The organism is Pseudomonas sp. AM4(2022) (assembly GCF_036346515.1).
GTDB lineage: Bacteria > Pseudomonadota > Gammaproteobacteria > Pseudomonadales > Pseudomonadaceae > Aquipseudomonas > Aquipseudomonas paracarnis.
The window spans coordinates 396,854-454,524 of record NZ_JAOTNW010000001.1; the positions used below are offsets into that span (position 1 = coordinate 396,854).

At 59.1% G+C, this 57,671-nt stretch carries 47 protein-coding genes (1 of these 47 cut by a window edge); 19 read left to right on the plus strand and 28 right to left on the minus strand.

The features are described from left to right. Window positions 1-31: 31 nt before the first annotated feature. From tldD to mreB, 8 genes are all read right to left on the minus strand, one after another. Window positions 32-1,474: a metalloprotease TldD gene (gene tldD / locus ODQ19_RS01790; RefSeq protein ID WP_003188566.1), complete on the minus strand. Its 1,443-nt coding sequence runs from the start codon at window positions 1,472-1,474 to the stop codon at window positions 32-34. 16 nt (window positions 1,475-1,490) lie between these two features. After that, window positions 1,491-2,339 carry a carbon-nitrogen hydrolase family protein gene (locus tag ODQ19_RS01795; protein WP_330209195.1) on the minus strand — a complete coding sequence of 283 codons (849 nt, stop codon included), beginning with the start codon at window positions 2,337-2,339 and terminating at the stop codon, window positions 1,491-1,493. A gap of 48 nt (window positions 2,340-2,387) precedes the next feature. Beyond that, entirely contained in the window at window positions 2,388-6,203 is a 3,816-nt protein-coding gene (locus ODQ19_RS01800; protein ID WP_330209196.1) for a YhdP family protein, read from the minus strand. Window positions 6,204-6,281: 78 nt separating this feature from the next. Next, window positions 6,282-7,739 (minus strand): ribonuclease G, encoded by a 1,458-nt coding sequence (rng, locus tag ODQ19_RS01805; RefSeq protein ID WP_003188562.1) that lies wholly within the window; start codon window positions 7,737-7,739, stop codon window positions 6,282-6,284. A gap of 70 nt (window positions 7,740-7,809) precedes the next feature. After that, window positions 7,810-8,406, minus strand: a complete 597-nt coding sequence (locus ODQ19_RS01810) for a Maf family protein (protein WP_330209197.1) — start codon at window positions 8,404-8,406, stop codon at window positions 7,810-7,812. A gap of 51 nt (window positions 8,407-8,457) precedes the next feature. Then, window positions 8,458-8,946 carry a rod shape-determining protein MreD gene (mreD, locus tag ODQ19_RS01815; RefSeq protein ID WP_003188558.1) on the minus strand — a complete coding sequence of 163 codons (489 nt, stop codon included), beginning with the start codon at window positions 8,944-8,946 and terminating at the stop codon, window positions 8,458-8,460. Further along, window positions 8,946-10,034, minus strand: coding sequence for a rod shape-determining protein MreC (gene mreC, locus ODQ19_RS01820; protein ID WP_116667145.1), 1,089 nt, complete (start codon window positions 10,032-10,034; stop codon window positions 8,946-8,948). The genes mreD and mreC overlap by 1 nt, the downstream gene beginning before the upstream one ends. Before the next feature lie 139 nt (window positions 10,035-10,173). After that, complete coding sequence (gene mreB / locus ODQ19_RS01825; RefSeq protein ID WP_002555108.1) at window positions 10,174-11,211, minus strand: rod shape-determining protein MreB; 1,038 nt, start codon at window positions 11,209-11,211, stop codon at window positions 10,174-10,176. Window positions 11,212-11,421: 210 nt separating this feature from the next. On the opposite strand from mreB, the gene gatC reads away from it, so the two are divergent. The 6 genes from gatC to ODQ19_RS01855 all read left to right on the plus strand — a co-directional run bounded on the left by gatC (window position 11,422) and on the right by ODQ19_RS01855 (window position 16,651). Beyond that, complete coding sequence (gene gatC, locus ODQ19_RS01830; protein ID WP_003188556.1) at window positions 11,422-11,709, plus strand: Asp-tRNA(Asn)/Glu-tRNA(Gln) amidotransferase subunit GatC; 288 nt, start codon at window positions 11,422-11,424, stop codon at window positions 11,707-11,709. A 16-nt stretch (window positions 11,710-11,725) separates the two neighbouring features. After that, window positions 11,726-13,177 (plus strand): Asp-tRNA(Asn)/Glu-tRNA(Gln) amidotransferase subunit GatA, encoded by a 1,452-nt coding sequence (gene gatA, locus ODQ19_RS01835; protein WP_330209198.1) that lies wholly within the window; start codon window positions 11,726-11,728, stop codon window positions 13,175-13,177. Between the two features lie 10 nt (window positions 13,178-13,187). Then, the gene (gatB, locus tag ODQ19_RS01840; protein ID WP_330209199.1) at window positions 13,188-14,633 is read left to right on the plus strand and encodes an Asp-tRNA(Asn)/Glu-tRNA(Gln) amidotransferase subunit GatB; all 1,446 of its coding nucleotides are present in this window, start codon (window positions 13,188-13,190) and stop codon (window positions 14,631-14,633) included. Window positions 14,634-14,793: 160 nt separating this feature from the next. Continuing rightward, the gene (locus tag ODQ19_RS01845) at window positions 14,794-15,165 is read left to right on the plus strand and encodes a septal ring lytic transglycosylase RlpA family protein (RefSeq protein WP_330209200.1); all 372 of its coding nucleotides are present in this window, start codon (window positions 14,794-14,796) and stop codon (window positions 15,163-15,165) included. Window positions 15,166-15,191: 26 nt separating this feature from the next. Further along, window positions 15,192-16,271, plus strand: coding sequence for a calcium/sodium antiporter (locus tag ODQ19_RS01850; RefSeq protein WP_330209242.1), 1,080 nt, complete (start codon window positions 15,192-15,194; stop codon window positions 16,269-16,271). Beyond that, entirely contained in the window at window positions 16,268-16,651 is a 384-nt protein-coding gene (locus ODQ19_RS01855) for a carboxymuconolactone decarboxylase family protein (protein WP_330209201.1), read from the plus strand. Before ODQ19_RS01850 ends, ODQ19_RS01855 begins: the two co-directional genes overlap by 4 nt. Before the next feature lie 118 nt (window positions 16,652-16,769). On the opposite strand, the gene ODQ19_RS01860 is transcribed toward ODQ19_RS01855, so the two are convergent. The 5 genes from ODQ19_RS01860 to kdgD form a co-directional block, all read right to left on the minus strand. Beyond that, window positions 16,770-17,711, minus strand: a complete 942-nt coding sequence (locus ODQ19_RS01860; RefSeq protein ID WP_330209202.1) for an AEC family transporter — start codon at window positions 17,709-17,711, stop codon at window positions 16,770-16,772. Window positions 17,712-17,930: 219 nt separating this feature from the next. Beyond that, the gene (gene garD, locus ODQ19_RS01865) at window positions 17,931-19,484 is read right to left on the minus strand and encodes a galactarate dehydratase (RefSeq protein WP_330209203.1); all 1,554 of its coding nucleotides are present in this window, start codon (window positions 19,482-19,484) and stop codon (window positions 17,931-17,933) included. Window positions 19,485-19,494: 10 nt separating this feature from the next. Further along, window positions 19,495-20,859, minus strand: a complete 1,365-nt coding sequence (locus ODQ19_RS01870) for an MFS transporter (RefSeq protein WP_330209204.1) — start codon at window positions 20,857-20,859, stop codon at window positions 19,495-19,497. A gap of 201 nt (window positions 20,860-21,060) precedes the next feature. Then, on the minus strand, window positions 21,061-22,506 hold the full coding sequence (locus ODQ19_RS01875) for an aldehyde dehydrogenase family protein (RefSeq protein ID WP_330209205.1): 1,446 nt from the start codon (window positions 22,504-22,506) through the stop codon (window positions 21,061-21,063). A gap of 54 nt (window positions 22,507-22,560) precedes the next feature. Continuing rightward, complete coding sequence (kdgD, locus tag ODQ19_RS01880; RefSeq protein WP_003188537.1) at window positions 22,561-23,472, minus strand: 5-dehydro-4-deoxyglucarate dehydratase; 912 nt, start codon at window positions 23,470-23,472, stop codon at window positions 22,561-22,563. Window positions 23,473-23,705: 233 nt separating this feature from the next. Here kdgD and ODQ19_RS01885 point away from each other — a divergent pair, with 233 nt between their 5' ends. Beyond that, window positions 23,706-24,863 (plus strand): phospholipase, encoded by a 1,158-nt coding sequence (locus ODQ19_RS01885; protein ID WP_116668332.1) that lies wholly within the window; start codon window positions 23,706-23,708, stop codon window positions 24,861-24,863. A gap of 121 nt (window positions 24,864-24,984) precedes the next feature. Here the strand turns inward: ODQ19_RS01885 and ODQ19_RS01890 are convergent, their stop codons facing one another. The 8 genes from ODQ19_RS01890 to rplM form a co-directional block, all read right to left on the minus strand. Further along, window positions 24,985-25,734 (minus strand): FadR/GntR family transcriptional regulator, encoded by a 750-nt coding sequence (locus ODQ19_RS01890; RefSeq protein ID WP_003188534.1) that lies wholly within the window; start codon window positions 25,732-25,734, stop codon window positions 24,985-24,987. A gap of 159 nt (window positions 25,735-25,893) precedes the next feature. After that, entirely contained in the window at window positions 25,894-26,313 is a 420-nt protein-coding gene (locus ODQ19_RS01895) for a ClpXP protease specificity-enhancing factor (protein ID WP_003188531.1), read from the minus strand. A 17-nt stretch (window positions 26,314-26,330) separates the two neighbouring features. Then, window positions 26,331-26,948 (minus strand): glutathione S-transferase N-terminal domain-containing protein, encoded by a 618-nt coding sequence (locus ODQ19_RS01900; RefSeq protein ID WP_003188529.1) that lies wholly within the window; start codon window positions 26,946-26,948, stop codon window positions 26,331-26,333. Between the two features lie 148 nt (window positions 26,949-27,096). Further along, window positions 27,097-27,876: a cytochrome c1 gene (locus tag ODQ19_RS01905; protein ID WP_116668333.1), complete on the minus strand. Its 780-nt coding sequence runs from the start codon at window positions 27,874-27,876 to the stop codon at window positions 27,097-27,099. Continuing rightward, on the minus strand, window positions 27,876-29,087 hold the full coding sequence (locus tag ODQ19_RS01910; protein WP_003188526.1) for a cytochrome b: 1,212 nt from the start codon (window positions 29,085-29,087) through the stop codon (window positions 27,876-27,878). Before ODQ19_RS01910 ends, ODQ19_RS01905 begins: the two co-directional genes overlap by 1 nt. Then, complete coding sequence (gene petA / locus ODQ19_RS01915) at window positions 29,087-29,680, minus strand: ubiquinol-cytochrome c reductase iron-sulfur subunit (RefSeq protein ID WP_003188524.1); 594 nt, start codon at window positions 29,678-29,680, stop codon at window positions 29,087-29,089. The genes ODQ19_RS01910 and petA overlap by 1 nt, the downstream gene beginning before the upstream one ends. A gap of 266 nt (window positions 29,681-29,946) precedes the next feature. After that, window positions 29,947-30,339, minus strand: a complete 393-nt coding sequence (gene rpsI, locus ODQ19_RS01920; RefSeq protein ID WP_002555064.1) for a 30S ribosomal protein S9 — start codon at window positions 30,337-30,339, stop codon at window positions 29,947-29,949. Between the two features lie 14 nt (window positions 30,340-30,353). Continuing rightward, the gene (rplM, locus tag ODQ19_RS01925) at window positions 30,354-30,782 is read right to left on the minus strand and encodes a 50S ribosomal protein L13 (RefSeq protein WP_003188508.1); all 429 of its coding nucleotides are present in this window, start codon (window positions 30,780-30,782) and stop codon (window positions 30,354-30,356) included. 250 nt (window positions 30,783-31,032) lie between these two features. On the opposite strand from rplM, the gene ODQ19_RS01930 reads away from it, so the two are divergent. Continuing rightward, window positions 31,033-32,073 (plus strand): NADP(H)-dependent aldo-keto reductase, encoded by a 1,041-nt coding sequence (locus tag ODQ19_RS01930; RefSeq protein WP_330209206.1) that lies wholly within the window; start codon window positions 31,033-31,035, stop codon window positions 32,071-32,073. A 143-nt stretch (window positions 32,074-32,216) separates the two neighbouring features. Here ODQ19_RS01930 and ODQ19_RS01935 read toward each other — a convergent pair whose 3' ends face one another. Next, window positions 32,217-33,353, minus strand: coding sequence for an acyl-CoA dehydrogenase family protein (locus tag ODQ19_RS01935; RefSeq protein ID WP_116668334.1), 1,137 nt, complete (start codon window positions 33,351-33,353; stop codon window positions 32,217-32,219). 244 nt (window positions 33,354-33,597) lie between these two features. Here ODQ19_RS01935 and ODQ19_RS01940 point away from each other — a divergent pair, with 244 nt between their 5' ends. Together ODQ19_RS01940 and ODQ19_RS01945 are read left to right on the plus strand one after the other, a co-directional pair. Then, window positions 33,598-34,494, plus strand: a complete 897-nt coding sequence (locus tag ODQ19_RS01940; protein WP_178088129.1) for a GlxA family transcriptional regulator — start codon at window positions 33,598-33,600, stop codon at window positions 34,492-34,494. A 263-nt stretch (window positions 34,495-34,757) separates the two neighbouring features. Continuing rightward, entirely contained in the window at window positions 34,758-35,000 is a 243-nt protein-coding gene (locus ODQ19_RS01945) for a hypothetical protein (protein WP_330209207.1), read from the plus strand. 60 nt (window positions 35,001-35,060) lie between these two features. Here ODQ19_RS01945 and zapE read toward each other — a convergent pair whose 3' ends face one another. The 3 genes from zapE to ODQ19_RS01960 form a co-directional block, all read right to left on the minus strand. Further along, the gene (gene zapE, locus ODQ19_RS01950) at window positions 35,061-36,155 is read right to left on the minus strand and encodes a cell division protein ZapE (RefSeq protein WP_003188500.1); all 1,095 of its coding nucleotides are present in this window, start codon (window positions 36,153-36,155) and stop codon (window positions 35,061-35,063) included. Between the two features lie 79 nt (window positions 36,156-36,234). Then, complete coding sequence (locus ODQ19_RS01955; RefSeq protein ID WP_330209208.1) at window positions 36,235-37,590, minus strand: tryptophan--tRNA ligase; 1,356 nt, start codon at window positions 37,588-37,590, stop codon at window positions 36,235-36,237. Window positions 37,591-37,606: 16 nt separating this feature from the next. Then, window positions 37,607-38,236 (minus strand): alpha/beta hydrolase, encoded by a 630-nt coding sequence (locus ODQ19_RS01960; protein WP_330209209.1) that lies wholly within the window; start codon window positions 38,234-38,236, stop codon window positions 37,607-37,609. A 146-nt stretch (window positions 38,237-38,382) separates the two neighbouring features. Here ODQ19_RS01960 and ODQ19_RS01965 point away from each other — a divergent pair, with 146 nt between their 5' ends. Continuing rightward, entirely contained in the window at window positions 38,383-38,820 is a 438-nt protein-coding gene (locus tag ODQ19_RS01965; protein ID WP_003171734.1) for a YhcB family protein, read from the plus strand. Window positions 38,821-39,015: 195 nt separating this feature from the next. Here the strand turns inward: ODQ19_RS01965 and ODQ19_RS01970 are convergent, their stop codons facing one another. The 3 genes from ODQ19_RS01970 to ODQ19_RS01980 form a co-directional block, all read right to left on the minus strand. Continuing rightward, window positions 39,016-40,740: an ABC transporter ATP-binding protein/permease gene (locus ODQ19_RS01970; RefSeq protein ID WP_330209210.1), complete on the minus strand. Its 1,725-nt coding sequence runs from the start codon at window positions 40,738-40,740 to the stop codon at window positions 39,016-39,018. A gap of 99 nt (window positions 40,741-40,839) precedes the next feature. Beyond that, window positions 40,840-41,400, minus strand: coding sequence for a response regulator transcription factor (locus ODQ19_RS01975; RefSeq protein WP_003171731.1), 561 nt, complete (start codon window positions 41,398-41,400; stop codon window positions 40,840-40,842). Beyond that, window positions 41,393-42,655 (minus strand): ATP-binding protein, encoded by a 1,263-nt coding sequence (locus tag ODQ19_RS01980; RefSeq protein WP_003188495.1) that lies wholly within the window; start codon window positions 42,653-42,655, stop codon window positions 41,393-41,395. Before ODQ19_RS01980 ends, ODQ19_RS01975 begins: the two co-directional genes overlap by 8 nt. 205 nt (window positions 42,656-42,860) lie before the next feature. On the opposite strand from ODQ19_RS01980, the gene ODQ19_RS01985 reads away from it, so the two are divergent. From ODQ19_RS01985 to ODQ19_RS02020, 8 genes are all read left to right on the plus strand, one after another. Beyond that, window positions 42,861-43,574 (plus strand): SIMPL domain-containing protein, encoded by a 714-nt coding sequence (locus ODQ19_RS01985; RefSeq protein WP_330209211.1) that lies wholly within the window; start codon window positions 42,861-42,863, stop codon window positions 43,572-43,574. Between the two features lie 556 nt (window positions 43,575-44,130). Next, complete coding sequence (locus ODQ19_RS01990) at window positions 44,131-46,575, plus strand: hypothetical protein (protein ID WP_330209212.1); 2,445 nt, start codon at window positions 44,131-44,133, stop codon at window positions 46,573-46,575. A 264-nt stretch (window positions 46,576-46,839) separates the two neighbouring features. Beyond that, window positions 46,840-50,214: a dermonecrotic toxin domain-containing protein gene (locus tag ODQ19_RS01995; RefSeq protein WP_330209213.1), complete on the plus strand. Its 3,375-nt coding sequence runs from the start codon at window positions 46,840-46,842 to the stop codon at window positions 50,212-50,214. Between the two features lie 103 nt (window positions 50,215-50,317). Then, window positions 50,318-51,919: an ABC transporter substrate-binding protein gene (locus tag ODQ19_RS02000; RefSeq protein WP_330209214.1), complete on the plus strand. Its 1,602-nt coding sequence runs from the start codon at window positions 50,318-50,320 to the stop codon at window positions 51,917-51,919. 258 nt (window positions 51,920-52,177) lie between these two features. Next, window positions 52,178-53,806, plus strand: a complete 1,629-nt coding sequence (locus tag ODQ19_RS02005; RefSeq protein WP_034126282.1) for an ABC transporter substrate-binding protein — start codon at window positions 52,178-52,180, stop codon at window positions 53,804-53,806. Window positions 53,807-54,162: 356 nt separating this feature from the next. Beyond that, a complete protein-coding gene (locus ODQ19_RS02010; protein ID WP_442962718.1) occupies window positions 54,163-55,716 on the plus strand; it encodes an ABC transporter substrate-binding protein in 1,554 nt (517 codons plus the stop codon). Between the two features lie 171 nt (window positions 55,717-55,887). Next, on the plus strand, window positions 55,888-57,282 hold the full coding sequence (locus ODQ19_RS02015) for an OprD family outer membrane porin (protein WP_014716898.1): 1,395 nt from the start codon (window positions 55,888-55,890) through the stop codon (window positions 57,280-57,282). 80 nt (window positions 57,283-57,362) lie between these two features. Beyond that, a protein-coding gene (locus ODQ19_RS02020) for an ABC transporter substrate-binding protein (RefSeq protein WP_116668350.1) crosses the window boundary here: on the plus strand, window positions 57,363-57,671 show its 5' end (the start). 1,290 nt of this gene lie beyond the right edge of the window; the window shows 309 of its 1,599 coding nt (coding positions 1-309); it begins with the start codon at window positions 57,363-57,365; its stop codon lies beyond the right edge, outside the window.

A 57,671-nucleotide genomic window follows, 5' to 3' on the forward strand; every position in this document is an offset into this window, starting at 1 on the left:
TGGCGGTCTTCGCCACCCGAAGCTCCGGTTCCTACGATCCCGTGCCACCCACGGTAATCGCATCAATTTTCAAGGTTGGCTGGCCGACACCTACCGGCACAGACTGCCCATCCTTGCCGCACGTGCCCACGCCGCTGTCCAGCGACAGGTCGTTACCGACCATCGACACTTTGCTCATGGCTTCCGGCCCGTTACCAATCAACGTCGCCCCTTTGACCGGCGCGGTAATCTTGCCGTCTTCGATCAGGTACGCCTCGCTGGTGGAGAACACGAACTTGCCGCTGGTGATGTCCACCTGGCCGCCGCCGAGGTTGGCGCAGTAGATACCGCGTTTTACCGAGGCAATGATTTCTGCCGGATCGCTTTGGCCACCAAGCATGTAAGTGTTGGTCATGCGCGGCATTGGCAGATGCGCATAGGATTCACGACGGCCGTTACCGGTGCGCGCCACGCCCATCAGGCGGGCGTTGAGCTTGTCTTGCATGTAGCCCTTGAGCACGCCGTTCTCGATCAGGGTAGTGCATTCGGTTGGCGTGCCTTCGTCATCGACACTCAGCGAGCCACGGCGGCCGGCCAGGGTGCCGTCATCGACAATGGTGCACAGCTTGGACGCAACCATTTCGCCCATGCGCCCGCTGTAGGCGGAACTGCCCTTGCGGTTGAAATCGCCTTCCAGGCCATGGCCCACGGCTTCGTGGAGCAACACGCCAGACCAACCCGAGCCCAGCACCACCGGCAAGGTGCCGGCTGGTGCCGGAATCGCTTCCAGGTTGACCAGTGCCTGGCGCAGCGCCTCACGGGCATAGCCCATGGCACGGTCGTCAGCGAGGAAATAACGGTAGTCGGTGCGCCCGCCGCCGCCATGACCACCGCGCTCGCGGCGCCCGTTCTGTTCGACGATCACGCTCACATTGAAACGCACCAGCGGCCGTACATCCGCCGCCAGCCCACCGTCGGTGGACGCCACGAGGATGCGCTCCCACACGCCCGCCATGCTCACGGTCACTTGCTGGATACGCGGGTCCAAGGCACGGGTGGCTGCGTCGATTCGCTTGAGCAGCTCGACCTTTTCCGCACGGCTGATCACTTCCAAGGGGTTATCCGGCGCATACAACTGCGCCACGTCCTGGGTACTGAACGCCTGCACCGTGCCATTCTGGCCGGCACGGGAAATCGAACGGGCGGCACGCGCCGCCAGGCCCAAGGCCTCCAGGGTGATCGCATTGCTGTAGGCAAAGCCGGTCTTCTCACCCGATTGCGCGCGAACGCCTACGCCCTGGTCAAGGTTGAAACTGCCTTCCTTGACGATCCCATCTTCCAGCGCCCAGGACTCGGAAATCTGCCCCTGGAAATACAGGTCAGCCGCATCGATACCCGGCCCGGCCAGATCGCCCAGCACGGTTTGCAGGCTTTCGATGGTCACGCCACCGGGTGCCAGGAGATGATCACTGACTGAGGACAACAACTCGCTCATAGGTTTGGCCTTAAATTCATCGTTCTGAAGCAGGCCGCTGCGCGCCCTGCGAGAAAAAGCGCCGGTGATTGGCCACCGGCATGCGCGCCCGTATCGACGCCTGTTCACTGCTATCGCGTTCGGCCAGTAACACCGCTTCGCCTTGATCCTGTTGCGCCAGCACTCGGCCCCAAGGGTCCACAATCGCCGCGTGGCCAAAAGTTTCCCGTGGGCCTGGGTGCATACCGCCCTGGGCGGCTGCCAGCAGGTAGCACTGGGTTTCGATGGCACGTGCGCGAATCAGTACATCCCAATGCGCAGCCCCGGTCACTGCCGTAAAGGCCGAGGGCGCGGTAATCAGTTCAGCCCCCGCCGCACGTAACTCGCTGTACAGCTCGGGGAAACGCAGGTCGTAACACACCGTCAACCCCACACGGCCCACCGGCGTATCTGCCACCACCACCTGGTTACCGAAAGCATAGTCGTCAGATTCGCGATAACGACCGCGAGCATCCGCCACGTCCACATCAAACAGATGGAGTTTGTCGTAGCGAGCGACGATTTCACCCTGATCGTTGATCAGCAGCGAGCAAGCATTGGGCTTGGCGTGGGGCTGCTCCTTGGGCGGCATCGGCAATGTGCCGGCCACTATCCATAAGGTGAGGTCGCGGGCGGCCTGTTTCAACCAGGGCAACACAGGCCCTTGGCCCAACGCCTCGGCACGGCCGATGTCAGCCAGGTCGCGGCGGCCCATGGCCGCGAAATTCTCTGGCAGCACCGCGAGTTTCGCGCCATCGGCCGCCGCCTGCTCCAGCAGGCGGCGGGCCTGGGCGAGATTGGCCAGCACATCACTCTGGCTGACCATTTGAATTACCGCAAAGGACATGGGCCGACACTCCATACAGGGCATGGGGCCATGCTACTCCACAGGCTCTCAGTTTGGCTTTTCAAATGGCTTGTCGAAGGTGATTTTTGGATCCTTCCAGGGCCCTTGTACCTTGTATTGCACACTGGCGAAGCGCGAAACCCGGTCACCGATCAGCTTGTCGATCAAAAACAGCGCACCACCAATGGCCGGCGCACCGACAATCAGCGCCGCAATCGGCAGGTTGTTGGTCACAGGCAAGGTGACCAGCAATTTGGCGTCGACGCGATCGGCAACCAGATCCAGGGTGCCGTTAAGCTCCAGATTGGTGGAAGGCCCGGTCATGGTGATGGGCTCGCGGGTCACGAACACGCCATTACTGGCGGCCAACAAGCCTTTGACCCGGTCGTAGCTCAAGCCCTTGCCGAACAAGTCGGAAAAGTCCAAACGCAAACGCCGGCCAATGGAGTTGAAGTTAAGCAGGCCAAACACTCGCAATGCCTGGGCACCGCCCTCCACTTCGACGAACTGACCTTTACGGAACGCGGCATCCAGGCTGCCGGAAAAGCGCTTGGGCCCGACCCAGGCCGGCGAACCCGGCCAGCGGCCATCCACGTCCAGATGAAAGTCTTCGCTGGTCACCGTAGGCGCAAACCCCCACCCCTTGAGCACGTCGGCAATGTTGCGGCCATCGAGGCGGCCCTTGTACCAACTGCTGCTGGCGCCTGGCGCACCTTCCCACCCCCCGGCGCCCTTGAGCAGCATGCCCTTGAGGCCCAGGTCGAGGTTATTGAAGGCCAGGCCCTTGGCGGTGGGGCGGATCCTCAGCGACCAGGCCCCGATCAGGTCCGAGCCCTGGAACAGCTGGTCGACGGCAATATCCAGCGCAGGAATGCTCTTGGGGTCGATATCGGCCAAGGGGTCCGGCGCGTTTTCGTCCGCCTGCGCAGTCGGGTCTGCCGCAGGCAATTTCACATATTTGAGGTTGACCGCAATCGGCGCGCCTTTGGCGTCCGGCAGGTTCACCGCACCCTTGGCTTGCTGGCTATCGAGTTGCAGGCCCCAGGCTGCTGGCTTGCGATCGAGCTGCAAGCTGACCTGGTCAAACTGGGTACCAAACCCGGTCAGTTTGCCCACCTTGAAGTCCGCACCGCTGAGCAGTTGCTTGGCATTGCCACCTGGATCATTCCCCGCGTAACGATCCACAAGTTTCTTCCAGGGATCGATATCCAGTTCCGACAGCACGCCACGAATGCGCAGGCCCTTGGCACCGGGCAGCACGGCATCACCATCGCCGAGGAACAGTTCGCCGCGGCCATCATTGAACTTGTCCGGTGGCGCAGCAAAGGTGAAATTCGCCAGCTCGCCGTAATCAAACCAGTAACGGCGTTCAGCGCCCTGCAAGGTCATACGAAAAGTGCTGTCACGCCCCTGGCTGGCGGGCATGCCAAACGGCGCCGGCAGGTCCACCGCGACACCTTTGAGGCTGGAGTTGACCATCAACTGGCTGTCTGCACCGTCGAGGATCACTTGCAACTGGTAAGGAATATCGCCGGACACCGGCAACGGCTGGCTGATTTTCAACCAGTCCGTGAGGCGCTTGACGGTGACCTGGCCATTGGCGGTCACGCGAGTGCTGATATTGCCCGGCTTGCCTTCGGCAAAAATCTGCGCCGTGATGGGACGGTCGAACGCCTGGGCCGAGATCTTCTGCCCGCTCAGGCCCTTGGCGCTGTCGAAGCGAAAATCACCCTTGAGCTGGGTCAGGTCCAGCGGCGGTTCCGCCAATTGCAGGCGCGCCTTGTCGGTCTTGAAGTCCACCACGATCTTGGGCTCAGTGCCTTTGGCCAGCGGTACGTCCAAGTCCAGGCTACCTTGCAGGTCGCCCTCGCCTTTCCAGCCGGCGAACGTAGACGCCGTGCCGATAGGGGCTTCTTGAAGTATCTTCAGGCCGTCGCCCAAACCGCCGGAGAACCCGCCCGTGAGCAGCAGATGACTGTCCCCGCCCGCGGGTGCGTGGGGGATATTGACGTAGACATCCTTGACCTGGGTGTCGAGCAACTGGCCCTTGCTCGCCAGGATGCGTACGCCGCTTTCCTCGACGAACACTTCCCCATTGACCTTGCTCACATGAGGCCAGCCCGGCTGGAAGGCCAGTTCGGCATCATGCACCTTGAAGAACAGGCTGATATTGCGCGACGCGGGCAGCGCATTGTGGCTGAGCGAACCTTGGTACTGGAAGAAGCCTTCATCCACCGCACCCTTGAGGATCGCCGTGCGCAACCATTCATCCAGCGCCGGGCTCAATACGGCCGGTAGGTACTTGGGGGTGAAACGGCCATCGCCATCGACCATGCCAACCCGCAGGTCCATGTAGTCTTCCTGGCTATGGTCGAAATGCAGGCGAATCAGGAAGTCCGCCGCCACCTTGCCTTCCTCGCCCAGTACCTTGATATACGGGGCGATCAGGGTGAAGCCTTGCTTGTCCAGCTTCCAGGTCAGGCGCGCATTGGCCTGGATGTACTGCCAAGGTTTGGCGAAGATCGGATACAGATGCAAGGAAAAGTCCTTGCTGTCCATGCGCAACTCGCCCTGGCCCAGGTCGCCACTGATGCTGCCGGACACATTGCGTGCGGCCGGCGCGCCAAAGTAGGCATCGAAGCCGACACGCTCCAGGTTGGCGGCAAAACTGAGTTTGCGGTCGGTGGTGTCTTGCGGTCGGAAGTCCACCAGCACGTTGCGTAACAGGCCAGTGGCTTTGAGGTGTTCGACGGCCTTGGCGAAACCTTCGGGCAGCGGCGCCAAAGCGTTGAGCAGCGGGGTAATGGGGGTCAGGTCGAGACGATCGGCCTGCAACTTCCACACTTCCTGTTCTTTGTCGGTCGCCAGGCTTTGCTGCAATTGCAGGCGCGACTCCCAGCGAGTTTCGCCAATGTTCATCGCCAGGGAATCAAACAGCACCTTGAGGCCAGTGTCACTACGCTGCAGATAGGCAGTCAGGGCCAGGTTTTCGAGGTGCACCGGCTTACGGTCGGCGTAGCTGCCCTTCACTTGGGGCGAATTGAGGCGTACCGCCGCGCTTTGCACCGTGCCTTTGGCCCAACTGAGCCAAAACTCACCGCCGGCCTTCAGTTGCGTCAGCTTCCATTGCTGGGTCAGCCTGGCGGGAATCCACTTGGCCCAGTCGCTTTGCGGCAGGCTCAGGTAGGCATCGACCTCAGCATCTTGCCACTGGCTGGCGCGAATGCGGCTACGCAGGCTAACCGCCAACGGTTGGCCATCGGGCAATGTCAGGCGAGCGTCCAGACGCTGCTGGCTCATGCCGGTATGCAGGCTCAGGCCCACATAAGTCACGGTCACGGGTGCCTGATCGAAGGGTTGCAAGGTTACCTGGCTGTCCAGCACCGACACGCGCTTGACCATCTGCATACGCTTCAACAGCTGTTGTGGGTCCAACGGCTGGTCGTCCTGCACCGGCAAGCCTTGCAGCGTCCAGCGGCCGTCCTGGTCTTCCTTGACGCTCAGCTGTAAGCCACTGACTTGCAGATGGGCGATACGCACTTCGCGGGCCATCAGGCTGGCCCACATATCCGGCACCACTTCCACCTGGTCCAGGCGCAACGCACTGCTGCCCTCGCCGACCATGACGTCGTGGGCCAGCAATACCGGGGCAAACCCGCTCCAACGGCCTTCAAGACTACCGATATGCAACGGCGTATCCAGCGCAGCCTGGGCCTTGGCCTCGACTTCGGCGCGGTATTCGGCCACCAGCGGAGTGAGTTCGCGCCCCAGGCTCACGTACACCGCCGCCAATACCAGCAACAACGCACACAGGCCCAGGCCCCAACGGGTCAAAGCGGCAAAAAAGCGTATCAGACGCTCCATGTCAGGCGACCCTCAAAAAACAGTTAGCGGACGGCGGATCAAGGTCTGCCGGTCTCGAAGAAAGTGCACAGTTGGGGATCAGAGCAACACCACGTCGTATTGTTCCTGTGAATACATGGTTTCGACCTGGAAGCGGATCGTGCGACCGATAAAACTTTCCAGTTCGGCGACGTTACCGGACTCTTCGTCCAGCAGGCGATCCACCACCTTCTGATTGGCAAGCACTCTATAACCTTCGGCCTGGTAGGCGCGTGCCTCACGGAGGATCTCGCGGAAAATCTCGTAGCAAACCGTTTCCGGGGTCTTCAGTTTGCCGCGCCCTTGGCAACTGCTGCACGGCTCGCACAGTACCTGTTCCAGGCTTTCGCGCGTGCGCTTGCGAGTCATCTGCACCAGGCCCAACTCGGTGATGCCGATGATGTTGGTCTTGGCGTGATCGCGTTCCAGTTGCTTCTCAAGCGTACGCAGCACCTGGCGCTGGTGCTCTTCATCTTCCATATCGATGAAGTCGATGATGATGATGCCGCCCAAGTTGCGCAGGCGCAGTTGGCGGGCAATAGCGGTAGCCGCCTCGAGATTGGTCTTGAAGATGGTCTCTTCAAGGTTGCGATGGCCCACGAAGGCACCGGTGTTGACGTCGATGGTGGTCATGGCTTCTGCCGGGTCTACTACCAGGTAGCCGCCGGACTTGAGTGGCACCTTGCGCTCCAGGGCTTTCTGGATTTCGTCTTCGACGCCATACAAGTCGAATATCGGCCGCTCGCCGGGGTAGTGTTCCAGGCGATCGGCGATTTCTGGCATCAACTCAGCGACAAATTGCGTGGTGCGCTGGAAGGTTTCCCGCGAGTCGATGCGAATTTTCTCGATCTTCGGGCTGACCAGGTCGCGCAGCGTACGCAACGCGAGGCCAAGGTCTTCATAAATGACGCTGGGCGCGCCGATGGTCTTGATCTGTGCGTCGATCTGATCCCACAGGCGCCGCAGGTAGCGAATATCCATGAGGATCTCGTCAGCGCCAGCGCCTTCTGCGGCAGTACGCAGGATAAACCCGCCCGCTTCCTTGATGCCCTCGGCGGCGACGCAGTCGCTGACCACCTTCTTCAGGCGCTCGCGCTCGGCTTCATCTTCGATCTTCAAGGAAATGCCCACATGGGCAGTGCGCGGCATGTACACCAGGTAGCGCGAGGGAATCGACAGCTGGGTGGTCAAGCGGGCGCCCTTAGAACCGATAGGGTCCTTGGTGACTTGCACCACCAGGCTCTGGCCCTCGTGCACCAGAGCGCTGATGCTTTCCACCGCAGGGCCTTCGCGCAGGGAAATTTCCGAGGCATGGATAAACGCAGCGCGGTCCAGGCCGATGTCGACGAATGCCGCCTGCATGCCCGGCAATACGCGCACCACCTTGCCTTTGTAGATATTGCCGACGATCCCGCGCTTCTGGGTGCGTTCGACATGCACTTCTTGCAGAACACCGTTCTCTACCACCGCCACGCGCGATTCCATCGGCGTGATATTGATCAGAATCTCTTCACTCATGGCTGGGTCTCGTTCAGGCGTTTTCACAATAGTGACCGTTCGCTTAAGGCTTGGCGCTGGAATACGGCGTTCAGCACACGGTAAGGTTTTGCCAACAGGGTATGCCGAATTGGGCGAGCAGTTGCGCGGTTTCGCAGACTGGCAGGCCCACCACGGCGGAATAACTGCCATTAAGCCCGGCCACAAACACCGAGCCCAGCCCTTGGATAGCATAGCCGCCGGCCTTGTCCTGCGGTTCGCCACTGTGCCAGTAGGTGGTAGCCTCCTGCACAGAAACCTCGCGGAACCGTACACGGCTGCTGACACATAGGGTTTCACATTGCTGGCCGTCGGTCAGGGCGATGGCGGTGAGCACTTCATGCTCGCGACCGGAAAGGGCCATCAGCATGGCCAGTGCATCAGCCTGGTCCACCGGCTTGCCCAGGATCCGCCCATCGACAATCACCGCCGTGTCGGCCCCCAGTACGCAGGTGCCCGAGGGGTGGCCAAGCGCGACAAAACCCGCCGTCGCCTTGCCCCGCGCAAGGCGCTCGACATAGGCAACGGCAGGTTCGTTGTTAAGGGGCGTTTCATCAATAGCGGCGCTGACCAGGGTAAAGGGCACACCGATCTGGACCAGCAGTTCACGTCGCCGCGGGGAGCCCGAGGCCAGATAAAGCGAATTCATTGCAGACTCTCCCTGTGGGGTTCGATAACCAGGCAGAGCCTCGCAATCCATTCAATTGATTTTATAGCGACGACGCAGCCCACGCAGGCCAAAACTGATCCAGGGCCATAACAAGGCGCTGACCAGTGCCGGCAGAACCAAGGCCAGGGTCGGCTGGCGGTTACCGGTCAACGCGCTGAGCCACAGTTGCACCAACTGCGCCAGGCCGAAGATCACCAGGATCACCAGGCACTGCTGCCACATCGGGAACATGCGCAAGCGCTGCTGCAGCGACAACACCAGGAAGGTAATCAGGGTCAGGATTAATGCGTTCTGGCCCAGCAAGGTGCCATACAGCACATCTTCGGCCAACCCCAGGCACATGGCCGTGACCATGCCCACCTTGTGCGGCAGGTTCAATGACCAGAACGCCAGCAACAAAGCCAGCCAGAGCGGGCGCAGGATTTCCATGAACTGCGGCAGCGGCGAAACGCTGAGCAGCAAGCCGATAGCGAAGGTCAGCCAGACGATCCAGCCATTGCGTGAATGAGTACCGGCCATTATTGCTCCCTCTGCCGTGTGGTGGTCGGAGCGGTGCTCGGCGCAGTAGCCGGGGGCTTGGCTACAGGCGGCTTAGCCGGGCGCGCAGTGTGCGCTGCCGGTTGAGCAGGCGTTGCCACCGGTGCCGGTGCAGTTGTCGCCGCAGGTGCAGGCGGACCGACGAAAGCCGGTTTCGGCACCGTGGCCGGCACGATAGACGTGGTGCCATTCTGCTGGTCCTCCGCTTCCTGGGCCTGGGCGGCGTCGTTGGCGCGCTCTTCCGGGGTGCGGTTGTCGCTGAACACCAGCAGCAGGTAACGGCTGCGGTTCAGTGCGGCCGTCGGTACCGCCCGAACGATAGCGAACGGCTGGCCGGAATCGTGGATCACTTCCTTGACCGTCGCCACCGGGTAACCCGCCGGGAAGCGCTGGCCCAGGCCAGAGCTGACCAACAGGTCACCTTCCTTGATGTCAGCGGTGTCGGCCACATGGCGCAGTTCCAGACGCTCCGGGTTACCGGTGCCGCTGGCAATCGCGCGCAAGCCGTTACGGTTGACCTGTACCGGGATGCTATGGGTAGTGTCCGTCAGCAACAGCACCCGCGAGGTGTAGGGCATCAACTCGACCACCTGTCCCATCAGGCCACGGGCGTCGAGCACCGGCTGTCCAAGCACCACACCGTCGCGCTCACCCTTGTTGATGATGATGCGGTGGGTAAAGGGGTTGGGGTCCATGCCGATCAGTTCGGCCACTTCGACCTTTTCGTTGACCAGCGCGGAAGAATTGAGCAACTCGCGCAGCCGAACGTTCTGCTCGGTGAGGGCCGCCAGCTTTTGCATGCGCCCCTGCAACAGCAGGTTTTCAGTCTTGAGTTTTTCGTTCTCGGCGACCAGTTCGGTGCGGCTGCCAAATTGGCTGGACACGCCCTGGAAGAGACGTTGCGGCAGGTCGGTGATCCAGTAGGTCTGCATCAACACCAGCGACATCTGGCTACGCACCGGCTTGAGCAGTGCAAAGCGGGCATCGACCACCATCAGCGCGACCGAAAGCACGGTCAGCACCAATAAGCGCACACCCAATGAGGGGCCTTTGGCGAAAAGCGGTTTAATAAGCCGCTCCTCCCAGGCAAATGTTCTCTTTATTCATACGGCATCAAACCGGCCTGGATGCAGATTGAAGAAGATAAACGCCAACAGGCAGCACTGCAAAGTGCTGCCTGCCGACCAAGCATGAACCATCCAGGCAATCTTATTCGCTGGAGAGCAGGTCCATGGTGTGTTTATCCATCATTTCCAGCGCACGACCACCACCACGGGCAACACAGGTCAGCGGGTCTTCGGCGACGATCACCGGCAAGCCGGTTTCCTGGGCCAGCAACTTGTCGAGGTCGCGCAGCAAAGCGCCACCACCGGTCAGTACCAGGCCACGCTCGGCGATATCGGAAGCCAGCTCCGGCGGCGATTGCTCCAGGGCGCTTTTCACGGCCTGAACGATGGTGGCCAGGGACTCTTGCAGAGCCTCCAGCACTTCATTGGAGTTCAGGGTGAAGGCACGTGGAACGCCTTCGGCCAGGTTGCGGCCGCGCACATCGACTTCGCGCACTTCGCCGCCTGGGTAAGCGGTGCCGATTTCCTGCTTGATGCGCTCGGCGGTGGATTCGCCGATCAGGCTGCCGTAGTTACGACGCACATAAGTGATGATCGCTTCGTCGAAGCGGTCGCCGCCCACGCGCACGGATTCGGCATACACCACACCGTTCAGGGAAATCAGGGCGATTTCGGTAGTACCACCACCGATATCCACCACCATCGAACCGCGCGCTTCTTCCACCGGCAGGCCGGCACCGATCGCAGCCGCCATCGGCTCTTCGATCAGGAATACTTCACGGGCACCGGCGCCAAGGGCCGATTCACGGATGGCGCGACGCTCCACCTGGGTGGACTTGCACGGAACGCAGATCAGCACACGAGGGCTGGGCTGCAGGAAACTGTTTTCGTGAACCTTGTTGATGAAGTACTGCAGCATCTTTTCGCAGACGCTGAAATCGGCGATCACGCCATCCTTCATCGGACGAATGGCAGCAATATTGCCTGGTGTACGGCCGAGCATGCGCTTGGCCTCGGTGCCAACGGCAACGACACTTTTCTGATTACCATGGGTCCGAATGGCCACAACCGATGGCTCATTCAGAACGATACCGCGCTCGCGCACGTAAATAAGGGTGTTGGCAGTGCCCAGGTCAATGGAGAGATCGCTGGAAAACATGCCACGCAGTTTCTTGAACATGGGGAAAGGACCCTAGGCAACGCGTGGGTAAAAAAGTGCGGCAAACTCTAACAACGACAGGGATTTTGGGCAAGGCGCCAATGTGCTAAATTGGCCGACTTTCTGTGCACCAACCCCCACAATCGCGGCCTTATGACCGTAGAAATGCGGTAGTGTTCCGACAATCTAACACACGGACGCCCTCCGTTCTGTTTTCCACTGGAGAATCCCATGGCGCTTGAACGCTCCGACGTGGAAAAAATCGCACATTTGGCCTCGCTTGGCCTTAATGATGCCGATCTTCCACAGACCACCGCAGCCCTGAACAGCATTCTCGGGCTGGTCGACCAAATGCAGGCCGTGAATACCGACGGCATCGAGCCCCTGGCTCACCCACTGGAAGCCAGCCAGCGCCTGCGCGCAGACGTCGTGACCGAACGCAATAATCGCGAGGCCTACCAGTCCATCGCGCCAGCGGTCGAAAACGGCCTGTACCTGGTTCCGAAAGTCATCGACTAAAGGGAAAGAGCCTTTCATGCATCACATGACTCTGGCCGAGATCGCCCGCGGTCTCGCCGACAAATCGTTTTCTTCCGAAGAGCTGACCCAGGCCTTGCTGGCGCGTATTTCTGCGCTCGATCCCAAGGTCAACAGCTTCATCAGCCTCACCGAGGAGCTGGCCCTGAGCCAGGCCAAGGCCGCCGACGCCCGTCGCGCCAACGGTGAGAACGGCGCGCTGCTCGGCGCACCGATCGCCCACAAGGACCTGTTCTGCACCCAGGGCATTCGCACCAGCTGCGGCTCGAAGATGCTCGACAACTTCAAGGCGCCCTACGACGCCACTGTGGTCGCCAAGCTGGCCGCTGCCGGTGCCGTGACCCTGGGCAAGACCAACATGGACGAATTCGCCATGGGGTCGGCCAACGAGTCGAGCTACTACGGCGCGGTGAAAAACCCGTGGAACCTGGAACACGTACCGGGTGGTTCGTCCGGTGGTTCCGCTGCGGCCGTGGCCGCGCGCTTCCTGCCGGCCGCTACCGCCACCGACACCGGCGGTTCGATCCGCCAGCCAGCCGCCTTCACCAACCTCACCGGCCTGAAGCCGACCTACGGTCGCGTTTCACGCTGGGGCATGATCGCCTACGCCTCAAGTCTCGATCAGGGCGGCCCTCTGGCACGCACCGCTGAAGACTGCGCAATATTGTTACAAGGCATGGCAGGCTTCGATAAACAGGACTCCACCAGCATCGACGAGCCAGTGCCGGACTACAGCGCCAGCCTGAACACCTCGATCAAGGGCCTGCGCATCGGCGTGCCGAAGGAATACTTCAGCGCCGGCCTCGACCCGCGTATCGCCGAACTGGTGCAAAACAGCATCAAAGAGCTGGAAAAGCTCGGCGCCGTGATCAAGGAAATCAGCCTGCCGAACAACCAGCACGCGATTCCCGCCTACTACGTGATCGCGCCGGCAGAGGCGTCTTCCAACCTGTCGCGTTTCGACGGCGTGCGCTTCGGCTATCGCTGCGAGAACCCGAAAGACCTCACCGACCTGTACAAACGCTCCCGTGGCGAAGGCTTCGGCAGTGAAGTGCAGCGCCGGATCATGGTCGGCGCTTATGCCCTGTCCGCCGGCTACTACGACGCGTACTACCTCAAGGCGCAAAAAATCCGTCGCCTGATCAAGAACGACTTCATGGCTGCCTTCGAAGAAGTCGACGTGATCCTCGGCCCGACCACGCCTAACCCGGCCTGGAAGATCGGCGCCAAGACCGGCGACCCGATCGCCGAGTACCTGGAAGACCTCTACACCATCACCGCCAACCTCGCGGGCTTGCCGGGCTTGTCCATGCCAGCAGGCTTCGTCGATGGCCTGCCGGTGGGCGTGCAATTGCTCGCCCCGTATTTCCAGGAAGGCCGCCTGCTCAATGTGGCGCACCAGTACCAGTTGAACACCGACTGGCACACCCGCACCCCTACCGGCTTCTGAGGAGAACACTATGCAATGGGAAGTTGTGATCGGGCTGGAGATTCATACCCAGCTCGCCACCCAATCGAAGATTTTCTCCGGTAGCGCCACCACGTTCGGCTCTGAGCCCAATACCCAGGCCAGCCTGGTAGACCTGGGCATGCCCGGCGTGCTGCCGGTGCTGAACCAGGAAGCGGTGCGCATGGCGGTGATGTTCGGCCTGGCGATTGACGCCGAAATCGGCCAGCACAACGTGTTCGCGCGCAAGAACTACTTCTACCCGGACCTGCCCAAGGGCTACCAGATCAGCCAGATGGAACTGCCGATTGTCGGCAAGGGCCACCTGGACATTCCCCTGGAAGACGGCACCATCAAGCGCGTCGGCGTCACCCGTGCACACCTGGAGGAAGACGCCGGCAAAAGCCTGCACGAAGAATTCCCGGGCGCTACCGGTATCGACCTGAACCGTGCCGGCACGCCGCTGCTGGAAATCGTGTCCGAGCCGGACATGCGCAGCGCCAAGGAAGCCGTGGCCTACGTCAAGACCATCCACGCGCTGGTGCGTTACCTGGGCATCTGCGACGGCAACATGGCCGAAGGCTCGCTGCGTTGCGACTGCAACGTGTCGATCCGCCCCAAGGGTCAGGTTGAGTTCGGCACCCGCTGCGAGATCAAGAACGTCAACTCGTTCCGCTTCATCGAGAAGGCGATCAACAGCGAAGTACGTCGCCAGATCGAGCTGATCGAAGACGGCGGCAAGGTGATCCAGCAAACGCGCCTGTACGACCCGAACAAAGACGAAACCCGCGCCATGCGCAGCAAAGAGGAAGCCAACGACTACCGTTACTTCCCCGACCCGGACCTGTTGCCGGTGGTGCTGGAGGATTCCTTCCTCAATGACATCCGCGCCACCCTGCCGGAACTACCGCAGCAAAAACGCGAACGCTTCCAGGAACAGTTCGGCCTGTCGGTCTACGATGCCAGCGTATTGGCTTCCAGCCGCGAACAAGCCAACTACTTCGAAAAAGTCGTGAGCATTGCCGGCGACGCCAAGCTGGCGGCCAACTGGGTGATGGTCGAGCTGGGCAGCCTGTTGAACAAACAGGGCCTGGAAATCGACGAAGCGCCGGTCACCGCCGAACAACTGGGTGGCATGCTGCTGCGCATCAAGGACAACACCATCTCCGGCAAAATCGCCAAGACCGTGTTCGAAGCGATGGCCGCAGGTGAAGGCAATGCCGACGAGATCATCGAGAAGCGTGGCCTCAAGCAAGTCACCGACAGCGGCGCCATCTCGGCCGTACTCGATGACATGCTCGCGGCCAATGCCGAGCAGGTCGAGCAATACCGTGCGGCAGACGAAGCCAAGCGCGGCAAGATGTTCGGCTTCTTTGTCGGCCAGGCGATGAAAGCCTCCAAGGGCAAAGCCAACCCGCAACAGGTGAACGAACTGCTCAAAAGCAAGCTCGAAGGCTAATTGCAGTGAAATGGTTGGAGCAGAATCCAAATTCTGGCTCTAACTCCTGTGGGAGCGGGCTTGCTCGCGAAAGCGGACTGACAGCCAACATATATGTTGAATGTTCTACCGTATTCGCGAGCAAGCCCGCTCCCACATTTGTTACCGGGGCATATCTGAAATGAAGCGTCTACTCGGCCTCCTGGCCCTGTCCTCCCTGCTGGCCGGTTGCGCCAGCGGCCTCATCGACCCCAACGGCTATGACGAAACCGGCACCGCGTCCTATTACGGCGCCAAGCACCATGGCAAGAAAACCGCCAGCGGTGAACCTTTCAACCAGAACGCCTTGACCGCCGCCCATCGGCGCCTGCCCTTCGGCACGCAGGTCAGGGTGACCAACCTCGACAACAACCGTTCTGTCGTGGTGCGTATCACTGATCGCGGCCCGCACACCCGTGGGCGCCTGATCGACCTTTCACGCAAGGCTGCCGAGCAGTTGCGCATGCTGCGCAGCGGTACCGCGCGGGTTCGCGTGCAAGCCCTGAACAACTGATCGAGGCAGCCTTGAGCATTTTCGGATTGAACGCCCTCTCACCCTGGAGCCTGCTCGAACTGGTGGGCGGCCTGATCTTGCTGATCATCGGCGCTGAAATCCTGGTACGCGCCGCGGTACGCCTGGCGGCGAGCCTCAAGGTGCGGCCACTGATCATCGGCTTGAGCATCGTCGCCTTCGGCAGCAGTGCGCCACAGATGACCGTCAGTCTTCAGGCCACGCTGGCCGGCAACACGGACATTGCCGTGGGCAGCGTCATTGGCAGCAGCATCTTCAATATCCTCGTGACCCTGGGCTTGTCCGCGCTGATCATTCCGCTGCGGGTCTCGCGGCAGCTGGTGCGCGTGGATATCCCGGTGATGATCGTCGCCGGCCTGCTGGTGTTTATCCTCGCAGCCAATGAAATGCTGACGCCCTTCGATGGCGCCGTGCTGCTAGTGGCGCTGGTGGCCTACCTGGGCGTATTGCACTACCAGACACGTCATTCCCGCCGCCCGCGCACCTTGGACACCGTGGCCAAGGCGCCGTGGCTGAGCAGTGTGCTGCTGATGCTCGGCGGTTTGCTGGTGCTGGTGCTGGCCGGGCATTTGTTGCTCGGCGCAGCGGTGGAGGTGGCGGGCGATCTCGGATTGTCGGAGCGCGTCATCGGCCTGACGCTGATCGGCGTCGGTACTTCGCTGCCGTGCCTGGCCACTTCGCTGATCGCCGCCTTGCGTGGCGAACGGGAGATCGCCGTGGGCAACGTGATCGGCAGCAACCTGTTCAACCTGCTCGGCGTGCTGGGTTTTACCGCACTGGTGGCGCCGACGCCGCTGTCGGTCTCGCCCAACGCCCTGGACTTCGATTTACCGGTGATGCTCGGCGCCATCATCCTGTGCCTGCCGGTGTTCTATACCGGCTACCGGGTAACGCGCATCGAAGGGCTGGTGTTGCTGGGGCTATACCTGGCCTACGGCCTGCATGTGATGGCCTTCACCACGGGCATGCCCCTGGCCAACAAGCTTGAGCAATTGATGCTGTACTACGTCCTGCCGGCGTTAGGCGTTTTGCTGTTGTTCACCTCACTGCGCGCCTGGCACCGCCAACACAAGAGGGAGTCGCAATGAACGATCAGAAAAAGCCCGGGGTTGAAGTGCGTCGCCAGGTCATGGGCGATGTGTTCGTCGACCGCGCCCTGGGTAATGCCACAGCGTTCACCCAGCCATTGCAGGATTTTGTCAACGAACACGCGTGGGGCAGCGTCTGGAACCGCGAGGGCTTGCCGCTCAAAACCCGCAGCCTGATCACCCTCGCCGCCCTCACCGCCCTCAAGTGCCCGCAGGAACTCAAGGGCCATGTGCGCGGCGCACTGAATAATGGCTGTACGGTCGAGGAGATTCGCGAAGCGCTGCTGCATTGCGCGGTGTATGCCGGGGTGCCGGCGGCGATTGATGCATTTCGGGCGGCACAGGAAGTGATTGAGGCGTATCAGGCCGATCAACAGTGACTGCCAGATCGCCTTCGCGAGCAAGCCCGCTCCCACATTTGTCCGAGTTTCAGCATGAGAATGCGGTCGAATGTGGGAGCGGGCTTGCTCGCGAATGGCCCTGAAGACCGCGCAAAACTTAGATCCAACCACCCGCCTGCAACACAAAAATCCCGATATTCGTGGTCACCGCCGCCATCAGCGTGGTGATCACGATAATCGCGGCCGCCAACTCATGATTACCCTGCGCCGCCCGAGCCATCACAAAGCTTGCGGCGGCCGTCGGCGCGCCGAAATACAGAAACAGAATCCCCAACTCCGGCCCTCGGAACCCCAGCAACCAAGCGCCCAAAGTGGCAATCACTGGTAGCCAGATCATCTTCATCAGGCTCGCGCTCAACGCCATGCTGCCGCTCTTGCGTAGCGCGGCCATGGACAAGGTGCCACCGATGCAAATCAACGCCAACGGCAGCGTGGCGTCAGATAGGTACTGCAAGGATTTCTCAAGCCAGCCGGGCACGCCGATCTGGAAGTACGCGAACGGCGTGGCGACGATCACGCTGATAATCAGCGGGTTGGCCAATACACTTTTGAAGATGCTCCACGGGTCTGACTTGATCACCGGGCTATAGACCGCCAGCACAATGGTCGACAGCGTGTTGTAAAAGAGGATCACCAGCGCGGCGAGGATCGCGCCCAGCGATATACCGTAGTCGCCGTACATACTGGCCGCCAGCGCCAGGCCGATGACCCCGTTATTGCCACGAAACGCGCCTTGGGCGTAGATGCCTCGGTCTTCGCGCTTGCAGCGAAAGATCGCCCAACCCCAGGCCACGGCAAAGCTCACCAGGGTGGCAACGCAGAAGTAGATGAGCAGGCCCGGCTTGAGCGCCGAGTGCAGGTCGGCATGCAGAATGCCAAGGAACAGCAGCGCCGGCATGGCCACGTTGAACACCAGGGACGACGCGGTGTGGATAAAGTTGTCATTGATCCAGTTGATGCGCTTTAGAAACACGCCCAGAAACAGCATGGCAAACACCGGCGCGGTGATGGTGAGGGTGGTGAGGAAGATTGCCAGCATGCCGGGGAGAACCTTGGTGGGCGTCGTTAGTTGGCTAATGATAAGCCAGTACGAGCGGGTTCGTGTGGGCAACGCCATTCAAATGTGGGAGCAAGCTTCCCGTTGTAGGAGCGAGCTTGCTCGCGAGAAACTCCCAGGCGCCGCGTTCACTCAGTTAACACGCGTTATCGTTGACGTTTTTCGCGAGCAAGCTCGCTCCTACAGGGTTAGCGCCTGGTCTCAGGTAATCGGCGCCGGGTTGAACAGCGTGATGTCGTTATGCAGCTTATGCCGCTCTGCCCAGGTCTGCTTCTTGCCGCTGGCCACATCCAGATAGAAGTGGAACAACTCCCAACCCAGTTCCTCGATGCTCGCCCGCCCCGTGGCAATGCGCCCGGCGTCGATATCGATCAGGTCCGGCCAACGCTGGGCCAGTTCGGTGCGGGTGGAGACCTTCACCACCGGCGCCATCGCCAGCCCGTACGGCGTGCCGCGCCCGGTGGTGAACACATGCAGGTTCATCCCCGCTGCCAGTTGCAAGGTGCCGCAGACAAAATCACTGGCCGGTGTGGCGCAAAAGATCAGGCCCTTTTCCTTGAAGCGCTCGCCAGGACCAAGTACGCCGTTGATGGCACTGCTGCCGGATTTGACGATGGAGCCCAACGACTTCTCGACAATATTCGACAGCCCGCCCTTCTTATTACCCGGCGTGGTATTGGCGCTGCGGTCTGCTTCACCCTTGGCCAGGTAACGGTCATACCAGTCCATTTCCCTGACCAGCTCGCGGGCGACGTCCTGGTTCTGCGCGCGTGAGGTCAGCAGGTAAATCGCATCGCGCACTTCAGTCACTTCGGAAAACATCACCGTCGCGCCGGCGCGCAGTAACAGATCCGAGGCATACCCCAGCGCCGGGTTGGCGGTGATGCCGGAAAACGCATCGCTGCCGCCGCACTGCATGCCCAGGATCAGCTCGGAGGCCGGCACGGTTTCGCGGCGGCGCTGGTCGAGTTTCTTCAAGCGCACGTCGGCCAGGGCCATGATCTGCTCGATCATTTCGGTAAAGCCGTGGCTGGAATCCTGCAGGCGATACAGCCAAGGCTCGCTCAGGTCCACGGAGCTGTCGTTATCGTGCATCACCTGCCCTGCCTGGAGCTTTTCACAGCCCAGGCTGATCACCAAGGCTTCGCCGCCCAGATTGGGGTTGCGCGCCAGGTTGCGCACGGTGCGGATGGGGATGTAGGCGTCCGTCGCCGTAATCGCCACGCCGCAGCCGTAGCTGTGGGTCAGCGCGACCACGTCATCGACATGCGGGTAGTGGGGCAGCAACTCGTCCTTGATGCGCTTGACCGCATGGTCCAGCACGCCCGTGACGCATTGCACAGTGGTAGTAATGCCGAGGATATTGCGCGTGCCCACGGTGCCGTCCGCATTGCGATAGCCCTCGAAGGTAAACCCCTCCAGAGGCGCCTGGGTTTCAGGCACCTCGGTGGACAGAGGCAAACTGTCCAGCGGCGGTGCGGTGGGCATGCGCAACTGGTCCTCCTGCACCCAACTGCCGCGAGGAATCGGCGCCAGGGCATAACCGATGGTCTGGCCATAGCGAATAATCCGGCCGCCCTCGGGGATGTCTTCCAGGGTCACCTTGTGGCTCTGCGGGATGAAATCCACGGTGACCAGGCCGTCGGGAAACTCGGTACCGGCGGGTACCCCTTGATCGTTCACCACGATCACTACATTGTCGCGCGCGTGCAAACGGATCGAGCGCGGCGAGTCGGCATGTTCAATCAACTGCATCACACGAACCTCAGGAATGCGCTTGAGAAAGGTTGGTCAACTCAGGGCCCTTGGCAGGTGGATCCTTGAGCACCACGCGCTTGATCGGGCCGACAATCACCAGGTAACTGAACACCGCCACCAGCGCGTTGGCACCGACGAACACCAGCGCCCATTTGAACGAGCCGGTGGTGCTGATGATGTAGCCAATCACAATCGGCGTGGTGATCGACGCCAGGTTACCGAAGGTGTTGAACAAGCCGCCACTGAGCCCGGCGATTTGTTTCGGTGAGGTGTCGGACACCACCGCCCAACCCAGCGCGCCAACGCCTTTGCCGAAGAAGGCCAAGGCCATGAAGCCCACCACCATCCATTCGATGTCCACGTAATTGCACGCCACGATGCTGCTGGAAATCAGCAGACCACCGATGATCGGCGCCTTGCGCGCGAAGGTCAGCGAATGGCCTTTGCGCAGCAGGTAGTCGGAAATCACCCCGCCGAGCACCCCGCCGATAAAGCCGCAGATCGCCGGTAACGAGGCAATGAAGCCGGCCTTGAGGATGGTCATGCCACGCTCCTGCACCAGGTACACCGGAAACCAGGTCAGGAAGAAGTAGGTGATGCCATTGATGCAGTACTGGCCCAGGTAGACGCCGAGCATCATGCGGTTGGTCAATAGCTGGCGGATGTAATCCCACTTCGGCCCGTCGGTTTTCTTACCCTTGCCCTTGTCCTGATCCATATCGACCATCGCGCCATTGGCGGCGATGTGATTGAACTCGGCCTCGTTGATCATCGGATGCTGGCGCGGGCTGTGGATAACTTTCAGCCAGATCAGCGAGAAAACAATGCCGATCGCGCCCATCACGATAAACACGTGCTGCCAGCCGAAGCGATAGACGATCCAACCCATCAACGGCGCGAACAACACCGTGGCGAAGTACTGGGCCGAGTTGAAGATCGCCGACGCAGTGCCGCGTTCAGCCGTAGGAAACCACGCCGCCACAATACGGGCATTTCCAGGAAACGACGGCGCCTCGGCCAAGCCCACCATGAAGCGCAGCATAAACAGCGCGACCACCGCAGTGGAGACACCAAACTCACCGACATAGCCTTGCAGCACGGTGAACAGCGACCAGGTGAAGATGCTCAGGGCATAGACTTTTTTCGAGCCGAAGCGGTCGAGCAGCCAGCCACCGGGAATTTGCCCGGCCACGTAGGCCCAACCGAATGCAGAGAAGATATAACCGAGGGTGACCGCGTCGATACCGAGGTCTTTTTGCAGGCTGGAGCCGGCGATAGCGATGGTGGCCCGGTCGGCGTAGTTGATCGTGGTCACCAGGAACAGCATGAGCAGGATCAAATAGCGGACGTGGGTCGGCTTGGTCGCTTGCATGTAGAAGTACTCCCACTAATTATTTTTTTTGCGGGTAATGGTTATGTATTGCTTGGTTGCACGCCCCTGTAGGAGCGAGCTTGCTCGCGAAAGACGTCAACGATTACACGGGCATTCAGGACGCACGCGGTGAATTTGAGTTTTTCGCGAGCAAGCTCGCTCCTACAGGGAAGCCGCCCTCCGATAACGGGGGGCTGCGTGTTACGAACCGATGTAGCTGGTTTTCACCACGGTGTAGAACTCTTGCGCATAGCGACCCTGCTCACGCGAACCGTAGGATGAACCCTTACGGCCACCAAATGGAACGTGGTAATCCACCCCCGCCGTCGGCAGGTTGACCATCACCATCCCGGCCTGGGAATGGCGCTTGAAGTGGTTGGCATATTTGAGCGAGGTGGTGGCAATGCCGGCCGACAAGCCGAACTCGGTGTCATTGGCCATGGCCAGCGCGGCCTCGTAGTCGGCCACGCGCACCACGTTGGCCACCGGGCCGAAGATCTCCTCACGGCTGATGCGCATCGCCGCGTCACTGTCGGCAAACAGTGTGGGCGCCAGGTAATAGCCTTCGGTGTCGCAGGTGACCAGGCCGCCACCACTCACCAGCCGGGCGCCTTCGCTCTGGCCGATGTCGATGTATTTCATGTCCTGGTCCAACTGGGCCTGGGACACCACCGGGCCAATGTCGGTGCCACTATTCAAAGCGTGGCCGACCTTGATCGACTTCATGCGCTCGGCCATCGCCGCGACAAACTGGTCGTGAATCCCGGCAGTGACAATCAGGCGGCTCGACGCAGTGCAACGCTGGCCGGTGGAGTAGAACGCACTCTGTACCGACAGCTCGACAGCCTGCTTGAGGTCGGCATCGTCGAGAATGATCTGCGGGTTCTTGCCACCCATTTCCAACTGCACCTTGGCCTGGCGCGATACACAACTGACGGCGATCTGACGCCCAACGCCCACAGACCCGGTGAAACTGATGCCATCGACTTTCGGGCTGTTGACCAGCACGTCGCCGACCACACGGCCACTGCCCATCACCAGGTTGAACACACCGGCGGGGAAACCGGCGCGGGAGATGATTTCTGCCAAGGCCCAGGCGCAGCCCGGCACCAGCTCGGCAGGCTTGATCACCACGCAGTTGCCGTAGGCAAGGGCCGGGGCGATCTTCCACGCGGGGATGGCGATCGGGAAATTCCACGGGGTGATCAGACCCACCACACCGAGGGCTTCGCGGGTCACTTCAACGTTGACGCCCGGGCGCACCGAAGGCACGTAATCGCCTGACAGGCGCAAGCACTCACCGGCGAAGAATTTGAAGATATTGCCGGCGCGGGTCACTTCGCCAATGGCTTCGGGCAGGGTCTTGCCCTCTTCGCGGGCCAGCAGGGTGCCGAGCTCTTCACGACGGGCGAGAATCTCGCTGCCGACTTTGTCCAGCGCATCGTGACGCGCCTGGATACCGGAGGTGGACCACGTCGGGAACGCGGCGCGGGCTGCGTCGATGGCCGCGTTGACTTGGGCCACGTCGGCTTTGGCGTATTCGCCAATGGCGTCGGACACATCCGACGGGTTGATGTTGGTGCAGTAGTCGGCGCCGGTTACCCATTGGCCATTGATGTAGTTCTCAAAACGCTTTGCTTGGGACACGAATCTTCTCCTGACGCAAAAGGCCGCTGATTGCTCAGCGGCCTTGTGGATAATTTATTGCGCGCCTTGCTTGTCGATCAGCGCGGCGAGGGCTTCGTACTCTTCCGGCAGCAGGTCGGTCAGTGGCGTGCGCACCGGGCCTGCGTCATAACCGACGATTTTCGCACCGGCCTTGACGATGCTCACCGCGTAACCGGCCTTGCGGTTACGGATATCCAGGTACGGCAGGAAGAAGTCGTCGATGATCTTGCCGACGGTGGCGTGATCTTCGCGGGCAATGGCGTGGTAGAAATCCATCGCCGTCTTGGGGATGAAGTTGAACACCGCCGAGGAGTACACCGGCACGCCCAGGGCCTTGTAGGCCGCGGCGTAAACCTCTGCGGTCGGCAAGCCACCGAGGTAGCTGAAACGGTCGCCCAGGCGACGGCGGATCGACACCATCAGCTCGATATCACCCAGGCCATCCTTGTAGCCGATCAGGTTCGGGCAGCGCTCGGCCAGGCGCTCCAACAGCGGTGCGGTCAGGCGGCAGACATTGCGGTTGTACACCACCACGCCGATCTTGACCGACTTGCACACGGCTTCAACGTGGGCGGCAACCCCGTCCTGACTGGCTTCGGTGAGGTAGTGCGGCAGCAGCAGCAAACCTTTGGCGCCGAGGCGTTCGGCCTCTTGGGCGTACTCGATGGCCTGGCGGGTAGCACCGCCCACACCGGCCAGGATCGGCACGCTGGACGCACAGGTATCCACGGCGGTTTTCACCACCTGGGAATATTCGCTGGCAGCCAGGGAGAAAAACTCACCTGTGCCACCTGCGGCGAACAAGGCGCTGGCGCCATAAGGGGCCAACCATTCCAGGCGCTTGATGTAGCCCGCCTGGTGGAAATCACCCTGGGCGTTGAAATCGGTCACCGGAAAAGACAGCAGACCGTGGGAGAGGATGGACTTCAGTTCTTGTGGATTCATTATTCGAACACCCTGGGCGAAGACTTTCTAACGAAAGGTTGTTGTTGGTTTTGGTGATGTCGTACGTCATCGTACAACTATAAATAAATTCGTCAACTGCAATTCATCCGGCGTAATCCTGCAAAGGCTTAAGACGCGGCTCTTGACGTAGGAAATTTCTCACCTATGATTCAAATAACTGTATGTATATACAGTTATCACGGAAGATTCCTACGACATAGCAAGGAGCTAACATGTCAGGTCTTGAACTCGCAGCACCCGAAAAAAACCCGCCTACCCTGCGCTTCGAAGGCGGTGAGCACACCGCCATCGGCGATGACACCCTGCTTCGCTTCGTCAAGGACGCCCCGGCCATTCCTGCGCGCCAAGTCGAACTGCACCTGCCTAACGGGCTCGCGCTGACCTATGGCCAAGTGATCGCCCTGGGCGGCGACTTCTATGGCATCCCCGGCCAACCGATCAGCGATGGCAACTCCCCGGCCGAGCGCGTGCAACGCTTCACCGCGGCCTTCAACTCCCTGGCCGTGTTGCCTGCTTCGCGGGAAGAAGCGCGGAAGATCCTGGCGGTGATGCAAAAGGAGATCAACGCCGTCAACCAGGCGATCAAGGACGGCAAACAGCCGCACGAAGCCTATGACGCCCTGGGTGATACGTTGTCCGAGGAGTGGAACCGCATTACCGGCGGCGGCAGTGCTGTTTCGGCCCTCGTGCCGCTGGGCCGCTACCTGAAGCTGGCAGCGGACAACGCCGACCACTTCGGTGAATGGGCCCTGTCCGCCTACTTGGCCGGTCATACGGCAGCATTGCAACAGGCGGTGGTGGCCCATCAGACCGGCACCGACCAGGCCCTGGAACTGGCCTACGCCATGAACAGCTTTGCCGATCACTTTTTGACCGACCTGTTTTCCGCCGGCCACCTGCGGGTACCACGCAAACAACTGGCAGCGGTGGTGACGCCTGGAGAACTTGGCTCGCTGATCAGCCGCTTCATGCACGATGAAGACAGCAAGTTCGGGCTCAAGGTGCGCAATGCCATGGGCGCTCAGTGGCATGCCTACGGCGACAAGCGCTACTTCGACAGCATCGACGCCGACAATCGCGTGCAGGTCAAACGGGCGGTACAGGCCTCGGCGGATGAAATCTTCGAAACCTTCATCAGCGGCATCGCACCCTCCCCGGCTGAGTTCAAGGCACCGCTGTATGTGCCCGACCTGAACGCCGCGCAAAACCCGGCGAATAACTTCTCGCCGCTGTTCAAGATGGAGGGGGACAAGGTGCTGCGGCGCAAGGATGTCAACGATTTGAACGACAAGCACTGGACCAATGATTGGTGGGGGTGGAGTACGTACTTGCTGCTTAAGGACTACAAGCCCAATCAACCCGCCAGCTAAATAGACGCGGACAAATGTGGGAGCTGGCTTGCCTGCGAATGCAGAGGTTCAGTAACAAACTCAGTGACTGCCACGCCGCCATCGCGGGCAAGCCAGCCCCCACACGGGATATGGGCAAACCTCAACCGCGCTGCGCCTCTGCCTCTTCATGGGCATGGCGCAGCCGCTCACGGCTGTTGGTCAAGTGCAGGCGCATGGCCGCACGCGCCGCATCCGAATCCTGGCGGGCAATCGCCTCATAGATTTCTTCGTGTTCGCGGCTCAAGCGGCTCATGTAGTGCTGTTGATCATCATGGGCCAGCCGCGCAGAGTTCAAGCGCGTGCGTGGAATGATACTGGTGCCCAGGTGGGTCATGATGTCGGTGAAATAGCGGTTACCAGTAGACAGTGCAATTTCCAGGTGGAAGGCAAAGTCTGACGCCACCGCATCGCCAGCGTGGGCCGCACTTTCATTCAAGGCATCGAGGGCCGCACGCATGGCCGCCAGTTGCTCGTCACTGCGGCGCAAGGCAGCAAGGCCCGCAGACTCCACTTCCAGGCTGATACGCAGCTCCAGAATCGCCAGCACATCACGCAAGGTCACCACGGTGGCCGGGTCTATGCGAAAACCGCTGGGGCTTGGCGTGTCCAGCACGAAGGTACCGATACCGTGGCGAGTCTCCACCTGCCCCGCCGCCTGCAGGCGCGAGATGGCTTCGCGCACCACCGTCCGGCTGACGCCATGGGCGTCCATGATCGCCGACTCGGTGGGTAGCTTGTCGCCGCGTTTGAGCTGGCCATCGCGGATCTGCTCGGACAACACCGTGACCAATTCCTGGGCAAGGCTGCGGCGCTTGCGGGGAAGACGTGGGGCGGCGCTGGCGTTTTCCATGATGAACCATCTTTCTCGACGAACTAAAGACCGCATCATAGCCCATGGCGGTTGTACGATCACCGTTCTGGCGCGACTTTCATCCATATCCTTCACGCAAAAAAAATGCCCCGACAGATGTCGGGGCATTTTTCAGATGGCGCTGTAAGCGAAACCCGCCTACTTCACCACTTTCAAGCTCGGCCGACCGCTGGGGCGCGGTGGCTCGGCATCCGGTGGCGGTACATCATCACCGTCTTCGCCTTCGATCGTTTCGTCATCCTCTAAAGGCGACTCCAGATCGAACACCATGCCCTGGCCATTTTCCCGGGCGTAGATCCCGAGGATGGCACCGATGGGCACGAACAGCGTATGGGGCACACCGCCGAAACGCCCTTCGAAGCTTACCGCTTCGTTGTCCATGTGCAGGTGGCGCACAGCACTAGGCGATACGTTCAGCACAATTTGCCCGTCACTGGCAAAACCCTGGGGTACCTGAACCGCAGGAAATTCGGAATTGACCAGCATGTGCGGGGTGCAATCGTTGTCCACAATCCACTCATAGAGCGCGCGGACCAGGTAAGGTCGACTGGAGTTCATCAACGGCTCCTTAAGCCTTAGCGCATATCGCGTTCGGCACCAGACAGACTTGCCTGGAAAGCCTCACGCGCAAACTGGCGCTCCATGTAATCAAGCAACGGCTTGGCCGGCCGTGGCAGTTCAATGCCCAGAATCGGCAAGCGCCAGAGTATGGGTAATAGGCAGCAATCCACCAAGCTTTGTTCCTCACTGAGGAAAAAAGGTTTATCGGCGAACAACGGCGAAACGCCGGTGAGGCTCTCGCGCAATTCCTTGCGCGCCTGCACACGAGCGGCTTCTTTGGAACGCGAATCCAGGATCACATCCACCAACCCGCACCAGTCACGCTGGATCCGATGGATCAGCAGGCGGCTGTTGGCACGCGCCACCGGATACACCGGCAACAAAGGCGGATGAGGGTAACGCTCATCCAAGTATTCCATCACCACGGTCGACTCCCACAACGCCAGGTCACGATCGACCAGGGTGGGCAAGCTGCCGTAAGGGTTCACTTCGATCAGCTTCGGCGGCTGACGGCCCGCCTCCACACTGATGATCTCGGCGCTGACACCCTTCTCTGCGAGCACGATGCGTACTCGGTGGGAATAGTGGTCGGCGGGGTCGGAGTAACAGGCCAACCGGTTGGTCACGCCCATGGCGGTCCTCCTCGCTTGTTGAAATTATCGAAAGCTCAAAAACGAGCGCGCCCAGAGAGCATCTCAGTAACGTCCGGTTCAAACCGGCGCTACGTGTTCAGAGATGCCGCTGGGCGCGCAAGATTAACAGCAATTGCTTACGGTTGGATCAATGCACATCCTTCCAGTATTCACGCTTGAGCAAATAAGCGAATACGAAGAAGAAAGCCAGGTACAGCAAGACGTAGGTACCGATGCGTTGATGTTGCAGTTTGACCGGGTTGGCCGAGTAGGCCAGGAAGGTCACCAGGTTCTTGACCTTCTCGTCGAACTGCTCTTCGTTCAGCGTACCGGTCTTGGGCACGATGGTCAGTTGATCGCACGCTTCATGGGTGAGCGGCGTGCCGGTCAACGGATCATATTGCTTCTTGCCGCCTTCAACGACCTGAACCTGCTTGCATCCTACCACCTGGCGCCCCTGCAGGCCGACCAGAACGTTGGGCATACCGACGTTCGGGAAGACTTTGTTGTTCACGCCATAGGGGCGCGCAGGGTCTTCGTAGAAGGATTTGAGGTAACCGTAGAGCCAGTCGGTACCGCGTACACGGGCCACCAGAGTGAGGTCGGGTGGTGCGGCGCCGAACCAGGTTTTTGCGTCGGCCGGTTGCATGCCGATGTTCATGTGGTCGCCGATCTTGGCGCCCGTGAACACCGCGTGGCTGAGCATCACTTCATGGGGAATGCCCAGGTCATCGGCAACACGCTCGTACCGTTGGAACTTGGCGCTGTGGCACCCCATGCAGTAGTTGGTGAATGTACGCAGCCCATCCTGCATGGCGGCTTTGTCAGACACATCGATATCGACTTTTTCCAGCTCTGCGCCATGTTCGGCGGCGAAGGACAGTAGCGGCAGTGCCGCAAGCACGAATGCAACGAGTAATTTTTTCATCAGCCAGTCACCCTTTCCGGAACCGGTTTGGTCTTCTCGAGCCGGGTATAGAACGGCATCAGAATAAAGTAGGCGAAGTACAGGAAGGTGCAGACCTGCGACAGCAACGTCCGCTCAGGGGTAGGCGCCAATACGCCCAATACACCCAGGATCACGAACGAAATGCAGAACACCCACAGCCAGATCTTGCTCAGCCAGCCTTTGTAGCGCATCGACTTGACCGGGCTACGGTCGAGCCATGGCAGCACGAACAGCACCGCGATGGCCGCGCCCATGGCGATCACGCCCATGAGTTTGTCGGGGATCGCGCGCAGGATCGCGTAGAACGGCGTGAAGTACCAGACCGGGGCAATATGCTCAGGTGTCTTGAAGGCGTTGGCCTGTTCGAAGTTAGGCTTCTCCAGGAAATAACCGCCCATCTCCGGGAAAAAGAACACGATCGAGCAGAACACAAACAGAAACACAACCACGCCGACAATGTCTTTCACGGTGTAGTACGGGTGGAACGGAATGCCATCCAGCGGGATGCCGTTCTCGTCCTTGTGCTTCTTGATGTCCACGCCATCCGGGTTGTTGGAACCCACTTCGTGCAGCGCCAGGATATGCAATACCACCAGGCCCAGGATCACGATTGGCAAGGCCACCACGTGCAAGGCGAAGAAGCGGTTCAGGGTGATGCCGGAGATCAGGTAGTCACCGCGAATCCACTGGGTCAGGTCGTTGCCGATCACCGGGATTGCGCCGAACAGCGAGATGATCACCTGGGCGCCCCAGTACGACATCTGGCCCCAAGGCAGCAGGTAGCCCATAAAGGCTTCGGCCATCAGCGCCAGGTAGATCAACATGCCGAAGACCCACACCAGCTCACGAGGCTTCTGGTACGAGCCGTAGAGCAGGCCGCGGAACATGTGCAGGTAGACGACGATAAAGAACGCGGATGCGCCGGTGGAGTGCAGCAGGCGCAGGATCGAGCCGTACTCGACGTCACGCATGATGTATTCGACAGAGGCAAACGCCTCTTCCGCCGACGGCGTGTAGCTCATCGTCAGCCACACGCCGGTGACGATCTGGTTGACCAGCACCAACAGGGCCAAGGAGCCGAAGAAGTAGAAGAAGTTGAAGTTTTTCGGCGCGTAATATTTGCTGAGATGGTCTTCCCACATTTTAGTGGCGGGGAAGCGCGCATCCACCCAATCCATGAACTTGCTCATCACGCGTTCTCCTTGTCGAGGCCAATGACAATGATGTCGTCAGATTCGTAATTGTGAGGAGGAACCGGCAGGTTCAGGGGCGCGGGCTGGGATTTGTAGACGCGGCCCGCGAGGTCATAGTGGGAACCGTGGCACGGGCAGAAATAACCGCCGACCCAGTCTTTGCCCAAATCGACAGGCGCCACTTCCGGGCGGAAGGTAGGTGAGCAACCCAGATGGGTACAAAGACCAACCAGCAGCAGAATCTCTGGCTTGATCGAACGCGCTTCGTTCTTGGCGTAGGCGGGCTGGTCGGACTTTTCGGATGTCGGGTCAGACAGCTGGCCTTCGATCTTCTTCAGATTCCCCAGGATTTCCTCGGTACGACGAACAATGAAAACCGGCTGGCCGCGCCACTCAGCAATCATCTGCTGGCCTGGCTCGATCTTGCTGACATTCACCTTCACCGGTGCACCTGCGGCTTTCGCCTTGGCACTGGGAAACCATGACCCCACGAACGGGACCGCAGCCCCCACCGCTCCTGCAGCACCCACCACGGATGTGGCTGCTACCAAGAAGCGACGCCGGCCTGCATTCACGCCGTCATTGCTCATTCAGTCCTCTCCCATCAGCTTTTTGGCCTGTTAAATCAGGCGTCTACTAAGTGTTGAATCTTTACTTATAAAAATTTTGACGGATGGTAATGAAAAGCCCCACGTATGACAAGGGAATTGCCCGGGGCTCCGCCTCCAGGCCTTGTAGTATAGGGGGTCTACGGATGTGGCAAGTTGTCACGGCGAAAAATGTGCATAAATCGCAGGCAATAAAAAACGCCCAGCTCCGTGAGGAGGCTGGGCGTTTTTGTGGAACGTAAAGCGAATTAACGCTTCGAGTACTGCGGACGCTTACGCGCTTTACGCAGACCGACTTTCTTACGTTCAACTTCACGAGCATCGCGAGTCACGAAGCCAGCTTTGCGCAGAGCGCCACGCAGGGTTTCGTCGTACTGCATCAGAGCGCGAGTGATACCGTGGCGGATTGCGCCAGCTTGACCACTTACACCGCCACCGATAACGGTGACGTAGATGTCGAACTTTTCAACGGTCTCGGTCAATTCCAGCGGCTGACGAACTACCATGCGGGCAGTTTCGCGACCGAAGAAGTTGTCCAGGGAGCGGTTGTTGATCGAGATGTTACCAGTGCCCGGACGCAGGAAAACGCGTGCGGTTGCGGTTTTGCGACGGCCAGTGCCGTAATTTTGAGTCGCCGACATAATGAACTATTCCGTTAAAACTTCAGTTCTTGGGGCTGCTGAGCAGCATGAGGGTGTACAGCGCCCGCATAGACTTTCAGCTTGCGAAACATATCGCGACCCAGTGGGCCCTTAGGCAGCATGCCTTTGACCGCGATTTCGATCGGGGCTTCAGGCTTCTTGGCAATCAGGCCTTCGAAGTTGGAAGACTTGATACCGCCTGGGAAACCGGAGTGACGGTAGTACATTTTGTCGCTTGCTTTGTTGCCGGTTACACGAACCTGCTCAGCGTTGATGATGACGATGTAGTCGCCGGTATCAACGTGCGGGGTGTATTCAGGCTTGTGCTTGCCACGCAGACGGCTGGCGACTTCAGTGGCCAGACGACCCAGGGTCTGACCAGCGGCGTCGACGACAAACCAGTCGCGCTGAACTGTTTCCGGTTTTGCAGTAAAAGTTGTCATTCTTTAATAGCCTCAGGGGCCGCCTGTAAATTTAGACGGCGGATCTTACTGAATAGTGCGTACTTTGACAAGGTCAAAGGCAGCCGGATACAGACGCTATCGGGGGCTCGGGTCGGCGCGTCCGTTCAACGGCAAGATTCTTCGGCAGGCGGCGCATCACTTCCACTGCAGAAAGAGGTGGGCAATTATGCAGATTGCGAAAAAAAATTCAACCTGCTTTTATGATTGTTTTCCCCCGAAGGAGTACCCGATGGATTACCGACAGCTGGGCCGCACCGATCTGAATGTCAGCGCGATCGCGTTGGGCACCATGACCTGGGGCGAGCAGAACAGCGAGGCAGAGGCCTTCGCGCAGATCGAACGGGCCAAGGCCGCGGGGATCAACTTCCTCGACACCGCGGAAATGTACCCGGTGCCGCCCAAGGCCGACACCTACGCCACCACCGAACGCTACATCGGCAACTATTTCAAAAGCCGTGGCGACCGCGCCGACTGGGTCCTTGCCAGCAAGATCGCCGGCCCCGGCAACACCATCGACTATATCCGCGATGGCCACCTGCGCCACAACCGCAAGCACATCGGCGCAGCCCTCGACGCCAGCCTCAAGCGCCTGCAGACCGACTGGATCGACCTCTACCAACTGCATTGGCCGGAGCGCAGCACCAACTTCTTCGGCCAGTTGAGCTACAAGCACAAGGACGAAGACGACCTCACCCCACTGGAGGAAACGCTTGAAGCCTTGGATGAACAGGTGAAGGCCGGCAAGATCCGCCACATTGGCCTGTCCAACGAAACGCCGTGGGGCACCATGAAGTTCCTGACCCTGGCCGAAGCCCGCGGCTGGCCGCGTGCAGTGTCGATCCAGAACCCCTACAACCTGCTCAACCGCAGCTTTGAAGTGGGCCTGGCGGAAGTTGCCATTCGTGAACAGTGCGGCTTGCTGGCCTATTCGCCTTTGGCGTTCGGCATGCTCAGTGGCAAGTACGAAAATGGCGCTCGCCCGGCCAAGGCGCGCCTGACCGAGTACAGCCGTTTCAGCCGCTACTTCAACCCGCAATCGGAAGCGGCGTGCAACCGATATGTGGCTCTTGCGCGGGAACATGGCCTGGACCCGGCGCAGATGGCGCTGGCGTTTGTGACGCAGCAGCCGTTTGTGACCAGCAATATTATTGGCGCCACATCGCTGGAACAACTGGACAGCAACATCGCCAGTGCCGATCTGAAATTGTCGAAAGAAGTGTTGGAAGGGATTGAGGCGATTCAGAAGGATCATCCGAATCCAGCGCCTTGATTGACCCGCACTGATCGTTCCCACGCTCTGCGTGGGAATGCCGCCTTGGACGCTCTGCGTCCGCTTTCAGAGTCGTGACGCAGAGCGTCACATGAGGCGTTCCCACGCGGAGCGTGGGAACGATCAATCAAGAGCACCAAACATCAAAGCGCCCGCGCAATGATCTCCTTCATGATCTCATTGGTCCCCGCATAAATGCGCTGCACCCGCGCATCCGCCCAGGCCCGGGCAATCGGGTATTCCCACATGAAGCCGTAGCCGCCATGCAACTGCACGCACTCATCGAGCACCTTGCATTGCAGGTCGGTGGCCCAGTACTTGGCCATCGCCGCCGTGGGCACGTCCAGCTTGCCTTCCAGATGCAAGGCCATGCACTGATCGACAAACACGCGGCCAATCTGAATCTCGGTGGCCATCTCCGCCAGCTTGAACCGGGTATTCTGGAAGTCGGCAATCGCCTTGCCGAACGCCTTGCGCTCACGGGTGTAGTCCAGGGTCCACTGCAACGCCGCTTCGGCTGAGGACAGCGCGCCAATCGCCACGGTCAGGCGTTCTTGCGGCAACTCTTGCATCAGGTAGGCAAAGCCCATGCCCGCCTGGCCCAGCAGGTTTTCCTTGGGCACGCGCACATCCTGGAAGAACAGCTCCGAGGTGTCCTGGGCCTTCATGCCGACTTTTTCCAGACGCTTGCCCTTGTCGAAGCCCGGCGTGTCGGCTTCCACCAGGAACAGACTGGTGCCCTTGGCGCCGGCCTTGGGGTCGGTCTTGGCGACGACAATCACCAGATCGGCCAGGTAGCCGTTGGTGATAAAGGTCTTGGAGCCGTTGATCACGTACTCATCACCCTCCAAAACCGCTGTGGTCTTGACGCCCTGCAGGTCGGAACCAGCGCCTGGCTCGGTCATGGCAATGGCCGTGACCATCTCCCCGGAGATCAACTTGGGCAGGTACTTGTGCTTCAGGGCTTCACTGCCGTAATGCAGGACGTAAGGCGCGACGATATCCGAATGCAGGGAAAAACCGATGCCGGTCAAACCCAGGCGGCTGACTTCTTCGATGACCACCGCGCTATAGAGAAAGTCCGCGCCCAGCCCACCATATTCCTCTGGCAGGTGGGAACACAACATGCCCGCCTCCCCCGCCTGGTTCCACAGGTTACGGTCGATATAGCCCTGCTTTTCCCATTGCCCATGGAAGGGTACGGCGTGCTTTTCGAGGAAGGTGCGCACGCTCTCACGGAAGAGTTCGTGCTCCGAGCTGAACAAGGTTCTGGGGATCATGGGTCACCTGCATGGATTGTCGGACAAGGACGAGCCCACAGAGCCTATGCCCCGAAGGCGTCACGGGACACTGGACACATGCGACAAAAAATAAGACGATCCAGCCGTCTGGTGACCACTTTCCCCTATAAGAATAAATGAAATTATGTCTAACCAAATCTCCACGCCGTTGCGGCGCGTCAGCATTTTGGCCATTGATCGGGTATTCGCTTCCACCCTCATGCAAGCCAAGGATTTCTTCCATCTGGCCAGCCTGCGCCATGGCAAACAGCAAGGCCTGGGCCTGACCCCGGGGTTCGAAACGCGCTTGGTCAGCCCCGACGGCCAGTCCGTGCGCAGCTTCAGCGATGTGATCATGCCGGTGGACGGCGGCCTCGAAGACGCCGACATCATCGTGCTGCCGGCCTTCTGGGACGACTTCGATGCGCTGTGCACCCGCTACCCCCAGGTGCTGCCGTGGCTGCGCGAACAACACGCCCGCGGCGCCGTACTCTGCGGCGAGGCCACCGGGGTGTTCTGGCTGGCCGAAGCCGGGCTGCTCGATGGCAAGGAGGCGACCACCTACTGGCGCTTCTTCAATGCCTTCAGCGAGCGCTTCCCCAAGGTGCAGCTCAATCAGGACAAGCACCTCACGGACGCCGACAACCTGTATTGCGCCGGCGGCACCACCTCGGCCTGCGACCTTTATATCTACTTGATCGAACGTTTCTGCGGCGCCAACATCGCCCAGGCGGTGGCCCGCGACATTCTCTATGAGGTGCAGCGCAACTATTCACCGGGGCGGATCGGGTTTGGCGGGCAGAAACTGCATCAGGACGTGATCATTCTGCAAATCCAGCATTGGCTTGAAGAGCACTTCGCCGACAAATTCCGCTTTGAAGACGTCGCCCGGGAACACGGCATGAGCATCCGCAACTTCATGCGCCGCTTCCAGACCGCGACCGGTGACAAGCCGCTGCACTACCTGCAGCGCCTACGCATCGAAACGGCCAAGGGCTTGCTCTCGGGCAGCCGCAAGAGCATCAAGACCATCAGCTACGAGGTGGGTTACGACGATGCGAGTTTCTTTGCGCGGTTGTTCAGGCAGCACACGGAGTTGTCGCCGAACCAATACCGGCAACAATTCCAACAGGCTGCGTAGATACCGCCCCTGACGAGGCAAAGCGACCCTGCCATACCGCAATGGTGCAGGGTCGAACTGAAAACCCTCTGCCGCCTTACGCAATGTTTGCCTGCGAGACCTCCAATTCCTACAGCTAGACAGGACAAAGGCTAACCCACCGCGCGCTGGGCGTCTGGCATTTTAAGTGAGGAAAAAGTCGTCTATTTCTGCCGGACTGAGTTGCAGATCTTAAAGGGCTTTTTCTAAATCCATTTGGCTCAAATTAGGACGGAGACTCAATCATGTCATCCATAGGCAGCAGCTCTTTCAGCCCGGCTATGCAGGCGAGCGAGACAGGCGCATGTGCATCAAAGGAAAATCAGGCTGAAGAGGTAAACAAAAAGCGGAAACGGAAGGAAGAGGAAGAGGAGGATAATTCGGCGGTGATTTTTAAAGGCCCGGACGGCGCGACCTACAAGGTGGAGGGTGGCCAAAAGTCCCTCATCGAAGCGGCGCCGGACGCTGAAAACCAGATCACGTTTTAACCAGCACCCAACATAAAAGGCCCGCAATCGCTGCGGGCCTTTTATCGCGATCACATCAGCTTACGGCTTGTGCCCGCGCGACAGGAACTCATGGGACTGCATCTCCAGCAAACGGCTCAACGTGCGTTGGAACTCGAAGTTCAAGCGCCCGCCGGTATACAAGTCCTTGAGCTCGACTTCCGCCGAGATGATCAGCTTGACGTTACGGTCGTAGAACTCGTCGACCATGTTGATAAACCGCCGCGCAATATCGTCGGTGGTCACGCCCATCTGCTCCACACCACTCAAGATCACGGCGTGGAAGATCTTGCCCAGCTCGATGTAATCGTTCTGGCTACGCGGCCCATCGCACAGTTGGCGGAACTCGAACCAGGCTACGTCATCGCAGGTGCGCAGCGCGATGATTTCGCGGTTCTCGATCATCAGCTTGTCGTTTTCCACCGCCTGGGTGCATTCCGGCGTCAGCGCACGGAAGCTTTTCTTCAGGCTTTCGTGCGCCGCTTCGTTGAGCGGGAAGTGGAACAGCTCGGCTTGCTCCAGGTGCCGCAGGCGGTAGTCGACGCCGCTGTCGACGTTGACGATGTCGGTATTCTGCTTGATCAGCGCAATGGCCGGCAGGAAGCGTGCACGCTGCAGGCCGTCCTTGTACAGGCCATCGGGCACGATGTTCGACGTGGCCACCAGGGTCACGCCGTTCTTGAACAGTTCTTCCATCAGCGTGCCAAGGATCATGGCGTCGGTGATGTCGGAGACGAAGAATTCATCGAAGCAGATCACCCGCGCCTCTTGGGAGAAACGCTTGGCGATGATGGTCAGCGGGTTTTTCTCGCCCGGCAGGGTTTTCATCTCTTCGTGCACGCGCTTCATGAAGCGGTGGAAGTGCGTACGCACCTTTTCCTTGAACGGCAGTGCTTCAAAGAAGGTGTCTACCAGGTAAGTCTTGCCCCGGCCCACGCCGCCCCAGAAATACAGGCCTTTGACCGGCGTGTGGTCTTTCTTGCCAAACAGCTTGCTGAACATCCCTGGCTTGCTTTGCGACGCGGCCACGAGATCCTCGTACAGGCGCTGCAAATGACGCACGGCATTTTCCTGGGCCGCGTCGTGGAAGAACTCGGGGCGTTTCAGATCAGCTTGATATCGTTCTAGGGGCGTCATAATTTCGTTAGCAAGGCAACAAAAACGGGCCGACACTGTAACGACGGCCCTGGATAATGGCAATCAACCCTTGGTCGGGTTAATCCTCGAGGGGGGCTAACGCAACGCGCAAGGCTTCGATGGCCGCGTCACGCGATGCTTCATCGGCATACTCCGCACTGTCAGCTACTGCGGCGCCGTCCAGCCATACGCTGAAGCTCAAAGCCTCGGCGCGCACGTCCAGCGCATCACCACTTTGCAGTTGCTTGGTCACCGCGCCGGCCGCTTTGCCATCGGCAAAGTTGCGCGACAGCAGCAATTGCTCGCCATCAGCGGCCAGCAGGCGGAAGCGGAAGCTACCATCGTCTTCACGGAAGCTCACAAACCGCGCAGCCTTCGCTGCTTTTTTCTTGGTGGCGACCGGCGCCGCCGCCTGGTTGACGAACGAACGCAGGCCCACCGCTTCACGCAGCTCGGCCAGGAACGGTGCCGCCACAGCGCGGGCCTTCTTGGCGCCGACCTGCAGCAGATCCTCCATGTCCGATGGGCGCGACATCAGTTGATGGTAACGCTCGCGCGCTTCGCCGAGCTGGCCGTCGAGCAGTTGGAACAGACGGTTCTTCGCCTCGCCCCAACCCAGGCCCTCTAGCAGCTCGCCGCGGAATTGGGCTTCCTGGGCCTTGGTCGCGAACGCCTGGTACAGGGTGAACAAGTGCGAATTGTCCGGGTCCTTGGCTTCGCCTGGCGCGCGCGAGTCGGTGACGATCCGCGAGATCGCGTCCTTCATGTCCTTGGCGCTGGTGAACAACGGGATGGTGTTGTCGTAGCTCTTGGACATCTTGCGGCCATCCAGGCCCGGCAAGGTGGCCACGCTTTCTTCGATCAGTGCCTCGGGCATGGTGAAGAATTCTTTACCGTTGCCGAACAGGTGGTTGAAGCGCTGGCCGATGTCGCGGGCCATTTCAACGTGCTGGATCTGGTCGCGACCCACCGGCACCTTGTGCGCGTTGAACATCAGGATGTCAGCTGCCATCAGCACCGGGTAGCTGTACAGGCCCATGCTGATGCCCGCATCCGGGTCTTCGCCGTTTTCCACGTTCTTGTCCACCGACGCCTTGTAGGCATGGGCGCGGTTGAGCAGGCCCTTGGCGGCAACGCAGGTCAGCAGCCAGGTCAGCTCGGGGATCTCCGGGATGTCCGACTGGCGGTAGAAGGTCACCCGGTTCACATCCAGGCCACCGGCCAGCCAGGTCGCGGCGATTTCCATACGCGAGCGCTGGATGCGCTGCGGGTCATCGCACTTGATCAGGGCGTGGTAGTCGGCCAGGAAATAGAAGGAATCGGCATTCGCGTCTTCGCTGGCGAGGATCGCCGGGCGAATCGCACCGGCGTAGTTGCCCAGGTGCGGCGTGCCGGTGGTGGTGATGCCGGTGAGGATACGGGTACGGGTCGTCATGGGTGATCGCTTGTCATCAATTCGAAAGGCGTGGCAGCACCAGATCCTTGAGATCGGTCAGCTTGCCATGAAAAAAGTGTCCGCATTCTGCCACTTTCAGCAGCTCATGGGGGCGTTTCAGGGCGGCGGACCAGTCGTAGACCAGCTGCGGGTCAACCACTTCGTCGCTTTCCGGTTGGATCAAGGTCAGCGGGCAGCCTTGGGGCAGCACGTCCGACTCGCCCAGGCGCATCACCGCCGCAGCGACCATGAACAGGTGCGCGAGCTTCTCGCCCTTGGCTTCCAAACGCCCGCCGAGACTGGCAGCCACGTAACCGCCGAAGGAAAAACCCAGCAAGGTGATCGGCAGGTCCGGGTGTTTTTCCCGCAGCCAGGTGGCGGCCGCTTCTGCATCGTCGACTTCACCGGCGGCCATATCGTGGGTGCCGGCACTGGCACCGACGCCACGGTAATTGAAACGCAAAGTAATCAAACCCGCATCGCGCGCAGTGCGTTGCAGGGTCGATACGACTTTATTGAGCATGGTGCCACCCTGCACCGGGTTAGGGTGGCAAACCAGCGCCAGGCCACGTGGTTCGGGGTGATCCAGGTACAGGGCTTCCAATTGGCCCACCGGGCCATCGATCAAAACGGGGGTTTCACGCATGAGCAAGGATGAACTCCGTGACCTCTCAAGGGGTCGACTCGTCTAGCTAAAAGTCTGTGCATGGCATCATTGCGAGCTTAATCGCGGTATACAGCGCAGGTTTGAGCCGTTAACGTAAAGCAAAGCCGTTTATAGAGGAAGGACTCGTGGAACACTCGCTCTTAGTTTGGTTGTTGCCGACTCTTGCCCTGGTTGCCGGTGTCGCCATTGGTTTCCTGGTTGCCCGCCTGCTGCCGAATGCCGCGCCTAACCGCACGCAGCGTCAGCTGGATGACATTCAGGAACGTTTTGACAGTTATCAGAACGAGGTTGTTACCCACTTCAACAGCACCGCGACCCTGGTCAAGAAGCTCACCCAGAGCTACCAGGAAGTACAGGATCACCTCGCCGATGGCGCTAACCGCCTGGCCCTCGACGACATCACCCGCCAGCGCCTGCTGGCCGCGCTGCATTCCGATGCACCGCAAACCCCACGGGAACGCCTGACCCCGCCTCGGGAAAACCAGGAGCCACCACGGGACTACGCGCCAAAGACGCCGAACGCTCCAGGCATGTTGGATGAGCATTACGGCTTGAAGAAGTAAGTCATCTTCGAGCAATAAAAAAGCCCGGCTGATCGATGATCAGCCGGGCTTTTTGTTGCCTCATTTCCATGCCAACGCAGATCCAATGTGGGAGCGGGCTTGCTCGCGAATGCGCAGTGTCAGTCACTGAGGTTTTGATTGATACACCGCATTCGCGAGCAAGCCCGCTCCCACATTTTTGACCGCGTTTGAGCCTTAAGACACAGGCTGTTCCTGCAACCGCCCACCGTCAATGCGCACATGCCGTCCATGGAAACGCTTGAGGCTGCTGCGGTGGCCGACGCTGACGATGCTCAACCCCGGCAATTGATCGATCAACGCCTGGTACAAGGTTGCCTCGTCTTCTTCATCCATGGCCGAGGTCGCTTCGTCCATGTACAGCCATTGCGGTGCAAACAACAACGCACGGGCAAAGGCAAGGCGCTGTTGCTCACCCGGCGAGAGCATGCGTTGCCAGTGGTTGGCTTCATCCAGGCGATTGACCAGGTGCGGCAGGCGGCAGGTCTCCAGGACCTGTGCATAACGTTCTGCCGGATAGACGCTGTCGTCCTGTGGATAACTCAACACGGCCTTGAGCGTACCAATCGGCAAGTAAGGCTTTTGCGGCAGGAACAGGTAGCGCGTCGCCGGCAAGCGAATGCTGCCATGACCGGCGGGCCACAGATGCCCCATCGCCCGCAGCAAAGTGCTCTTGCCGCTGCCGGAACGCCCGCTGAGCATGACGCGCTGGCCAGGCTCCACGGTCATGTCGGCGTCGGTGAGCAAATGGCGGCCGTCGGCCAGGTCCATGCCCAGGTCTTTGATCACCAGGCGCTCGCCTTCAGGGCGCACGTCGATCGCCGGCGTGCGTTGCTCGTTGTCGCTCATGGCTTGCTGGAAACTCAATAAACGGTCACTGGTGGCGCGCCAAGTCGCCAGTTCCGAATAGGCGTTGATAAACCAGCTGAAGTTCTCTTGCACGTTGCTGAACGCCGAGTTGATTTGCATCAGCTCGCCCAGCTCGATCTTGCCAGTGAAGTAGCGCGGCGCGGCGACGATAAAGGGGAAGATGATCGCGATCTGGCTGTAGCCAGCGGTGAAAAAGGTCAGGCGCTTGGACACTTTCATGATGTCCCAGAAGTTCTGCCAGACCTTGCCGAAGCGCGAACTCAGGCGTTGCCTTTCATTCGGCTCGCCGTTGTACAGGGCGATACTTTCGGCATTCTCACGCACCCGCACCATAGAAAAACGCAGGTCCGCTTCGAAGCGTTGTTGTTGGTTGCTCAGGCCAATCAAGCGCCGGCCGATCAAGTGCGTCAGCCAACTGCCCACAGCGGCGTACAGCAGCGCACACCAGAACATGTAGCCGGGGATGGTGATGCCGAACACCTCGATGCTGCCCGAGACGCCCCACAGGATGATCGAGAATGACACCAGGCTGACCACGTTACGCAGCAACCCAAGGCCCAGGCTCAAGGTACCGGACGTGAAGTTGTTGAGGTCTTCGGAGATCCGCTGGTCCGGGTTATCGGTGTAGCCGCCCTGCTCCAGCTGGTAATAATTCTTGTGGGCGAGCCAACGGCTGAAGTGTTTTTCGGTGAGCCAGGCGCGCCAGCGGATCGTCAGCATCTGGGTCAGGTAAAGGCGATATACCGCACCGAGTATCGCCACCGCCGCGATCCCGCCGAAATAGCCGATCAGTTGCCAGAAGGCTGCGGTGTCCTTCTTCTCCAAGGCGTTGTAGAAGTCCTTGTACCAGTGGTTGATCCACACGGAGATCGCCACGCTGAACAGCGACAGGCCAATCACTGCGGCCAGCAGCAGCCAGGCCCTGCCCTTCTCTTCACTGCGCCAATAGGGGGTGATCATCGCCCAGGTTCGGCGGAAGAATTGCCCACGCACCGCATCGTTGACCGCGCGGTATTCAGCGTTCTGATTCATCGTTCAGGCTCGGTAGGAAAAAGTGACAGGCGTTTGAACCGATCATAGGGGATCGGTTCGTGCGTCCGTGCAGCCTGAAGCGGGTTGTTCAGTTTCCGTTCAGCGTCGTACCGGGCGCTTCTGCAACTTGCGTTGCAAGGTGCGGCGGTGCATGCCCAGAGCGCGGGCGGTGGCGGAGATGTTGCCTTCGTGTTCGGTCAACACGCGTTGGATATGTTCCCATTGCAGGCGGTCCACCGACATCGGGTTTTCCGGCACCAGGGTGTCAAGGTCGGCATGCTCGGACAGCAAGGCGGCCAGTACGTCGTCGGCATCCGCCGGCTTGCACAGGTAATTGCAGGCGCCGCGCTTGATCGCCTCGACGGCGGTGGCGATGCTGGAGTAACCGGTGAGGATCACCACGCGCATTTCCGGGTCGAGTTCCAGCAGCTTGGGCAGCAGCACCAGGCCCGAGTCGCCGTCCATTTTAAGGTCCAGGGCGGCGTAGTCCGGCAGGTCGGCCTGGGCGATGGTCAGGCCCTCTTCGGCAGAACCTGCGGTGCTGACGCGAAAACCGCGCCGGCTCATGGCGCGTGCCATCACGCGGGTAAAGGTCGCATCGTCATCTACCAGCAACAGGTGCGGCAGTTCTTCGCCTTCGACTTGGATCTCGTCACTCATCGATATCTCCTCGTGCGACACGGGGCAGGCGCAGCTCGGTGAGCGTGCCACCTTCCTCATGACTATAGAGCTTCACTGAGCCGCCCGCGCGGGTCACGCTGGCCTTGCTCAAAAACAGGCCCAGGCCGAAGCCTTTGCCCTTGGTGGTAAAGAAGGGTTTGCCGATCTGCTCGGCAATGGCCAATGGCACGCCCGCGCCGTGGTCACGAATGCTGATGGTGACGTTTTCCGCGTCCCAGTCCAACTGCACTCCGAGGCCTTCAGGGCAAGCGTCGGCTGCATTGTTCAGCAAGTTGAGCAGCGCCTGGGTCAGGTCCGGTGGTGGCGCCATGCGCGGTACGCTGCCTTGGCCCAGCAGGTTGAAACGGTAACTGGCTTCGGGACGCATCAGGTGCCAGCGGTTGAGCGCCTCATCAAGCCACTGGGTGACGTCCTGCATTTCGACCGCCAGACGGCGATTGGCTTCAGCGGCGCGCACCAGTTGCTGCAACGTCAGCTTGCACTGCTTGACCTGTTCCTGCAGCACGCTCAAATCGTCCTGCAGAGCCGGGTCGTGATGGTCCTGGGTCATTTCCTTGAGCAGCACGCTCATGGTCGCCAGTGGTGTGCCCAACTCATGGGCAGCGCCTGCGGCCTGGGTGGCAACGGCCAGCAGCTGCTGGTCACGCAGGCCCTCTTCCCGGCGAATGGCGCGCAGTTCTTCCTGGCGGCGCAGTTCTTCGGCCATGCGCGCGGCAAAGAAGGTGATCACCGCAGCCGACAGGGCGAAGCTCAACCACATCCCGTAGATCTGCAGGTTTTCCCGGGCGATGGGGAATGTCTGCAAGGGGTAGAACTGCGCCAACAGCAGGGTGTACAGCGTCAGCGCTATGCCCGACAGCACCACCGAATAACGCCACGGCAGGGTGACAGCGGCGATGGTCAAAGGCACCAGGTAATACGAGACGAAGGGGTTAGTAGACCCGCCGGAGAAGTACAGCAACACGCTGTGGATAAACAGGTCACAGGCCAGTTGCAGGGCGTATTCCAACTCGGTCACAGGCCAAGTGGTACGCAATCGAATGGCGGTGAACACACACAATACGGTGGAAAAACCCAGGGTCACGGCCAGTTGCAGCCAGGGCAGCGGCAAGAGGTCGAACCAATAGGCAAGCCCGACGGAACCGGCCTGTGCGGCCAATACCAGGGTGCGAATGAACGTCAGGCGCCAAAGGTTCTGGCGAGTGGCGGAAGTTAGTTTTACGGCGGCGAGCATGAGCTCTCCCGGTGAGCGCTGCAGGCGGATCGGCACGAGTATAAACGAAGCAGACCTGCTGGCACGGCGTGTGTGGCTCTTTGACGCAGGCCGGGTAAATGACCGTTCGTCGGAGCCCGCATAACTTGTAGGTAATGTGTAAACCCGAAGAACCCAATGCCAGCGTCTACAGTCATACCGAGCACGACTATCTCAAGGAGCTTCCATGTCTCGTTTCATTCGCAGTGCAGCCACGCTCACCCTCCTCGCCAGCGCACTGTCCAGCCTGCCGGCGCTGGCTGCCGATGAGTTGCATTACAACCAGATCTCCCTGCGCGCCGAAGTCAGCCAGGAAGTGGCCCGTGACAAGATGATCGTCACCCTCTATACCGAGTCGCAAAACGCCGACCCGGCCAAGCTTGCCGCTGAAATCACCACCACCATGAACACCGCCCTGGGCCAGGCCCGCGAAGTCAAAGGCGTGACCCTGCGCCAGGGCAGCCGTAACAGCTACCCGATCTACGACAATAAGAATCAGAAGATCACCGGCTGGCGTGAACGCGCCGAGCTGCGCCTGGAAAGCGCGGACTTCCCGGCGCTGTCCAAGCTCACCGGCGAGCTGTTGAACACGCTGAAAATGGAAAACATGGACTTCGCCATCGCAGACGCCACGCGCAAGGCCAGCGAAGATGCGTTGCTCAAGGACGCGGTGGCGGCGTTCAAGGCGCGCGCGCAGTTGGCTACCGATGCGCTCGGCGGCAAGGGCTACAAGATCGTCAACCTGAACTTCAACACCAATGGCTACCCAATGCCCTACGCCCGCAATGGTGGCATGATGATGAAAGCCGCCATGGCCGATTCAGCACCGACACCTGAAGTGGAAGCCGGCACCAGCCAGGTCACTATGAGTGCCGACGGCGTGATCGAAGTTTTACAGTAACTTTTTTAGACAGGACAAAGGCGCAACCCTACGGGCTTGCGCCTTTTTTTGGCATTGCTGTCGGTACCCAGCTATTTGACGACACCGACAACCTAGGCGCCCCCCCGCGAGCATTACCAAGACCGTCATATCAAAACCGCGCTCAAACTCATCCAACGGATCAAAAACACTAACAACATCAACGATATTCCCGAGATCGAAGCGATCTCAGATATAAATATAAAAGCATCCAGAACTATAAGTATCCGCGCCTAACTGTGTAGAGGTCACGCCTGCGCTACATGTACCGTCTTAACCTAAGCGAGACTTCTGGTTTTTTTGATCGCTACAGGCTGCATCTTAGAAAACATTTGACATATAGGGCGCGTGCGGTATGGAACTCTCCGCCCCCCTGCCGCCACCCAATACTTGTAACACTACACAGGCACTACCCTACAAACCGAGGGAAGCCTCACGGGACAGGAGAGCCAGTAACGTTAGTTGGCCACCAGCCCCAAATAAATGACATAGCACATCAAGAAAATAACGTTTAAATCATTAATACAGTGAGCCATCCATGCAAGAACTTTCTTCTTTGGGGCACCCCACGTTTATTCCCAGCGGACCACCAATTGCAGACTTTAATCCCACTCAGACAGCTACCCCAGTAAATAAAATAATCACGACACCGCAATGGCACCCCCCGTTGAGTCCCAGCGGACCACCGATTGCAGACTTTAATCCAACTAGGACAGTTGCTTCCTCGCCGCCAGCAAAAAACACGACCGCGCCACCGCAGGACCATGAGCTTGATTTCTCCAAAGGCGTCATTTATGGGGCAGACGCCGTTTCTCCGCCCAAAAGTTATCCGCGTGAAGAGCAGGTGCAGCGCATAGAAGCCTATGCCGGACGTGTAGTGGCACACATCAAGACCCTAAAACAGGGTACGGAAGGCGAAAACAACGTCACATTCCAGAAAGTTCGCCATTTTCTAGAGCCTGCGGGTTACTTCAGTGGCGGGTTATTGGCTGCCGGGTACGACCCGCATGAACAGTTCACCGTGACGTTCAAGTCCTACGTAGGTAAATGGAAGAAGGAGGTGCAGACCAACACCGAGGAGCGCACTTACTATGCATGGGAAATTGCAGCCGGTGCCCTTAAGCACGACAGAACACCGGAGGGCGGTTTACTCAATTTCCAAGAGACGAAAATCAAGTCACAAGACGCGGACAAGTTCAACGATCTGGAAGCGCTGGGCGCGCGTCTAGAGGCTCATTGGAAGGTGGATGTAGCCGAGCCTATGCGTGACGTGCACGGCGCCTTGGCGAAACGCTCCGGAAAAGCGGATGCCTATGCTGTACGCGCCATTCTGGAAAGCCTGCGTAATGACAAGAACAGCTATGAAACCCTCTCCCTCGAAGGGCAAGACGCAATCCATCGTACACTTTACAGAGACGGCAACGTCGTCATCCCAAATATATATGGCTATCCACTGGCAGGGCATGCGTTTATCCCATTCATCAACTACCACGGCGATTATGACCACCGGCCTAATAAAGGCTTGCTCATTGATTTGAAAAGCGGCACGGTCAGTGAAATATACGGCGATGACGATTTTGCCCACTGGGCTAAAAAAAACCGTAATGAGTTGTACAGTAGTTTTAATGCCAGTGACAGGCAGGGTGGCAAAGATGCTCATTGGCCATCAGCAGGAAATGTGCTCGAAAACTTGATCGACTCCAGCAGGGCTACCTATCCAGGTTATCAAAACTGGATAAAAGACAAGCCTGTGCCAGTCAGGGAAACATTCAATTATACCCAATCACGAAATAGCGAATACTTCTTGAAATGGGGAAACCTTGAGTCCGGCATTGCTAACGAGTACCAAGCTGTGAACGCCAAGAACGCAGTATGGGCCGACCAAACGGAGGTGTTTGGTTCCGAGCAGCAAGCGTGGAAGAACACGAAGGAATTATGGGGACGCACCTTCGGCTACGTGCCCGTATTGGGTAACGTGGGCAATATTGTCTTCGGTGTGCATGACTCCATTTACGGCATGACCGCCGACGATCGCGTCGGTGGTACTACCGCAGCGGTGATATCGAGCCTGCAGCTGGCGCACGAACTTGCGCCCTACGGGGTAGAAGCGGGGCTGGGTGAACCTGGGTTGCCTTCCCCCACGCCTAGCAGCAAGAACTACAGCTGGAGGTACAATTCCGATACACACGATTTTGAGTTTGTGCGTGCACGACAAGCCTCGAGCGATAGCCATACTTCCACGAACGTCGCACCAGATGAATCAAATAGTTCGGTGCGGGTTAATAGAGGAGGCCCCCAGCCGCCCGTCGAAGGCACAGATGTGCAGCTTCCGCCGCTGAGCTCCGTAGAAAACTTACCCACGGGTGAGGCACTTTTTTCTACGGGTGAAAAAGCCGTCATCCTGAGTGGTGAAGTAAATGACCTGAATGTGATCAACGAGAAGCTGTATACCTTTGTCGACATTAATAAAAAAGGTACAGAACAACGATTGAATATCCTCGTCCATGGCAGTTTCAACCCTGAAACTGGCGTAGCAAGAGTTGTGTACGATGGCCAACTCAACACCCCGGCAGAGTTGCTTCAGACTCTTCACGCAAAGGGTATACGCCCGGAATTGTTTGACAACATACGCCTGTTGTCATGCAATTCTGCAACTGGGGGAGACGCTTCCTTTGCCGCTCAATTTCAAAGGCTGATAAGGCGCCCTGTAAAAGGGTACACCGGCACTCTCACCGCGAACCTTGCGCCGGAAAATATAACGGCCGCCGTTGGCAAAATAGAAAAAGCTTATCTCCAAAACCTGCAACAGAAGGGTTTCCCCCTTACTCCGACTGTAACAGACTTCGCTAAAGCCCAGGCTGAGCAGCGTATCGCCGATGAGATGAAGGTAATCTCACGTTTCGTACCGTCGAAGACCAACCCCTATTGGAACCCACTCAAGTGGTGGGCCTTCACCTATAAGCCCGTGACATTCACCCCTTAACCTTGAACTTTATTTATGAGTAAAGGTGACCGGCGACTGTACTTCTCTATGCATCGACGGCGTGATCGAAGTTTTACAGTAACTTTTTTAGACAGAACAAAGGCGCAGCCCCACGGGATTGCGCCTTTTTTTGCGCGCACGCGCGCCGTCATATACGGCAGCACATCTCGCAGGAATCAAGTGCCCGGCTTTCACGACTCATTACTGCCATAGCTACCAGGGAGGGCTGTGCTGGCATTTATTCAAATAATGAGAGCCGAATTTATGTCCTTATCCGTTAATCCAACATCCTTTTCAACACTGCCATCGAACGTCGCCAATCCGACTTCAAACACTCAAGCGCAGACGTCATCAGCACCGCCACCATCGACTGCAAAGACCGTCCCACCCGACGAAACAGCACTGCTCAAGGCCTACCTCGAGGCCGCACAACGCAAGGTGTTATACGGCAATGCCGGGCTTATAACCGTGCCGCCCCAAAGCACTCTGGGCCAATGGCTTGGGCTGTATCGCACGCATTTGGAAAACGCCGTTGTACAGGGCTGGCTGCGCGAACAAAACGCCGCCCCGGACACCTTGCTTTCAATCAACCCGTCTACAGGTACCTTGTCCTTCGAGGTCAGTGGGGAAAAGAAAACTTTCCATCTGTCGGATACATCAGGCTGGGGACAAATTTCAGGGCCGCTGCTGGCCGCCGCCAAAGTCATCGCTCCGGGCAATAACGGGGAGTTGCGCGTGAGGCTGGGTGAAGACGCGATACAGGTCAGCGCAAAAGTGGTGGCCAACTTTGAAGGTATTTCCCTACCGCAAACACTGTCCCAGGCCCGCGCACAAATAAGGCACCTGGAACATAAGGACACCTTCGACCCTATCCCCGCCGATGACCGCCTGCGCCCTGCCAGCAGCCGCTCGGCACATGCCCTGCAAGTGCAAAAACACAACGCCGCGAACTACTACAGCAGCGCACCGCAGGCTTTGGCTTACAAGCGCCTGGCGGTTGACGTCAGCAATAACTTGCCCAACACACGGGCAGAAGCCAAGAAGTGGGCGGACGACTTGCTGCTCAAACTCACGGGCAAACCTGTCGACTCCGACACTGTCTACTTGAACCGCTTCAAAGGCGGCGAAAGCGCGGACACGGCTACCGGTTGGGAACACACCTTTCAAGAACCCTGGTCTTCGCTGCGCTTGCCCGACGCCCTGCTGAAGAACTTCTCCGAGCACGACTGGGTGCCCGGCAACCTGGACCTGGAGGCGGGTTTGTATACCCAGCCCGCAGGGCAAAGCCAAAAAGGCGGCTATGGCAAACACAATCAAATCGACCTCAAGCCGTCCCAAGTGATGCACGAGAGTTGGAAAACAGACTTTCAAACCCAAATGACCCAGAAATTCGACGCGTTCTGGAGCGCGCATACCGATGACTACCAGACGGCAATCAAAGGTCAGTTCGTTTTCCAGGCCCGCGAGCAACTGAAAAAGGCCGATGCCAGATTACCCGCTGAGCGAGCCCTGCAAGCGCCCGAGCACCAATTCACACGTGATGACTACCGTTTGGTGATGGGCGCTGTAGACAACCTGCCCCTCGACGAAAACGCGCCCCTGAGCCTCGAACAGCTCAAGGCCAAAGCGCCGGTAAACGGTGCCACTCAAGTGCACGCCCTGGACATCCACGGCTTTACGTCCAGCGACATTGTGCGGTTCAGCGCTGACGATGCAGGGCGCCAAGTGCTTTACATACCGGGAGCCAAGCCGGCATTCCTGCGCTTCGACTCTCTGGAAAAACTCAACCAGTGGGTCATTGACCAAACCCTGGACCCGAAAAAAAGCGAGTCGCTGCTCGCGCATTTTTCGTTGATTGATCACCAGGACCACAAGCCCAATGCGCTAACGCAGATAGCAATCGGCTTTGTGCCGGGTTTGAGCTTTTCGGGTCTCGGTGACGAAAAAGATGGACTGGTCACCCTCTTCAAAAAAATGGCCGGTGGTGACCTGAAAAAACCTGTAACCAATAGTTCTCACTTGAAGATTGAGAAGGACGTGTTCTCCACATTGGCAACCTCGGCCAAAAACCGCATGACGAGTGATGCCGACGTTGTGATCAAATCCAACAGCGAAGTGACCCGAGATACATGGTTGAACGACATTACCGTGGCGGCGGGGTTGTTGGTCAAGCTCGCGCCTATCGCTGCACCGGTTACAGGCGCAGCGATACTTGCCGGGTTGACCGAACTGGCGTTGGGAGCCGAACAATCAGCCTCCGGCGACACCGAGGTCGAACGCGACAACGGGGCCTCCAAGGCATTCGATGGATTGCTGAACACGCTGTTCTCAATCGGGGCAAGCTCAGTCCCCGAAGATCCCTTTGCACTGCCGCCGGAGCAAGAGCTGCCGGGTGCGACCCCAGGTGTTCAACCGCGCGTCAACAACACCGAGGAACCCGTACCCGGCCCATCCAGCGGTACACGCATGGTCAGCGAACCAGGTGTGGCACCGCCAAAATCTCAACCGCTCCTGCCAATCGCGCCCTATGCCGTCGCTGAGGGTGAGCAATTGATCAAGAATGCGTCCCGCGACGCGCTGGGTGTCTATCGCGTAACCGACAGCCAGGGAGCACTGCGCCAGTTCGTGCGCCTTACCGACGAGACGGGAACGAGCAAGGTATTTGAGATATCGGGGCGCTACCGGACCGGCGATGCGTTTGCCAGAGTCATCAACCCCGATAACGGCGCGGGGCTGATGGTCATCACACCCGGGCGTGACGGCGAGTGGGCCCGCGCACCGGGCGATGGCGGGGTGAAGTGGCCGTGGCCACGCTCCGTATCACCGACGCAAAGCCTAGAACCCACCCCCTCGCCTACCTTCTCGACGGATTTCGAAAACCTGGATAAATCCACGATGAAGGGGACGGAAAAGCTGGACAAGTACCTCAACGCTGAGGGGCACCAGTACACCTACGGTTTTGAACTGAACGAGGAAGGCGAAAACCTGCCTAAATTATCCTGGACAACTGAGGAAAACCCAAAAAACGCCACACTACCGCCAAACCTACCTACTGATAAATTCGGGACAAGCAATTATGAAAGTCAATTTATCGATGACCTATCCCGTAGCAAGTTCACATTTGCAAAGCCAGACGGTAGCAAACTTGAGTTCGACATCGGCGCGGAACTGGATTCTTTCAATCGTTCAAACGGCAGGATCGCGTCAGCAGAAGAGGAGCTTGCAATCAAACAGGAAAACATCAATAAACTTGAAAGTTTCATTCCTGACCCGGTGCTAAGATCTCGAATTTCTCAACTAGCCAATCAGTGGTTAGCCGCGCCAGTGGTGGAAGAGCTTCAAACATCTCGTTTCAAAAACGAAGTAATCGGCGGCGGAACCGACCCACACTATTACATCAACTACGACCCCGTAAGTGGCGTCACAACCGTCGCATCAAAAGACAGCTACAACCTCACTCAACTGATCAGAGACCCTAATGACATCAATGCAATTCCCGATATCGAAGCTATTAAAGATCTAAATATAAAAGGATCGAAGACTATGACTATCCGCGCCAGCAATGAAATTGGCTCTGACGGTTACATCATAGAAAAATACTCGCCTATTCGTATAGAAATTACTCCTAAGCTAGGTTAAATAAGCACTCCTCCCCTATCAGCGGCCCTAGAACGGCGGTAACCTCGGTGACCGCCGTTTTCGTTTAGACAGCTTCGGTCTGCCTGCCATTTCAGGGGTCTCCATGGAAAGAATCGCCGTCAAGCCACTGCTCCTCGCCGCAAGCCTTCTGGCCTTTATACCAATGACCCAGGCCGCCACGACCCTGGTGTACTGCTCCGAGGCCAGCCCCGCCGGCTTCGACCCCAGCCAGTACACCAGCGGCACCGATTTCGATGCGTCCGCCGAAACCGTGTTCAACCGCCTGACCCAGTTCAAGCGCGGCGGTACCGAAGTCGAACCAGGCCTGGCCAGCAGCTGGGATGTCTCCGAGGATGGCCTGACGTACACCTTCCATCTGCGTGAAGGCGTCAAGTTCCACACCACCGACTTCTTCACCCCGACCCGCGACTTCAACGCCGATGATGTGCTGTTCACTTTTAATCGCCTGCTGGATGCCGAGAGCCCGTTTCGCAAGGCCTACCCATCCGAGTCGCCGTACTTCACCGACATGGGCTTGAACACCACGATCAAGAGCGTCGATAAAGTCGACGAGCATACCGTGCGTTTCAACCTGAACAATGTCGATGCGTCGTTCGTGCAGAACCTGGCGATGAGTTTCGCCTCGGTGCAATCGGCCGAATACGCCGCCCAGTTGTTGAAACAGGGCAAGGCTTCGGACATCAACCAGAAGCCGGTGGGCACCGGGCCGTTTGTGTTCAAGCGCTACCAGAAAGACTCGCAGATTCGCTACGCGGCCAATAAACAGTATTGGAAACCCGAGGATGTGAAGCTCGACAACCTGGTGTTCGCCATCACCCCGGACGCCGCCTCACGGCTGCAAAAGCTCAAGGCCGGTGAATGCCAGGTCAGCGGCTATCCGCGCCCCGCCGACATCGAAGTGATGAAGCAAGACCCCAACCTGCGCGTGCTGCAACAAGCGGGTTTCAATTTGGGCTTCCTGGCCTACAACGTAACTCACCCGCCGCTGGACCAGCTCAAGGTGCGCCAGGCGCTGGACATGGCGATCGACAAGCCAGCAATCATCAAGGCCGTGTACCAGAGCGCCGGACAATTGGCGCAGAACGCGTTGCCACCGGCGCAGTGGTCTTATGACCCCGGCATCAAGGATGCCCCATACGATCCGACCAAAGCCCGGTTGCTACTAAAAGAAGCAGGGGTTGCACCAGGTACCACCATCAACCTGTGGGCAATGACCGTACAACGCGCCTCGAATCCTAATGCACGGATGTCCGCGCAGATGATTCAACAGGATTGGGCCAAGGTTGGCATCAAGGCCAACATCGTCAGCTATGAGTGGGGCGAATACATCAAGCGCGCCAAAAATGGCGAGCACGATGCAATGATTTATGGCTGGACCGGCGACAACGGTGACCCCGATAACTGGCTGGGCGTGCTCTACAGTTGTGCCGCGGTCAAGGGCAGCAATTATGCTAAATGGTGTAACCCGGCTTACGACAAGCTGGTGCAGCAAGCCAAGGTCAGCAGCGACCGCGAGCAGCGCATCAAGTGGTATCAACAGGCACAGAAAATCCTTAAGGAACAAGTACCTATAACGCCTATTGCGAACTCGACGGTTTTCCAGCCTATGCGCAAGCAAGTGCAAGACTTCAAGATCAGCCCGTTTGGGCTTACGCCGTTCTACGGTGTGGGTCTAGATAAGTAACAACGGCGCCCCAACCGAGTGCGCTAGACGCCTCGGCTGGGCTTTTTTGGTGCGCCATTTGCACCGAAAAAACCCTCCAAACAGGCACTTTTGTGTCAGAACTTTCATAATTGCGACATTCCTGTACGTTCGTACCACAGTTTCCCCTTTGCAACCGCTCTGCATCTTGCATTGGGTATGGCGCCTGCATAAGTATCCGCAGGCCGACTCACGAGGTCGCCCTCACCACCAAAAATGACAACAAATCATGAGGCCAACATGCTTAAACACGCAGTCCTTCCGTTATTAGTGAGCGCTGGCCTTATGGCCGCAGCCCCCGTAGCCCTTGCGGCAACTAACCTGGTGTTCTGCTCCGAAGGGAGCCCGGCCGGTTTCGACCCAGGCCAGTACACCACCGGAACAGACTTCGATGCCTCGGCCGAAACCATGTTCAACCGTCTGAGCCAGTTCGAGCGTGGCGGCACCGCCGTCGTTCCTGGCCTGGCCACCAGCTGGGATGTGTCCCCGGACGGCCTGACGTATACCTTCCACCTTCGCGAAGGCGTCAAGTTCCACACCACCCCGTACTTCAAGCCTACTCGTGAATTCTCGGCTGACGACGTACTGTTCACCTTCAACCGGATGATCAATAAAGACGATCCATTCCGTAAGGCCTACCCCACCGAGTTCCCGTACTTCACGGACATGGGGATGGACACCAACATCAAGAACATCGAGAAAATCGACGACCACACCGTCAAGTTCACCCTTGGCACCGTGGACGCCGCGTTCATCCAGAACCTGGCCATGAGCTTCGCCTCGATCCAGTCGGCCGAATATGCCGCGCAATTGTTGAAGGAGGGCAAGCCTGCCGACATCAACCAGAAGCCGGTCGGCACTGGCCCGTTCGTGTTCAAGAGCTACCAGAAAGACTCGAACATTCGCTACACCGGCAACAAGGACTACTGGAAACCTGAAGACGTGAAGATCGATAACCTGATCTTCGCTATCACCACTGACCCGTCGGTGCGTATCCAGAAGCTCAAGAAAAACGAATGCCAGATCACCTTGTTCCCACGTCCGGCCGACCTCAAGGCGCTGGGTGAGGACAAGGACCTGAAACTGCCGCACCAGGCCGGTTTCAACCTGGGCTACATCGCCTATAACGTCATGCCAGTACTCAAGGGCCAGACCGCTGCGAACCCGCTGGCTGACCTGCGCGTCCGTGAAGCCCTGGACATGTCGGTGAACAAGCAGCAGATCATCGACTCCGTGTACCAGGGTGCCGGCCAGCTGGCGGTCAACGCCATGCCGCCGACCCAGTGGTCCTATGACACCACCATCAAGGATGCCAAGTACGATCCTGCCAAGGCCAAGGAATTGCTCAAGGCCGCTGGCGTCAAGGAAGGCACCGAGATCACCCTGTGGGCCATGCCGGTTCAGCGCCCCTACAACCCCAACGCCAAGTTGATGGCCGAGATGCTGCAGAACGACTGGAAACAGATCGGCCTGAAGGTGAACATCGTCAGCTACGAGTGGGGCGAGTACATCAAGCGCTCCAAAGGCGGCGAGAACCAGGCCATGATCATTGGCTGGAGCGGCGACAATGGTGACCCGGACAACTGGCTGAACGTGCTGTTCGGCTGCGACTCGCTGTCGGGCAACAACTTCTCCAAATGGTGCGACAAGAAATTCGACGGCATCGTTAAAGAAGCCAAGGCCACATCGGATGTCGCCAAACGCACCGAGCTGTATAAGCAGGCGCAACATATCCTCAAAGATGCAGTCCCGATGACACCTATCGCGCACTCGACGGTGTATCAACCCATGCGTAATACCGTGCAGGACTTCAAGATCAGCCCGTTTGGCTTGAACTCCTTCTACGGCGTTAGCGTCAGCGGCAAGTAAGGATCAATAACGGCGACGTTTCATAACGTCGCCGTTATTCCATCCGCCTGGACCTTAGGAAACAGACTACGTTTGCAAGCGTTGCCGTCTTACAGCAATGAACTGCGACCCGTGCCTCCGTTGCCTACAAGGTCAGTCAGAATTGACGCATTTACTGCAAGGTCAACGCCCCATAAGGTCGTAGGACAGCAGAGGCATCACTCTGGGAAGGGCACTTGCTGTGTGTGGGATCAGTGATGTCTGCCTGGCTGCACGACAGCAGGCAGGCTCGCTGTTGATAACTACAAACAAGGACCGGGATAGCCATGCGCCATACCACCGTTGTATCCGCTCTGTTTGCCACCAGTTTGCTGGCCATGGCCACGATGGGCCAAGCCGCCGAGAAAAAGAGCCTGGTTTTCTGCTCCGAAGGCAGCCCGGCAGGGTTTGACACTGCGCAATACACCACCGCCACCGACAACGATGCGGCGGAGCCCTTGTATAACCGTTTGGTGGAGTTCGAAAAAGGCGCCACCGACGTCGTCCCTGGGCTGGCAACCAAGTGGGATATTTCCCCAGATGGCCTGACCTACACCTTCCACCTGCGTGAAGGGGTGAAGTTCCACAGCAACAAGGAATTCAAGCCGACGCGAGACTTCAACGCCGACGACGTGCTGTTCACCTTCAACCGCATGCTTGACCCCGAGCACCCGTTTCGTAAGGCCTACCCCACCGAGTTTCCGTACTTCAACGGGATGAGCCTGAACAAGAACATCGCCAAGGTCGAGAAAACCGGCCCCTACACGGTGATGATGACGCTGAACACGGTCGACGCCGCGTTCGTGCAGAACATCGCCATGAGCTTTGCCGCAATCCTTTCGGCGGAATACGCCGAGCAGTTGCTCAAGCAAGGCCGGCCCAGCGACATCAACCAGAAGCCGATCGGCACTGGCCCATTCGTGTTCCAGCGTTACCAGAAAGACTCGCAGATCCGCTATGTGGGCAACAAACAGTACTGGGACCCGAGCCGCGTCAAGCTGGACCAACTGATCTTCGCCATCAACACCGACGCCTCGGTACGCGTGCAGAAGCTCAAGGCCGGCGAATGCCAGGTGACCCTGCATCCACGCCCCGCCGACGTCGAAGCCCTCAAGACCGACCCGAACCTGCAACTGCTGACCAAGCCGGGCTTCAACCTCGGCTATATCTCCTACAACGTGCGCCACAAGCCGTTCGATCAGCTTGAAGTACGCCAGGCGCTGGACATGGCGGTGAACAAGCAGAGCATCCTCAACGCCGTGTACCAGGGCGCCGGGCAACTGGCAGTCAACGCCATGCCGCCCACGCAGTGGTCCTACGACGACAGCATCAAGGACGCCGCCTACGACCCGGAAAAAGCCAAGCAATTGCTCAAGGCCGCTGGCGTCAAGGAAGGCACCGAAATCACCTTGTGGGCCATGCCGGTGCAACGCCCGTACAACCCCAACGCCAAGCTGATGGCGGAAATGCTGCAGAACGACTGGGCCAAGATCGGTCTCAAGGTCAAGATCGTCAGCTATGAATGGGGCGAGTACATCAAGCGCACCAAGAACGGTGAGCACGATGTCAGCCTGATCGGCTGGACCGGCGACAACGGTGACCCGGACAACTGGCTCGGCACCCTCTACAGCTGCGACGCCATCGGCGGGAACAACTACTCCATGTGGTGCGACCCGGCGTACGACAAGCTGATCAAGCAAGCCAAGGTCGTGACCGACCGTGAACAAAGGACTGTGCTGTACAAACAGGCGCAGCAACTGCTCAAGCAGCAGGTGCCGATCACGCCCATCGCCCACTCGACGGTCAACCAGCCGTTAAGCGCCAAAGTCGAAGGCTTCAAGGTAAGCCCCTTCGGCCGCAACGTGTTCTCGGGCGTCAGCCTCAACCCATAAAAAAATAACCGGATAGCGGGGAGCGAAATGCGCTCCCCGGCAAACGTGCAGGCTTTTGTTGGGAAATTTCCTACGCCAAACGTTTGCAATAGCTTGAACGAGTTCCACACCCAATAGCCGGATCACCCAAAAAGACCGGCATTAAAAAAGAGAACCAAAGGAGCTTCACCCATGAAACTGAGCAGCAAAGCGCTTCTGGCCTTGGCCATCAGCAGCATCACGGCCACCGCCTACGCTGAAACGCAAAGCCAGGACTTCGTTCCTACCACCCTGGCCGGCACCAGCGCCCAAAGCGAAGCCAAAGGCTTTATCGAAGATTTCAGCCTGGGCGGCACTACGCGTAACTGGTACTCCCATGAAAGCAAATACCGTGGGGGCACCTTCTCGTACCAGAAGCACGGCCAGACCCTGACCGATCGCAACCGTACCAACTGGGTGCAAGGCACCATCCTCAACGCCAGCTCGGGTTTCACCCAGGGCACTGTCGGCGTCAAGACCGAAGTGGCGGTTTACAACGCTCTGGTACTGGACCGCAGCAAGCGTGATATCAAAGGTGGCTCCAACCGTACCCTGGCCGACTCCAACGGCGACGCTGTCGACCAGTGGAGCAAACTGGGCCTGGCCAACGTGCAGTTCCGTGTGTCCAACACCACACTGACCGCCGGTCGCCAGAACTTCAGCAGCGGCATCGTCGACACCATCGGCAACCGTGCTCTGCCTTCGAGCTTCCAGGGTGTGAGCTTCAACAGCGAAGAGTTCAGCAACCTGTCGTTCCAGGGCGGCGTGTTTGACCGCGTTTCGCCACGTAGTGAGCAGAGTCTGTCGAAATTCCGTACCGAATACGGCAATGGCGCAGAAACCGACAAAGTGTCGACCCTGGGTGTGAACTACCAGCCACTGAAAAGTCTGAAGACCAGCTTCTTCGCCGCTAACGTGAAGGACTTCTGGAACCAGTACTACTTCGGCGCCACCCACGAGCTGGGCGACGCGCAGCAGTTGGGCCTGACCACCGGCTTCAACTACTACAAGACTGTCGACGAAGGCAAAAAAGAGATGGGGGAAATCGACAACGATACCTTCTCCCTCTCCCTGGGCCTGACTCACCAGGCACACAGCCTGACCTTCGGCTACCAGCAAGTGAACGGTAACGAGTACTTCGACTACCTGCACGAAACCAACGGCATCTACCTGGCCAACTCCCTGACGTCTGACTTCAACGGCCCGAACGAGAAATCCTTCCAGATCGCCTATGCCATCAACATGGCTGAATACGGCGTACCCGGCCTTAAGTTCAACGCCTACTCGGCACGCGGCTGGGGCATCGACGGTACCCACTACACCGGCAACAATGGCCGGGCCAAGTTTGCCTATGACGGCATTCAGTCCCAGGACGGCGAGAAGCACCAGGAATACGGTGTAGGCGCCTCTTACGCGCTGCAGAGCGGCCCGCTCAAAGCCACCACCGTGCGCGCAACCTATGTTGAGCACCGTGGCAGCGAGTTCCAGTCCGACGGCAGCATCAAAGAGTTCCGTCTGGTCACCACCATCCCGTTCAACATCCTTTAATTAGCGCCAGGCAGGCGGCGAGCTCAGGACGAGCCCGCCGCCTACGCTTTTCTGGCTCCATCGATTGCAGAGGGCTCTGAATGAAAATGCTCCCACTACAAGCCGCCATGGCCGCTGCGCTGTTGAGCGTGGCGATCGGCGTTTCGGCCAAACCGCTGGTGGTCTGCACCGAAGCCAGCCCGGAAGGTTTCGACCCGGTCCTGTACACCACCGCCGTGACCGCTGACGCCGCCGCTGAAACCATGTTCAACCGCCTGGTGGACTTCAAGCCCGGCACCACAGAAGTGGTCCCTGCCCTGGCCAAAGACCTGCCGGAAATCAGCGCCGATGGCCTGACCTACACCTTCCACCTGCGTGACGACATCAAGTTCCACACCACCGACTATTTC

Coding starts and splice junctions, on each gene's coding strand:
- ODQ19_RS01995 (WP_330209213.1), top strand. CDS start 46,840: ATGTCCTTATCCGTTAATCCAACATCCTTTTCAACACTGCCATCGAAC.
- ODQ19_RS01935 (WP_116668334.1), bottom strand. CDS start 33,353: ATGATCCCCAGAACCTTGTTCAGCTCGGAGCACGAACTCTTCCGTGAG.
- ODQ19_RS01855 (WP_330209201.1), top strand. CDS start 16,268: ATGAACGATCAGAAAAAGCCCGGGGTTGAAGTGCGTCGCCAGGTCATG.
- mreB (WP_002555108.1), bottom strand. CDS start 11,211: ATGTTCAAGAAACTGCGTGGCATGTTTTCCAGCGATCTCTCCATTGAC.
- ODQ19_RS02005 (WP_034126282.1), top strand. CDS start 52,178: ATGCTTAAACACGCAGTCCTTCCGTTATTAGTGAGCGCTGGCCTTATG.
- rpsI (WP_002555064.1), bottom strand. CDS start 30,339: ATGTCGGCGACTCAAAATTACGGCACTGGCCGTCGCAAAACCGCAACC.
- rng (WP_003188562.1), bottom strand. CDS start 7,739: ATGAGTGAAGAGATTCTGATCAATATCACGCCGATGGAATCGCGCGTG.
- petA (WP_003188524.1), bottom strand. CDS start 29,680: ATGAGCAATGACGGCGTGAATGCAGGCCGGCGTCGCTTCTTGGTAGCA.
- ODQ19_RS02010 (WP_442962718.1), top strand. CDS start 54,163: ATGGCCACGATGGGCCAAGCCGCCGAGAAAAAGAGCCTGGTTTTCTGC.
- ODQ19_RS02015 (WP_014716898.1), top strand. CDS start 55,888: ATGAAACTGAGCAGCAAAGCGCTTCTGGCCTTGGCCATCAGCAGCATC.
- ODQ19_RS01900 (WP_003188529.1), bottom strand. CDS start 26,948: ATGGGCGTGACCAACCGGTTGGCCTGTTACTCCGACCCCGCCGACCAC.
- mreD (WP_003188558.1), bottom strand. CDS start 8,946: ATGGCCGGTACTCATTCACGCAATGGCTGGATCGTCTGGCTGACCTTC.
- kdgD (WP_003188537.1), bottom strand. CDS start 23,472: ATGAATCCACAAGAACTGAAGTCCATCCTCTCCCACGGTCTGCTGTCT.
- ODQ19_RS01980 (WP_003188495.1), bottom strand. CDS start 42,655: ATGCTCGCCGCCGTAAAACTAACTTCCGCCACTCGCCAGAACCTTTGG.
- ODQ19_RS01895 (WP_003188531.1), bottom strand. CDS start 26,313: ATGAACTCCAGTCGACCTTACCTGGTCCGCGCGCTCTATGAGTGGATT.
- ODQ19_RS01795 (WP_330209195.1), bottom strand. CDS start 2,339: ATGTCCTTTGCGGTAATTCAAATGGTCAGCCAGAGTGATGTGCTGGCC.
- ODQ19_RS02000 (WP_330209214.1), top strand. CDS start 50,318: ATGGAAAGAATCGCCGTCAAGCCACTGCTCCTCGCCGCAAGCCTTCTG.
- tldD (WP_003188566.1), bottom strand. CDS start 1,474: ATGAGCGAGTTGTTGTCCTCAGTCAGTGATCATCTCCTGGCACCCGGT.
- gatB (WP_330209199.1), top strand. CDS start 13,188: ATGCAATGGGAAGTTGTGATCGGGCTGGAGATTCATACCCAGCTCGCC.
- ODQ19_RS01970 (WP_330209210.1), bottom strand. CDS start 40,740: ATGAATCAGAACGCTGAATACCGCGCGGTCAACGATGCGGTGCGTGGG.
- ODQ19_RS01960 (WP_330209209.1), bottom strand. CDS start 38,236: ATGCGTGAAACCCCCGTTTTGATCGATGGCCCGGTGGGCCAATTGGAA.
- ODQ19_RS01845 (WP_330209200.1), top strand. CDS start 14,794: ATGAAGCGTCTACTCGGCCTCCTGGCCCTGTCCTCCCTGCTGGCCGGT.
- zapE (WP_003188500.1), bottom strand. CDS start 36,155: ATGACGCCCCTAGAACGATATCAAGCTGATCTGAAACGCCCCGAGTTC.
- garD (WP_330209203.1), bottom strand. CDS start 19,484: ATGCAGTTGATTGAACATGCCGACTCGCCGCGCTCGATCCGTTTGCAC.
- ODQ19_RS01990 (WP_330209212.1), top strand. CDS start 44,131: ATGCAAGAACTTTCTTCTTTGGGGCACCCCACGTTTATTCCCAGCGGA.
- ODQ19_RS01800 (WP_330209196.1), bottom strand. CDS start 6,203: ATGGAGCGTCTGATACGCTTTTTTGCCGCTTTGACCCGTTGGGGCCTG.
- ODQ19_RS01905 (WP_116668333.1), bottom strand. CDS start 27,876: ATGAAAAAATTACTCGTTGCATTCGTGCTTGCGGCACTGCCGCTACTG.
- ODQ19_RS01930 (WP_330209206.1), top strand. CDS start 31,033: ATGGATTACCGACAGCTGGGCCGCACCGATCTGAATGTCAGCGCGATC.
- ODQ19_RS01860 (WP_330209202.1), bottom strand. CDS start 17,711: ATGCTGGCAATCTTCCTCACCACCCTCACCATCACCGCGCCGGTGTTT.
- gatA (WP_330209198.1), top strand. CDS start 11,726: ATGCATCACATGACTCTGGCCGAGATCGCCCGCGGTCTCGCCGACAAA.
- ODQ19_RS01870 (WP_330209204.1), bottom strand. CDS start 20,859: ATGCAAGCGACCAAGCCGACCCACGTCCGCTATTTGATCCTGCTCATG.
- ODQ19_RS01955 (WP_330209208.1), bottom strand. CDS start 37,590: ATGACGACCCGTACCCGTATCCTCACCGGCATCACCACCACCGGCACG.
- ODQ19_RS01985 (WP_330209211.1), top strand. CDS start 42,861: ATGTCTCGTTTCATTCGCAGTGCAGCCACGCTCACCCTCCTCGCCAGC.
- ODQ19_RS01975 (WP_003171731.1), bottom strand. CDS start 41,400: ATGAGTGACGAGATCCAAGTCGAAGGCGAAGAACTGCCGCACCTGTTG.
- ODQ19_RS01945 (WP_330209207.1), top strand. CDS start 34,758: ATGTCATCCATAGGCAGCAGCTCTTTCAGCCCGGCTATGCAGGCGAGC.
- gatC (WP_003188556.1), top strand. CDS start 11,422: ATGGCGCTTGAACGCTCCGACGTGGAAAAAATCGCACATTTGGCCTCG.
- ODQ19_RS01890 (WP_003188534.1), bottom strand. CDS start 25,734: ATGGAAAACGCCAGCGCCGCCCCACGTCTTCCCCGCAAGCGCCGCAGC.
- ODQ19_RS01910 (WP_003188526.1), bottom strand. CDS start 29,087: ATGAGCAAGTTCATGGATTGGGTGGATGCGCGCTTCCCCGCCACTAAA.
- rplM (WP_003188508.1), bottom strand. CDS start 30,782: ATGACAACTTTTACTGCAAAACCGGAAACAGTTCAGCGCGACTGGTTT.
- ODQ19_RS01810 (WP_330209197.1), bottom strand. CDS start 8,406: ATGAATTCGCTTTATCTGGCCTCGGGCTCCCCGCGGCGACGTGAACTG.
- ODQ19_RS01885 (WP_116668332.1), top strand. CDS start 23,706: ATGTCAGGTCTTGAACTCGCAGCACCCGAAAAAAACCCGCCTACCCTG.